We start from the raw sequence: 57,671 nt of genomic DNA on the forward strand, positions 1-57,671 counted from the left end.
CGATGTATAGGCGGTTGTTGGTGCTGGTGATCCACTCACAGAATTTGTCCCATACGTTGGCGCTAGAGCGCTGTTGTAAGGTTGCTGTCATGGTTTTATAAGTGCGTTTGTTGATGAATGAATTAGGCTTTGTTTTCGCCTGTGAGAATAATATACACTGCTTTACAAAAGTTAATCAAGCTTTTAATGTTTTGTAAAGCTGATGCAAGAGATTAGTTTTACTTATAAGTTGGGAAAATGCGATACCTTCTCCACGAGACCGGAGGCGTAGCTTGCTTCCCCGTAGAGCTACGGTGAACTACGCTAACGCAGGTACAGTAGCCCCCACGCAGGTAGAGCCAAATTGAAATCAAAGTCGGCAAATTGTGAGATATTCTAGTATGTGATCGCGAAACTCACTACTATTCGCCCTAAATCTACAGTTGGCACAATTAACTTGCTAACTACGTCAAATTTCCTGCTGTGCTAAGTCTGTTGCATTTCTAATGCAACCGATGCTCAGGAAATGAACGATTAACCAATTCACCAATCTTTAAATAAGTTTAAATGCCTGTAGATTATATGGCGAGAAGATTCCATCACAAGACACTACTCAAGTGTTTTTTCCCGCTCCTGATTTTGATATCGTTTGTCATAGTATTGCTAGTTGATAATTTTACCCCTGCGATCGCGCAGTTACCCCGTCAGGAAATTCGCGGGGTGTGGATGACCAACAATGATTTTGACACCCTCAAACATCGGGATAAAGTGCAGGATGCCGTCAAGCAACTGCGGCAGCTAAATTTCAATACTATTTATCCCGTAGTATGGAATTCTGGTTATGTGATGTATCCCAGTGCTGTGGCACAACGTACAGGTATTCAACCATTTGTTTTGCGAGGTGCAGATGGACATGATATTCTTGCAGACTTGATTGCCCAAGCCCATCGTCAGGGGTTACTCGTAATTCCTTGGTTTGAGTTTGGTTTCATGGCTCCCCCAACATCAGAATTAGCCTTAAATCATCCAGATTGGTTCACGCAAAAGCGAGATGGTAGCCAAACTTCAATTAGCGCTGCGGGTGAAGTGATGTGGCTCAATCCTTTCCATCCAGAAGTACAGCAGTTTATCAGCAATCTCGTGCTAGAAATCGTCAGCCAATATGATGCCGATGGTATTCAGTTTGACGATCACATGAGTTTGCCCTACGAATTTGGCTACGATAAATACACGGTTGACTTATACACCCAAGAAACCAAAAATAATCCCCCTACAAATCCTCAAGACCAAGCATGGATGCGCTGGCGAGCAGATAAAATCACGGCGTTTATGGTAAAACTCAATCAAGCTGTCAAAGCTGTAAAACCCCAAGCAATCTTCTCCGTTTCTCCCAATTACTACGACTTTGCTTATAAATTTCAACTGCAAGACTGGCTTGCTTGGATGCGGCTCAATATTGTAGACGAGCTAATTGTGCAAATTTATCGTCCCAATCTGCAAAGTTTTATCGCTAAAATGTCTCGCCCGGAAATTCAAGAAGCTCAGCAAATGATTCCAACTGGAGTTGGCATTATGACAGGGTTACAAAATAATCGAGTTCCAATGCAACAAATTAAGTCCCAAGTGCGGGCAGCCCAAGAACGTGGTTTGGGCGTGGCCTTCTTCTACTACAAAAGCCTTTGGGATGATGCCCCAGAACCTTTACCTGCTCGTCAGGCTGCATTTCAAAGCTTCTTCCCTGCTCCCGCGTTCCGTTCTGCAATGGAATAACCTTTCGACATAGGTGCGTAGACGAGAGGCTATTCCTGTGCCCCAGCTTTTTGCAGACTCCGTACTACATTCCTATATCCATTAAATTCGGCAATCATCAAAGCAGTATAACCACCTCGGTTTTTCAAATTCACACCTGCCCCAGCTTGGAGTAATATCTGCACAGCCTCACTATAACCAGCTGAGGCTGCCCACATCAGCGCTGTTGCTCCCGCTGAGTCTTGAAAATTCACATCTGCACTCTTTATCAGGAGTAACTTTATTACTTCTATGTAGTTACCTGTCGCTGCTTTGATCAAAGCAGTTTTGCCATCATCTCCTGGAGTGTTAGGGTTAGCGCCATACTCTAGCAACACCTTTACTGTTTTGGTGTCACCCTGCGATACCGCCAGTGTTAAAGGCATCTCACCGAGGTTTTTTTCATGAATATTACCTCCAGAACGCAGCAGTGCCTCAACAATTTGGCTGTGTCCCTGTAACGCTGCTACAAGCAGTGGTGTATCACCCAGGTGGTTTCTAATTTGCACATCTGCACCCCGGTTAAGTAACGCTTGCACCACATCAACGTAGCCTTCCACAACGGCAATGTGTAGGGCAGTTTCACCGTCTTGGTCTTGGAGATTAATCTCGGCATTTCGATCTAGTAAAGCATTTGCGATCGCACTATGTCCCGCAGCGGCAGCGGCAAACAACGCAGTTCCACCACTGGAGTTTCTCATATTCACGTCGGCCCCTGCCTCTAGCAGTGCTTGCACAACCTCTAAATGTCCCAAGTCTGCTGCTACCATCAAGGGCGTCTCACCCTCTTCATCTGGGATATTAACGTCCGCACCAGTTTGAAGGATTGCTTGGACAATTTCTATGTTTCCCTGCTTAACTGCTAGTTTCAAAGCAGTATCATCATCTTTATCTGCGATATTCACTTGAGCACCAGCAGCCAATAATACTCTCACCACATCGACATAACCTTTGAGTACTGCTGCCATCAAAGCCGTGCTCCCATCTTCATTTGTAGCATTCACATCAGCTCCTCTAGATACTAAAAGCTGCACAATGTCAAGCTGATTAGCACTAGTTGCCAACATCAAAGCAGTTAAACCATAGAGTTTTCTAGACAAGTTAATATTTGCCCCAGCGTCCAGCAGCGATCGCACAATTTCGGTGTAGCCTAAATTGGCAGCAAACATTAATGCTGTAGTACCATTGCGATCACACGCATCTACCTTAGTACCAGCAGCTAGTAATCCACACAGCCGTTTGATATCACCGCTTTTAGCAGCTATTAGCAGTAAAGTCTCGTTGTTTTCAGTCATGAATGAGATCCCGCACAGGCGAGTTTTGTTCGTCTACCCTCAAAATTTAGTCTGAGATTGTTTATCCACTTTTGCAAGAGGGTGGATGGGAAAGAGGAGGGGGAGCCAGGGAAGTGAGGGGAGTGGGAAAAGTAGAGAAAGCAAAATCTTCCTCATTTTCCTTATTCTGTTTTACTCTGTGCAACTTTAAACACAGACAATAGAGTTATGCTAATTTTTATGAAGATTTAATACTTGGGCGAGGACACGATGAGTTTGGAACTTTCTCCATCGGTTAAATATGGACTGAACTTCTTTCACCCAGTGATGATGTGGGCGCTGTTGGCACTCTCAATTTATGCTGCCTACTTGGGGCTGCAAGTACAGCGTACCAGAAATGCTCAGGGTGAAGAAAAAAAAGAACTGATCAAAGGTAGATATAACGTTAGACACTACCAAATGGGATCTATACTCTTAGCTTTGATGGTGGCGGGTGCGATCGGTGGTATGGCTGTCACCTACATCAATAATGGTAAGTTGTTTGTGGGGCCTCACCTGCTAGCAGGGCTAGGTATGACAGGTATGATTGCATTTTCTGCTTCCCTATCTCCTTACATGCAAAAAGGGGCAAATTGGGCACGCGCAACTCATATTCTGCTGAATTTTGCACTTTTAGGGCTTTTCGTTTGGCAGGCTATCTCTGGTGTGCAAATTGTTCAAAAAATTCTCACTCAGGCCTAGTAAGTAGTCAAGAGTCCAAGTTGAGAGTTTTTTTGACTCTTGACTCTTGACTCTTGACCATTAACTCACCGCTTTTTTTTAGAATTAACAGGAAAGGGTATTCCCAAAAATTGATGAAAATCTTCTTGAACTTTACGAGTTAAGCGGCGGGAGACTTGGCGGACTATTTGGTTAAGTAAGCGATCGCCTGTAGATTGAATTAAAGATTTGGGTAATCGTTGAATAAACCTGGGAAAGTGAAGATCAACTACTAAATCCAATTCCCATTCAACTCGTGTAAGACTATCACTGGTGTAAACATCATCTTCTATCAACTGTAGCGCTGCCCGGTAGTCTACGTCATAGCCAGGAGGTTGGTAATTAGGAATGGGGATTGTACGGATGCGGTAAATACCTTCCTCTGGAGGTAATAATTCCAAACCAATTTTTGGCTCAACTTCATAACCAAAAGAAGCAAAACGACCAATTACTAAAGCGTAGCCATTTTCTCCCAGTGGTTGCACCTTCATAGGTTCAGCGCAGCGCGAAAACCATGAGGCATGAGCATTAAGATACTCCGCAACTTTATGTGCTGGAGCAGGCATTTCCATAAAGTCTTGATAACGACCGTAAAATTTTGTTAGCGTCGCTACATTTGCTTCTGTTGATGCATTCTCAACTTCTGCTTGGCTTGATACCACAGGTAAAACTGCTTTTGTTATTTCTAAGGATTGATATTCGCCGTTTGTCGAAAGCATAAATGCAGTACTGTATATTTTGGCGTTCGTCTATATTAATAATTCCCAGCTTACTTGGATCGTTTCGCACTAATATCCCATTTTGACGGAAACCTCAATAATCTGCCATCTACTCCATAGAATTACTAAAATTAAAGAACTGAACAAGCACACATTAGTTTCCCAGGATAGCGTTGATCATGAAAGCATTTGTAGCAGGAGCAACAGGTGAAACAGGTCGCCGGATTGTGCAACAGCTAGTAACGCGCAATATTCCCGTCCGAGCTTTGGTAAGGGATACGGACAAAGCTAGGGGTATTCTGCCTCCAGAGACAGAATTGGTGATAGGTGACGTGTTACAACCAGAAAGTTTGACTGCTGCCTTGGGAGACAGTACAGTCCTGCTGTGTGCTACTGGCGCACAACCTAGCTTTGACCCCACTGGCCCCTACAAGGTGGATTTTGAAGGTACTAAAAATTTAGTAGATGCTGCTAAGGCAAAAGGAATTGAGCATTTTGTGTTTGTTTCTTCTTTGTGTACTTCCCAGTTGTTTCATCCACTGAACTTGTTTTGGCTGATTTTGGTGTGGAAAAAGCAAGCTGAGGAGTACATCCAGAAGAGTGGTCTTACCTATACTATTGTGCGACCTGGTGGGTTGAAGAATGAAGATAACTCCAACCCCATTGTGATGCAGAGTGCTGACACATTGTTCGACGGTAGTATTCCCAGAGAAAAAGTCGCTCAAGTTTGTGTTGAAGCCCTATTTGAACCAGCCGCAGGTAATAAAATTATTGAGGTTGTTGCTAAACCAGAGGCTACCTTTAAGAGCTTTGGGGAGCTATTTGCTAACGTCGCCTGATGAAATAGTGCTGTTAGCGATAGCGGGGCGTTTAGCTGCTACTAAGTTAAAAGTTGCCCTTTCAAGGTGTAGTGTATTTTTGTTGATGTGCTTTGTCTTGAAAAGTGACGCTCGTTTCTCTCTACGAGACGCTGCGCTATCGCTAACGCTTCTCTACGAGAGTGAATCTCTTTATACCCAACCACCTTGGGTGATTTTAATTTTAAGCCTTTGCGATCGCTAAAACTAAAACGCAGAAATTTGTTGATTAGTGTTGAAAGTTTAGTAGGTTTTGCGATCGCCAGCTTAATCGGTTTTGATGGCGAGCCAGCTATGATCAAGAAATCTTGCCCAATCCAAGTCTCAAGATGGGTTGTAGGTTGATTTCAATATAGGTGTATTTTATGACACTGGAAATAGATCTAAATTTGCCTGAAGAAGTTTGGCAACGTTTGCAAACAGCGAAAGAAATTGTCGACCAAAGCGTTAACTCTATAACTAACTCAGCACAGCAAGTTGGGGAATCTTTAAAGGAAACTGCAACCACAACGAGCGACAAAGCAATTAATACAGTTACAGCTAGCTTAGAACAAAGTTGGCAAACAGCTGAGCAAATTAAGAGTACAACATCGGGAGCAGTTACAACTGCGATTGCTTCGTCTGCGAGTGATTGGCTAACACAACATCCTGGATTTTTTAAGTTAGTTCAAATATTGGCTTGGGCAGCTAATCACCCAATTATTAGTTTAGTAATCCTCCTAATCGGGCTGTCTTTACTTGGGAGCATCATCAAGGCAATTGTACGTTTGATTGAAACAGCTAGCTGGTCAATACTCCAAGTACCATTAAAATTAATTCAGGCATTTATTAAAATTAGCTTTCTCTCTCTAAAGAAAGTTGGCAACTTTGCTATTCAAACAATTACAGATAATAAAAAAACTGATAATTTACAGGCTTTGCTACCTGTAAATTATCTAACAATTTATCAAGATAAACAGCAACGCTTAGCAGAAATCTCTAGTCGCTTAGAGGCTATTCAAAAAGAACAAAATGAGCTTTTACAAGAAGCAGCAGACTTGATTGGTTCAGATGTGATTGATGTAAAAGTTCCAGAAATTAAACCGCTAAAAACCTTTGAATCACATCTTGGCTGAGTTCATCAGTTGAACCAGAGGCGACAATACCACCTTTTTGCATAGCGTAATAGTAATCAGCCTGACGGACAAAGTGCAAGTGTTGCTCTACCAATAGGACAGAAATACCTGTGGTTTCCACGATGCGACGCACTGCGGCTTCAATTTCTAGGATAATTGAGGGTTGAATACCTTCGGTAGGTTCATCCAATACGAGTAATTGGGGTTTTCCCATTAAAGCACGTGCGATCGCTAATTGTTGCTGCTGTCCGCCACTCAAATCACCACCCATCCGCGAAAGCATCGTTTTGAGTACAGGAAATAAGCTAAAAACTTCCTCTGGAATTTCTACTTTTTTTACTTGCTTCCTTCTAGCTTCTAAACCCAGCAGCAAATTTTCTTTTACAGTTAATCTGGGGATAATTTCTCGCCCTTGGGGAACATAACCAATTCCCAACTTTGCCCTTTTATCTGGAGATTTAGAGTTGATTAATTCTCCAGCAAAGTTAATTGTACCACTACGAGGTTTGAGTAAGCCTATAATTGTTTTGAGCATGGTTGTTTTACCTACACCATTTCGTCCAATTAAACACACCATTTGCCCAGATGGTACGTTCAAATCTACGTTGCGGAGAATATGGCTTTCACCGTAGTAAACGTTTAGGTTGGAGATTTTTAGCATTGTAAGTCCTATATAAATAATACGGAAATCTCACGCAGGGTAAGCTTCAACCGGGTTGTTGGACTAGTGGCTGTGCATACGGCTATACTCTCTCTTCAAAGCACTCCTTACAGGCTCTTGGCGTTCTTCCGCTTCAATGTGATACATGAAGAGACGTGGCAAATAAAACAAGCCAGCGAACCAAGCTACAAATCCAAGAATGTGGAATGACTTGAACCAAAGATATGCCATAAATCTTTCAATACCTTTGAGATGAGCTACCTTCTATGCTACAGATAATACGTTACAACCTCAAACTAACCACCCACACTACCGGATTTTTAATTCTTAATATAGTACTGTTACAATAGTTGAAAAGTTTCTGCACTATAGTCACCTAATACCCAAGCCAGAATACCTGTAAGCTATACTGACTCCACATCATGTATTGGATTAGAATGGCAAGAATATTCAGTGGTAGTTTGTGTAGGGTAAGAAAGCAAAGCTAATGACCCAAACGACGAAAACTCAAAAACTGCTGACCTTTGAGGAGTATCTTACCTATGATAATGGTACAGACACGCGCTATGAGTTGGTGGATGGAGAACTAGTCGAGATGCCACCAGAAAGTCAGGAAAATAGCAACCTGGCAAGATTTTTATTCGTTGAACTACTAAAACATTTCCCCTTTTATTTAGTTGCTCACAAGGATACAGAAATTGAGGTGGCTGGGCGACGGGCGAGATGTCGTTTACCTGATTTAATGGTTCACACAGAAGAATCTTATGCTGCCCTTATCGGTGCTACTCGTGCCACCCTCACCCGTGATATGCCACCGCCTGCGCTAGTGATTGAAATTGTTTCTCCAGGAACAGCAAACCGTGCTCGTGATTATCGCTACAAGCGGACGGAGTATGCTGCTAGGGAAATATTGGAGTATTGGATTGTTGACGCACAGATGCGACAAATTACGATTTGCCAGTGGGTGGAGGGACAATATGAGGATAAGGTATTTATAGGTACGGCTTGCATGAAATCAGTGGTAATTGCTGATTGGGGGCTAACAGTAGAGCAGGTGTTTAACAGCGCAAACCGACCAGAATTAGCAAGCGAATAGAAAGTGTGGTCGCGTTTTTCATTCTTGCTGTTGTCCTAAATATACTTCAATTACACGAGAATCATTTTGCACTTCTTCAAAACTGCCTTCGCACAGCACCGAACCTTCATGCAGTACTGTGACTTTGCGAGCGATTTGGCGCACAAATTCCATATCATGTTCAATTACTAAAATTGAATGATTTTGAGCTAATGCTAAAAGTAGTTCGCCGATATTGTAGGTTTCTTCGTCTGTTAAACCGGCAACTGGTTCATCAACAAGTAATAAATCAGGTGACTGTGCTACTAACATCCCAATTTCTAAACGTTGCTTTTCTCCGTGGGAAAGTAAAGTTGCTGGAATGTCTGCTTTAATAGTTAAACCGATAGTTTCCAATAACCCTTTTATGCTATTTTTTTCAGCAGCATCAGGACGCCCAAATAAAGTAGAAAAGGCATTTTTATTGCGGTTACTAGTAATTTCTAGATTTTCACGAGGTGTTAAGTTAAGGTAAATTCGAGGCGTTTGAAACTTGCGTCCAATTCCCAACCGTGCAATTTGATGTTCAGGTAAAGAACGTAGATTTTTACCTTTAAATAAAACTCGTCCAATGGTTGGTTGGACTTTACCCGTAATTACATCAAGAAACGTTGTTTTTCCAGCACCATTGGGGCCAATTACTACCCGCAATTCACCTAAATCCATGCTAAAGTTCAGCTGATTTAGCGCCTTAAAGCCGTCAAAACTAACAGTTACGTTTTCAGTTTCCAATATTTTGGCGTTCATGTTGCACTTGAGCGTCTTCTTCCAGGGTGGGATATGTAGCAATTTGTTGACGACGGTTGAAAAGAGGAATGTTTTGACTACGCAACCATCCTACTATGCCATCAGGAAGCACTGTGACAACTATCAAAAATAGTGCTCCTTGGAAAAATAACCAGATTTCGGCAAATTGTTCACTTAAAAAAGCGCGAGCATAATTTACTAACAAAGCTCCAACAATTGCCCCAATTAAAGTAGCACGTCCCCCTACCGCCACCCAAATCACCATTTCAATCGAAAAAGCAATATCCATTGCTCTAGGTGATACAGAACCACTCTGGAGGGTGTAAAATGCTCCTGCTATGCCTGCGATCGCACCTGAAACTGCAAACACTACTACTTTAAAATCTGTAGGGTCATAGCCAGAAAATCTGACCCGACTTTCATCATCACGAATAGCTATTAATAATCTACCAAAGCGTTCACTTGTCAACCAGCGACAAATTCCGTATGTGGCTGCGAGAAATATTACCGTCAGGATGTAGAAAACAAATTGGGTTTTTGCATCACTAACTGTTGCACCAAACAAAGTTGTGAAATCTATGAGTCCATTCGTCCCATTGAAAAGTTGTTGTTGACCATTAAAGAAATTGAAAAATACTATAGTTGCGGCTTGAGTCAAGATAGAAAAATAAACTCCCTTCAGCCGATTACGAAATACTAAATATCCTAATACTCCTGCTAATAACCCTGGAATTAGCACCACAGCAACTATTGTCAAAGGAAAAGAATAAAAAGGTTGCCAAAACCAGGGTAATTCCGTTACCCCATAAAGACTCATGAAATCAGGTAACTCACCAGTAGGGACTTGTAGTTTCAGGTACATTGCGATCGCATATCCACCTAAACCAAAGAAAATTCCATGTCCCAAACTCAGTAACCCAGTATAACCCCAAATCAAATCAATACCCAAAGCCACAATTGCCAGAGACAAAAATCGCCCTAGCAAATTCAAACGAAACTCCGAAAGCACTGCTGGCATAATTAAGATAAGGATAAGTGCGATCGTAACCACTACACCCACCTCAATTAGTAACCTTCCTCTTTTCCTTCTCATTCTCTGCGCCTCCGCGCCTCTGCGTGAGATTTAAACATCAACAGTACGACCTTTTTGCGGAAAAATCCCCCCAGGCTTCCACTGTAAAAACACAATAATCAGCGCAAATACCATCACCTTAGCCATACTTGTCGTGGCAAAAAAAGTAAAGAAATCTGCCAAAGGTTTAAAAGGACTCAACAACAAAGCCAGAGTACCAGAACCAATTAAAAAATTAGCTGTACCAATTCCCAACGCTGCCACAATAGTACCCGCCAAGTTGCCCACACCGCCTACCACAACAACCATAAAAGTATCGATAATATAATTTTGTCCCGTATTTGGGCCAACAGAACCGAGCAAACTAATAGCACATCCAGCCACACCAGCTAAACCCGAACCCAGAGCAAAAGTCATAGCATCAACTTTTTGAGTTGGGATACCCAAACAAGCACTCATACTCCGATTTTGCGTAACAGCTCGAATCCTTAAACCCCAGTTAGAACGTTGTAAAAATAAGTAAATTCCAGCCACACAAATTATCGTCAAAGCAATAATAAATAACCTAGCAAATGGTAATTGCACACCACCCAACGATATCCCAGCTTGTAACCAGGTAGGAGCTGTTACATCTACATTTTGAGCACCAAACCAAGGTTGAGTTACCGTTTGTTGGTAAGTTTGGCTCAATAAATTGCCAGTTGCTATTGTCACCCCCAGCGATAGTAACAACATCACCGCCACAATCCAGTTACGAACTCTACCCAAATTTGTACGGGAATTTAAAATCCATAAACCTCCAAAAAACAGTAGGGAAAAAAGTCCAATACCAATTACCAATATCCAATTCACGCTGCGAACAAACTGCTGAAAAATCAAACTTACTCCCCACGTTGCTAATAGAGTTTCTAAAGGGCGTCCATAGAGATAACGAATCACGCCTCTTTCTAGAATTAATCCCACAGCAGCCGTGAAAATAAAAGCGATAATTAACGCCAAAAATATATAACCTTCAAACCACAACCCACCTAATTGTTTACATAAATTTTGGACAACAAATGTTGCGTAAGCGCCGAACATCATCAATTCACCATGCGCCATATTGATGACACCCATCAATCCAAATATAATAGCTAGTCCCAACGCAGCAATTAGTAATACAGCGCCAATACTAACACCATTAAATACAGCTTCCAAAAAACCTGTTAACACTTTTTTCCTCAAAAGATATCAGCTTGTTGTTAGTAAATAGTCAATGCTCAACATACTTTTCTTAGTGTCTTCGTGCCTTAGTGGTGATTTACTTTTGAAACACAGAAACACAAAGACACTAAGGTGAAAAGTCTTTGGCTTAGACTTTCTTGTACTTACCACCCTTAGCCGGGTCAGACCAATCACAAGCAAATCCTTTAGTTTCCTTCACATACTGATTCCAGGGAACTGGCTCAACTGGTGCAGGAGTAGCATAGACAATATCAAACAAACCATCTTCCCTTACTTGACCAATCCGCACAATTTTGGATATGTGATTATTGGCGTTCATTGTCACTTTGCCTTCAGGTGCATCGATAGTTTGACCGTATGCCGCAGTACGCACTTTAGCTAAGTCAGTAGTGCCGGCTTTTTCTACTGCTTGCTTCCACAAATAAACTGCAATGTATGCTGCTTCCATTGGGTCATTTGTTACCCGATTTTCACCATATTCTTTCTTAAAAGCTGCAACAAACTTCTTGTTAGCAGGTGTGTCTACTGTCTGAAAGTAATTCCAAGCAGCGTAATGACCTTTGAGATACTCTACACCAATTGCTTTAACTTCTTCTTCAGCAATACTTACTGACATAGAAGGATATTTTTCTGGTGTCAATCCAGCCCCTTTCAATTGTTTGAAAAAAGCCACATTACTATCACCATTTAGTGTATTGTAAATTACGCCGCCGTTAGGCAAATTTTGCTTAATTTTAGTGATGATAGATGTGACTTCTGTGTTACCTAGTGGTAAGTAATCCTCACCAACTGTTGTTCCGCCGAGAGCTTCTAATTGAGATTTAACTATTGTATTAGCAGTACGTGGAAAAACATAGTCAGAGCCAACTAAAAAGAACTGTTTCCCTTTATTTTTTAACAGCCAATCAACAGATGGTTCAATTTGTTGATTTGGGGCTGCACCTGTGTAAAAAATGTTTTTAGAACACTCTTGACCTTCGTACTGCACAGGATACCAGAGCATGTGGTTTTTGCTCTCAAATACTGGCTTAACATTCTTGCGACTAGCAGAAGTCCAACAACCAAAAATTACAGCAGTTTTATCTTGATCAATTAGTTTGGTTGCTTTTTCTCTAAAGGTATCCCAGTTAGAAGCACCATCTTCAACAATTGCTGTGATTTGTTTACCTAAGACACCACCAGCAGCGTTAATTTCCTTAATGGCTAATTTTTCAGCATCTACAACGCTTTTTTCACTAATAGACATTGTGCCACTCAGAGAGTGCAAAATACCAACTTTGATCGTGTCACCACTAGTCGCGGCGACAGGAGAAGCATTGGGAGAAGCGGCTGGATTCTCTGTAGCATTTGGGGAGTTATTCGCGCAAGCTTTCAGAAAAATGCTGCTACCAAAAGTTACAGAGCCGTAAATCAAAAAATTACGTCGATTAAATCGTCTACTCATCTTTTTATCAATTCTCTTCTCAATGGATCAGCTAGCTAATAGCAAGCTGACAATTTAAACCTTTAAACTGTGATATTAGTGCGTTATTTGACAATTAAAAAGTTATTTTTGATACAATTTGTTCTGTTTTGTTAACCCAAAATTAACCAGGTTAAGAAGAATCAATATTTGTAAAATTATTACTAGCGGTGAGGAGATAGCTGAGCAATAATTTCATCTTGCTTGCCGATCGCAAAGTCAGCAAAGCGCCTTGCTAAGGGCGGTACAATCACTAGGGGGTTGCTAAAACCAGAAAAAATATGAATACCATCAAATCCGGGGACAGCACCAATTAAAGGTAGTTTATCGCTACTAAATGCCACCAAACAATGATGCCAAGTTCCTGGTAAGTTTCCCAAGGCTGGTAGGACTTGAGTAATGCTTTTTCGCAACCATTTTTCACTTGCTTCTGAGTTTACCTTGGCATGAGAATCTGTGAGAACACGGCTAATTTGACCTAAGCGTAAGCTACCATCTTGAAATTGAATCGCACCAGCATCTAAAATCGGCGGTACTGGTTCATTACCTGGTTGATTCCACAATTCATCAACTTGAGTAGATTCAGCTTCTAATTGAAACCGTTGCACTTTAGCTGGCATAACTAAAGTGCGTAACCTCAGATCAACGGGTGGTGTTTCAATAATTTCTGCGTGAGTAAAATATAGCTTAATAGGAATACCCGCTGATTGTAATAGTTGTCGGCTCAGTCCACCCGCACAAATGACAACGTTAGCGCTGTGGTAAGTTGTAGTAGTTGTTTTTACACCATGTTGCACTATTTGTAATACTTGAGTAATCTGCATTTCACCCCCAGCACGCAGAAAAGCTTGAATATAAGCTTGTGCTATTTTCTCCGGGTGGATATGACCATGTTTGACAGTTAAAGCACCAGAAATCGCCTCTCTATTCAGTAGTGGTTCCAACTCACAAGCTTCTTGTTTACTGAGTAGACGGGGTGGAATAGCGAAATGCGCGTAAGATGCAGCAGTTGCTTCTGGGTCACTATCGGCTGCAATAGTTAGTAATAAGTCTAATTCGCGAAATTGGATATCAGCGTCTAACTCTTGAGATAGGATATGGTAAAGTGCGTAGGCGTAGCCAGTCGTAGACATCGCCTCTTGGCACAATTGCCGAGTTAGGGGTGTAGTTCCTGACCAATAAGCAAGCCCACCATAACTATAACGAGTTGCATTTTGTGGTGTTTCGTATTGCTCTAATAAAAGTACAGCAAAACCTGTTTTGACTAATTCATAGGCAAGTGCAGCACCCGTAATTCCACCGCCAACTACAATCCAGTCGTAGGTTTTCATCTAATATATTGCGTGTAAACGACTTAAAAGATATTCTCTCGCAAAAATAAGCGATTGTTCTTTGTCGCAATCCAGATAAGCAACACGGGATATTGGTAAATTTTTTATAAATTAAACCACAGATAAACATAGCGAAAATTTCTGTAGGCGCAGAGAAGTCTGAGCGCCGGCGTCCGGCGCTCAGAACTTCTCCCTTCGCGTAGCGTCTCGTAGAGAAGGGGAGACGCCAAAGGCGAACGGGGTTTCCCAACCTAAGAAACTTTTCAAGACAGATGAACACCGATGAATTATCTGTGTTTATCTGTGTTCATCTGTGGTTACTTTTTTTGCTTATACCGATTCAATTAATGATTGCAACAAATCCTTTGGTAGAGAGGTTGCATTGCAACCTCTCTACATGGTCTTGGTACTTCGGTAACTAATTACGAAGCATTTTGTAACTCAGCTGTGCGGACTGAAAGTTGTTGTGTCTGATTACCCCGTTGCACTTTCACCTGCAAAGTTTGACCGAGGCGACTGTCTTCGACAATATTTTGTAATTGTTCGGCAGTGGTGATTGGTCTACCATCAATTTGAACAATTACATCGCCACGCCGCATACCCGCCGTAGCAGCTGGAGAGTTTGGTATAACTCGCATTACCAAAACACCGTTAACTTCTGGTATCTGGATAGGAGAATTAGGATCAGTGTTATTTTGCTTAGCTAACTGGGGTGTCAAAGTTAGCATTTGTACACCTAAATAGGGGTGAGCAACTTTACCGTCGCGTTGCAGTTGAGTTGCGATCACTTTGGCTTTATCTATAGGAATAGCAAACCCAATACCCATCGCATCAGGGCGAATGGCTGTGTTGATCCCAATCACTTCACCGCGGCCATTCAGCAGTGGCCCGCCAGAATTACCAGGGTTAATCGCTGCATCGGTTTGAATAAACTCTAGGCGTTTATCAATAATGCCAACTTGAGCACTAGAACGCTTGAGCGTGCTAACAATTCCCAAAGTAACGGTATTATCAAATCCTAAAGGATTCCCAACTGCGATCGCCCAGTCTCCTACCTGTACATTATTAGAAGAACCCAAAGGCGCAACTGGTAAATCGTTACCAGCGTTTATCTTGACTACCGCCAAATCTGTGACTTCATCAATTCCTTGAACCTTCCCTTCAAAGGTGCGACCATCTTTGAGGCGGACTGTCACCTTATCAGCTTTATCGACCACATGAGCATTGGTCAAAACTAACCCGCTCTTATCAATAATGAAACCAGAACCTAGACCGCGCAATTGCTCAGAAGGCATCTGTTGAGGTAAGCCCTCACCAAAAAACCGACGGAACAACGGGTCTTCAAAAAATGGATCAACACGCCGAGTAATTGTACGTTCTGTATCTATCCGTACAACTGCTGTGCCAACACGATTTACTGCTGCTGTGACAAAGCTACTGCTACCTATAGCAGCATTTGCTGGTGATTGGCGTTGAGCTATGAGTTCTGGCGCATCACTAGCAGTAGTGGTGGGCGCGGGTTCTGCTTGAGAAGGCAATACCTGGAGGCTGCTAACCGTTAACATAACTCCTAGCGCGATCGCTAACACATGAGTACAGAATTGGCGTACAGACGAGGGTAGTTTGGAAATTCGCATAATCACAACCTAATTTAGAAACGTAATTTTGTTATTTAGTCGTGACAAATCTTTCTACAGTTATTTTTGCAGGATTGACGTTTACTCTCTGGTTCCAGTTTCGCCTACTCTCCCCAACCTTGGAGTTGAGGCATAGTGCAAATTACCTGTAATCAAATTAATTGAATTTTTAGCCCAAAAGCTATTATGGAGATTCACCCTTGAGAGGTACGGATCTCACCCAATAATTGAGGATTTGGAAAACTCTTCCTCAGTCCCCAATCCCAATCACCAGTCCCCTGTTAGGCTAGGATCTGAGTATTACCAGCACTTTGATAACCCATGAATGGATCAAACCGATTAGGTCAAGAATCCTTGCCTATATTCCAGCAAGCAGAACACTCCCACAGTCACAATACAGACCAAAAGCATACAGATTATACTCCTGAAGATGGAGAGTCGGTTCATCCTCATGTCCATAGTGAAGAGTCGTTGCGGCGAATTGTCAATCGGTTATCGCGTATAGAAGGACATGTTCGCGGCATTAAGACAATGGTGCAGCAAAGTAGCCCTTGTCCTGATGTTTTGTTGCAAATTGCCGCAGTCCGGGGCGCAATAGATCGGGTAGCACGAATAGTTTTAGATGAACATTTAACTGAGTGTATTGCCAGAGCCGCCAAAGAGGGCAATATGGAAGTTGAAATTGAACAGTTAAAAGCTGCTTTAGATCGGTTTTTGCCCTAAGTAGGCTAAAAAACCATTACACAGTGAATTGAACAATAAGATCAAAAGATTCCTGAATTATTAGAAAAGTTAGGGATCTGAGCTAACTATGATTTCCGAAAATTATCAATTTCATTATTGTTTAATTGGTAATGCAGACAAATCACTAATTCTTTTTCTGCATGGCTTCATGGGTAATATTGATGAGTTTGATGAAGTCATAAAATTACTATCCAACGAATTTTCTTATCTAATCCTTGACCTTCCAGGACATGGCAAAACTCAAGTTTTGGGTGGGGATAATTCTTATACAATTGAAAATACTGCTTATGCATTAATTCACTTACTAGACAAGTTAAACATTGCAAAATGCTTTTTAGTTGGTTATTCAATGGGTGGGAGATTAAGCTTATACCTGACTCTGCACTTTCCAGAACGTTTTTATAAGGTAGTATTAGAGTCAGCTTCCCCAGGTTTGCCGACAGAAACAGAAAGATTAGAACGAATTAAACGTGATACGCAAATAGGGAAGAAATTAATTAGAAACAATAACAAAATTGATTTTGCAACTTTTTTGGCAAATTGGTACAATCAGCCAATTTTTGGTTCTATAAAAAACCATCCACAATATGAACGCATGATAGAAAGCCGATTGCAAAATAATCCAATGGAATTAGATAAATCACTGCGCTTCATGGGTACTGGATGCCAACCATCTTTGTGGGCAAAGCTTAAAGAAAATACAATCCCCATGCTTTTGCTTGCTGGTGAATATGATGAAAAGTTTATAGATATTAATATAAAAATGACTAAAATATGTAAATTTGCTCAGCTAAAAATAATTGATAATTCTGGGCATAATATTCACTTTGAAAATACCTTGATATTTGTGCAAAATGTGAAAAAATTTTTTACGCAGTCAGTTAAAACTTAGCATAAGTTCACTGCTTTGGCTGCTTCTCTACTTGCTTGCTCGAAGGAGTTGGAGATGGGGTTAACTTCTGTGATGCTGGTTGTTTAGCTGCGTTTAATTCCTCTTGTAACATTTTCTGATAAACCTTCGGCAAAGAGCTACTAATAGAATTAGTTTCAATGCCATATCCTAAACTTGTCCAAGTGGGAGAGAGTCGCCGCAAAACATCATTTAACTTTCCCTGACGCAGTAGTTGAGAAATATCAGTTCCCCAAACTTGCGAATCATTTAACCACCGATAAACTACTCTATCTTGATACTCTGGTTCAAAACTATAAGCAGCCCAAAACATTAATTGCATTGGATTTGGGTGATAACGGGGGGCTATGTGATACCAGGTAGTGTTGATGATTTGATATCTACCAGCAGCGGTAGAACAATTACCCGTATTAGGGCCTGTGACAATTGTGACGCATATTTCAGGATGTCGGCTGAGGTCGTTAATTTGCTGTCCACCATACAACAGCGAATAGGGGCGGCTGCTATTGGCCTCACTTGCTGAGATGGTTCGCATCAAAGCGCGGATATAAGGATCGCCCCCTTTCATAACCAAAGGTGGCTGTTTGACTTCAAAGACGGGATCGGAAGGCGATCGCAGTTCACCATAGATGTACCACTGTAACAAAAACACCAAGCCGAGAAGTGCGGCTATTGGCCCAATCAGTTTTTCAACACCTTTGAATTCAAAACCTTTCAGAATTGACTCCTTCCTATTCGCTCTCTGTAGCTAACAACAACCATTGACGCACTTATTTCGGCAAAGTTCACCGTCTGTGAGTGCTGTAATGCGATCGCCTCAAGTTGTCAAATAGCTAACAGGTATCAATAACTCCTAACTCTAGCCCTATCAAGGTGTAGCATTCAACACTTAATATTCTTTGTGCCTTTATGCCTACCGAAGTGCAGTATCATCACCTTGACAAGGCTAGTCCTAACTCCTAACTCAGTACTGATTAGACTACACAATTCAACTCGCCAGCTTTTTGGGTAAAGCGGCGATTCTCCCGATAGTCCACGGGACAATCTATTACCGCAGGCACATCTTGAGCGAGGGCTTCTTTGAGTATGGGAATCAAATCATCAGCAGATTCAACTCGGTAGCCTTTTAAACCCATGCTTTCGGCTAATTTGACAAAATCGGGATTGCCAAAATGTACAAAAGATGAGTTTCCTTTACCAAATTGATTTTCTTGCTTCCACTCGATTAACCCATAGCCACCATCATTGAAAATTAAGGTAACAAAAGGAGTACCGACACGCAAAGCAGTTTCTAATTCTTGGCAATTCATCATAAAACCGCCATCGCCAGTAGCCGCTACGACTTTGCGGTTAGGGTGAACAAGTTTCGCTGCTAAAGCGCCAGGAATGGCAATACCCATTGCCGCGAAACCATTGGAAATAATGCAAGTATTAGGACTATGACAGTGATAATGACGGGCAATCCACATTTTATGTGCGCCAACATCAGAGATGACGATATCGTCAGGGCCCATTACTTGCCGTAAGTCATAAATTAACTTTTGTGGTTTAATGGGAAACCCCTCATCATAGGCGTGTTCTTCGTAGTCAGCACGAATATCTCCTTTTAAGCTGATTGCAAAAGGATTGGCTTTTCCGTGGCGATCTGCCAATTTTAAGATTTCGTAGAGGGAATCAGAAATATCTCCTACTACTTCTGCATGAGGAATATAACTACTATCAATTTCCGCTGGATTTACCCCAATATGCACAATCGGAATTTCACCATCTGGATTCCATTTTTTTGGAGAAAACTCTATCAAATCATAACCAATAGCAATTACTAAATCTGTGTTATCAAAGCCACAAGTGATGAAATCTCTTTGCTGTAATCCCACTGACCATAAGGCTAAGTGATGAGTATAAGGAATTACGCCTTTGCCCATGAAAGTATTGGCAACAGGAATATTCATGCTAGTGGCAAATTGTGTCACAGCATCGCTGGCTTGAGAGCGAATTGCTCCATTTCCCACTAAAATTAAAGGATTAATTGCCTGGGAAATTGCCGCTGCTGCTGCTCGAATACTAGCAAAAGAAGCATAAGTTTTTTCGCTATTATCCTTATGTAAAGGTTTACCTTCTACGGGCATGGCAGCAATGTTTTCTGGCAAATCGATATGAACTGCACCAGGTTTTTCGCTTTGCGATCGCTTAAAGGCTTTCCGCACAACTTCTGGTGTAATACTCGGTCGCACTATCTGCTTATTCCACTTGGTAACAGGAGCAAACATTGCCACCAAATCCAGATATTGATGAGATTCAATGTGCATTCTATCTGTTCCTACTTGACCAGTAATCGCCACTAAAGGCGCACCATCAAGATTTGCATCTGCTACCCCAGTCATTAAGTTAGTTGCTCCAGGCCCAAGCGTAGAAAGGCACACGCCAGCTTTTCCTGTCAGGCGTCCGTAGACATCCGCCATAAAAGCCGCACCCTGTTCGTGACGGGTAGTAATAAATTGAATGGAAGAATGTTTCAATGCTTCCAAAACATGCAGGTTTTCTTCGCCAGGGAGTCCAAAAACGTATTGCACCCCTTCATTTTCCAAACACTGCACTAAAAGTTCAGCTGTATTCATTTGATTTCCTCACTAGCGATGAACAAAATTGGGAACTGGGGACTGGGGAACTCGGGGCCCCCTCTGGGGATAAGGGGCAATGGGGACTGGGGACTGGGAGTGAGTTTTTCTAATACCAATATTCAACACCCAGTTTTTGATACCTAATCCTTAATACCCAATCTCTAATCCCTAATACCCGGTACCCGATCCCCAATACCCAGTCCCCAGTAACCGATACCTGATCACTTCACCCACACAGTTTTAACGTTGACAAATTCATGTATACCCTGGATACTCAGTTCTCTGCCATACCCAGAACGCTTAGTACCTCCAAAAGGCAATCGCGGATCGGATTTAACCATACCGTTGATAAATACCGCACCTGCTTCAATTTCCTCAACTAAGCGATCGCGTTCTTGCTCATTTGTTGTCCAAGCACTTGCGCCTAAACCAAAGGGTGTAGCATTAGCAAGTTTAATAGCAGCATCGATATTGGGAACCCGGAATAACAATGCTACCGGGCCAAAAAATTCTTCTTTGGCAATTGAACTGTCGTGGGGGATATCTTTGATAATCGTTGGTGGATAAAAGTTCCCCGAACGATCTGATAAAGGATGTCCACCTGTGAGAACTTTACCACCGCTATCAATAGCAGCTTGCACTTGCTGGTCTAAATCTTGGAGAATACCGGGGGTTGCTAATGGGCCTAAATCTGTGTCTAGTTGCATGGGATCGCCAACTTTCAGCGCCTCGAATTTTTCTAAAAGTAATTTTTCAAATTTGTCAGCGATCGCTTCTGCTACAATAAACCGTTTCGCTGCAATACATGATTGCCCATTATTTAACATCCGCGCTGTAGTAGCTGTGACAACTGCTGTCTCTAAATCAGCACTTGCTAACACAATAAATGGATCACTTCCTCCCAATTCCAAGACAGTTTTTTTGATTTGTTTTCCCGCCGCCGCGGCGAGGGATGCGCCTGCTGGTTCACTTCCTGTCAAGGTAGCGGCTTTCACTCGTTCATCAGCCATTAAATCGGCGACTTTGGCAGCACCGATCAACAGAGTTTGAAATGCACCCTTGGGAAAACCTGCTCGTTGGATAATATCTTCAATTGCCAAGGCGCACTGCGGCACATTGGAAGCGTGTTTGAGTAAGCCGACGTTGCCCGCCATTAATGCAGGTGCAGCAAAACGGAAAACTTGCCAAAAAGGGAAATTCCACGGCATCACCGCAAGAATTGCGCCCAATGGTTGGTAGCGGACAAAACTATGGCTGGCATCGGTTTTTACAGCAACATCAGCCAAAAAGCTAGGTGCGTGTTCGGCATAGTAACGGCAAACGGCGGCGCATTTTTCTACTTCTGCGATCGCTGCTTTGAACGGTTTGCCCATTTCTAGAGTCATCACTTTAGCAAATTCTGCTTTCTCTTGCTCTAGGATGTCCGCAGCTTTTTGCAACCAGTGCGATCGCTTAGAAAAACTAGTTTGGCGATACTCCTCAAAAGCCTGATGTGCCAAATCAAGTTTGGCGGCAATTTCTGCATCGTTAAGTGGCTCAAAGGTTTTGAGCGTTTCCCCAGTGGCGGGATTAATGGTGGCGATAGCCATTACCTGACCTCCCGTTAAAAAATAGCTTCGGGTAAACTTCATAGTGTTACACATACTATATGTGTGGAAGCTACCACCTAAATTTTAGTCTGTTAGCCAAGAATTGGTGGCTTAATATTACAATTTTGCAATTAACTTAGAAACAAAATATACGGAATAACCGTGTATTTATCGTTAAACAAATTTAAGTAAAAAGAACCTATATAACATACTATACAAGCAACCTATGATCAGCAAAACACATATTCTAAATTGAACTTTTGCAAACAAAATCATAAGAAAAAGCAGCGATTTCATAAAGTAAAAATTCAACTCTTTTCGACAATTAAAATTATTTCACTCAGCACGGGTTAAACCATAGCTATCCGCTAATACCGTTTCTTTGTGAAGCTGCGCCAATGAGACGCTCCGCGTTGGCGAAGCCTTTCGCAGAGAAGGTATACTTGGCGTACTTGGCGGTTCGTGTTTGATTTATATAGTTGAGCGCATCTTTAGACAGAATTGGTATAACACTACTCAGCACTCAGCACTTTGTCCTCAACTCAGCGAGAACTCTGAGCGGAGGTTTCCTCCGATTCAGAAGTTCGGTAACTCAGCACTTCCTGACTAAGTTTGGTCAATGACTGGCGGGAAAATGTGATGTTCCTGGCATTTCTGTATCTTGATTGATAAATTTCTCTTGGCGCATTCTCGTTTGATAAACCTTCACCAATCGATCAATACCTTTGAAACGATGATCTCCCATTTCTTGGAAATATGAAGGTTGCGAAAGCATTTTATAAGTGGCTTCGCTAATCACGCATTCACCAGGGGGACAGACTGCTTCCATACGAGCAGCAAGATTAATCGTAGCGCCTAATGCTGTATAGTCTACCCTCTGCGAACTACCAACATCTCCCACTACAGCCTTACCACTGTTTATAGCAATACGCAATTGTAGCGGTTCGTGCCAAAAACCATTGGCATTGAGACATGCTAGACGAGTGAGCATTCCCTTAGCCGCAGTAGTTGCGCGATCGGCGTGATCTGGTTGCGGCTCTGGAGCGCCAAAGAATGCCATAATACAATCTCCGATATATTTATCCAAAGTGCCGCCACAGCCGAACACTTCTTGTAGCATCTCTTCAAATAAATTATTTAATAGTTGAGCGATCGCAGTTGGTGTTAACTTTTCAGAAATTGCTGTAAAACCGACTAAATCTGCAAATAAAATACTGATTTCGCTCTCTGCGGGAGCTAATCGACCACCTGGCAAACCGCCTACAGATATTAATTGCTGTACCACAGATGGAGAATGATAGCGTTCTAGTCGGTGACGAATCACCTCTTCAGTTCTGAGTTTCTCTACCAATAGCCAACGTTGCACACTAGAAGCTACAAGGTTTGCCAAAGCCGAAAAAAAGCTGAGTTCTTCCTCGCCTTCATTTGCCCAATGATAAGAAGAAAGATGGGCATCGGCATAAAGAACGCCTACAACTTTATTTTCATCCCATAAAGGTACTGCCATCGCGCTGCGAATACCTTTGACTAAAATACTGTGTTCACTAGAAAACCGTTCATCCTTATGAGTATCAGCCGTTTGAATAACAACTTTTTCCTCAAATACCTTTTGACAAATACTACGACTAATCCAACTGCCATCAGCGGCAAGATGTTTTTGTTGGAAAATATTTCTGGTAGCAGCATTGACTAACTCCAACTGACCGCAACCACCAACATCAATTAATAATGCTAAACGGTCAATACTATCAAGGTAACGAAAAACAACTTGTTGCACCTGAGAGAAAATCTCTTCTATAGACGCTGCAGCACAGAGATTTTTAGCTATATCCACTAAGTCTTTGAGACGGGCAATAGTTTTGTCTTTATTGCTGATGTTGCCATCTTTGCTATCAGCTTCAATCCACTGCTGTTGTAATTGTTCGACATTACGAAAGATTGTTCTTTGCTCATTATTTTCTGTAGCTAGCACATACTCAGGTGTCAACTGTGCCGCAGGAGTGGCGAGTAGCACTGCTAAGCTAACATTGCCCAAGTAGATAACATCGCCATGATGTAACTGTTGGGGACAGCGAACAAGACATTTATTTACTTGCGTCCCGTTTTTGCTACCCAGATCCTCAATCGTCCACACACCGACAGATGTTTTCACAAGCCGTGCATGATTACGGGAAACTCCGACAAAAGGTAAGTATAAGTCACATTCTGGCAACCGACCAATTGTGAATACATCTTGATCGACTGTAACCGTTGTCTCGGTATCTCCTTCTCGTAGGCATAGCGTGAGTTCAGTCATGAGTGTGATATGTCTATCCTGGAAGCTGGGGCGCAAGCAAGTTTAATCTCAGGTATACGCCAAGGGTTAACCCTTCACCTTTTCTTTATGACACTGTTAACGGCATTACGACAACTGTCTGTAGTAAATATTACCTAGGAACTATTTTTAGATATAAAAGAAGAATGAGCGATCGCCACAAAGAACTTGTGCAGCAAAGACAATCCCTGCTGTCTCTAAAAATAGTTAGCACAAATACCAAAACAGCAAAACTCTATCTTAAACTACAGAATTTTTTTGCCAAACTGATCAAAGTCATCATTATTCAATTCAATAAAAAAGGACTTATGTGTTCTTCACAATAGAACTATAAATTCTTCATAATTCATTGCTCATAATTATCTCTGGGTAAATAATATAAAAGCAGCATTTATCTCTTGCACAGTTCAACATTGCATTTATACGTACATTAATGAAAACATTAATGAAAATTAGTAATTATAATCAGCCTATTACCAAGCACAAAAATAACATAAAAAATTATGAATAAACGCACAATTTTCCATCAAGACTCTTCAAGTTTATTGATTTTTATCATCAGCATATTGTTAGTACTATTTGCTACACTTTATCCTTTTAATTTTTCAATCCCAAATAGTTTTTCCCTGGCAAAACTTTTTGCCAGTTTTAACAATACCAGTTATTTTCAAGACCAAGTAAATAATGTTTTGCTGTTTATACCTATAGGCTTCAGTCTTACCAGCCTTTTGCAAAAGCTTAGGATGAAAACATTTGTACAAATTTTCATAGCTACCTTGGTGAGTGCTGGCTTATCACTAACAGTTGAATTTTTGCAAGTATTCCTACCTTCAAGAACACCTACTCCAGCGGATATTATGAATAATACCATTGGGGGGCTGTTAGGTTTTATTTGCTTTTATCTATGGAATCATCAAAGCTTTGCTAACACAGTAGCATATATAGAAAATAGTAAGTCTAGCCGTTCAAACAAACAGATAGCAGCCTGTTTTTTGGGGTATATATTTCTGATATTTATGATTTCGCTATTTTGGCAAAGTACAACAAATCTGAGTAATTGGGATGTCAATTATCCGTTAACAATTGGTAACGAACGCACAGGAGACAGACCTTGGCAAGGATATGTATCTGAAGTTTACATTGCGGATAGAGCCATATCAACAAATGAGGTAGCACAAGGATTAGCTAACTCAAGTTACTTTGATAAACTTGGTACTTCTTTGTTAGCTTCTTACCGATTAAATGGAAAATGTTGCTATAAAGAACAGACAGGACAACTGCCAGAACTATTGTGGCAAGGACAGCCTTCAGATATGCAGAATGGTAAAGGGGCTTTTCTCAGTTCCAGTCATTGGTTACAAACAGCTACTCCTGTTGCCTCTCTCAGCAAAAGAATCAGTCAAACATCTGAATTTACGCTCAGTACTACAGTTTCTACTGCTAACACAGAGCAGTTAGGCCCTGCCCGTATTGTCTCAGTTTCCGGTAATTCTCTGCGTCGTAATTTGACATTAGCGCAGCAGGGAAACAACTTAGATTTTCGACTACGAACGCCAATTACTGGAGAAAATGGGTCAGAGTTAAAACTGAATATACCTAATGTTTTTGTAGATACTAACCCTCATCGCATAGTCATTACTTATGTCAGAGCGACTATTCAAGTTTATGTAGATAATTTCCAGAATTATTACTCTTTCAACTTACTAGATTTAATTCCCAAAAAGCAGAAAGTTTTTTACTATGCACTAACTTTTATACCTCTAGGAGTAGGCTTAGCCATAATAATTTTACTAGCAAAAGCAAAGTTGATGTTTTCTAAGCTATTGGTTTATGGTGGGATATTAATACCTTCTCTGATGCTGGAAGGTATTTTAATAAGTGAAAGTGGCAAACACCTCAGCCTGAAAAATCTGTTACTAGGAATATTATTTACATCTGGAACTATGCTGATTGTAAGGGTGCGGGCAGCTCAATTAAAAATGAGAAATTAACAATTTTTTATTTTCTACCCGCTGTTTTAATTCGGCGGTAATTCTAAAGGAAGTGTACCCAATAATCCTTTACGAAAATCTGTTAAAAGTTGCCTTGCAGCTCGTTCTACATCACCTTTATAACGATGCTCTGCTAAGGCGTGTAAATAAACATCTCCAGTGTCGGATATAGAATCGAGTTCGTAACGCGACTGTAATGGCTTCTTTGGTAATAAATCAGGCGCTACAGCTTCGAGATAGTTCAGCAAATCTACTAATGCTGCTGCTACTAGCTGATTATCGTAAGAGGCTTCACCGATATCATCACATATCGCTAATTTTAAGGCTGCTTCTTGGTCTTCCATCCTTGCAGGAATGACACCAGGAGCATCTAGCAGTTCCAAATGCTCGGAAATTCGCACCCAACGCAGTTGACGAGTTACCCCAGGACGGGCTGCACTTTCCACTACCCGTTTTCCCAACAGACGATTAATTAAAGCTGATTTACCAACATTGGGAAAACCAATTACCACAGCACGGACTGGACGCGGTAACATCCCGCGATCGCGTCTTCTTTGATTAAGTGCCACCCCAGCGGCTTGCGCTGCCTGCATTATTTCTGCTATACCTTTACCATGTTGAGCGTTGGTAAAATAGGGGACTTCTCCTTGACGCTTGAACCAATCTATCCATAGCGATCGCACTTGTGGAGTAATCATGTCTACGCGGTTGATTACCAATACCCGCGCCTTACTCCCCACCCACTCACTTATTTGCGGATGGTGTGTCGCCAAAGGAATCCGGGCGTCTCGTACCTCTAAAACCACATCTACCCGCTTCAGCTGTTCTTTGAGATTTTTTTCAGCTTTAGCAATGTGACCTGGATACCATTGAATCAGATTTAATTTATAGTTTTGAGTTATAGCCATTTGTTAATTACGAATTACGAATTATCATCTAAGGTTTGATGTAAAATCAAACGATTACCATCGGGATCATAAGCATAAATTTCTCTGCCATGAGAAGCAATAGAAATATTTCCCGGTGGGGGATAGCCCAAAGCAGTTAGGTGAGCGATCGCATCTTCCAAGTTACTCACCTCTAAACATAAACTTATCTTACTTTTGGCAATACTTCCAAATTCAGATTCGTGTATTTTTTTAGGTTTAAAAATACCTAATCGCAAACTAGCTAGATGAAACTCAGCATAAACATTTGGAATTAAAGTTGCTGGTTTTTGTTCTAACAGCTTGGTATAAAAACTCACCAAATCCTCAAAATTAATCGCTGCTATAGTGGCGATCGCATCAGTATATTGGAAACCCATACTTACCAAATATTGCCCTTATAAAACATTGTTTTTCCAAATATCCCGCCACAATAGCATGATAGTTCTTTCTAGGCGTTACACAAAGGATAAAATTGAGGCACTGAGATTTAAAACTCCTTATCCTCTCCGCGCCTCTTTCTTGGAAAGTTCTGTTCGCCGGAAGCCGGCGCACCCTGCGGGATCTTGCTACAGACTTTCCGCTGCGTGTTAGCGTAGCGGGGCGTAGCCCAATAAATCATACGACAAATACAACACCTCTTTTTAACTACTTAACTGTAGCTGATTGATGTTGCAGATCCCGCACAGGATCACCCAAAGAGCGCACATTTGCAGCAAACTCTAACAAAATACCATCAGGATCAAAGAAATAAATTGAGGAAATAAATGTATTTTCGTCAAGTTCTGGAGTATAACCAGAGGGGACATCTGCATGGTGTAAAACAGGCGTCGTTTGTACACCTTTGGCTATCAGTTTTTCTCTGTACTCCTCAATTTTTTCCAGTGGAACATTAAATGCCAAATGATTTAATGAACCATGTGCGGTAGTTACATTACCAGTCTGAAAGGCATCAAGTCCCACAGACGCAATACCAGGTGCAGCTTGCGGTGCTGAGGGGAACCAGAAAAAAGCCAAAGCATCCCCATTACCAATGTCAAAAAAGAAATGCTGTCCACCATCTGGTAAAGCAATGGTTTTGATCAACTTCAAGCCTAATGTATTGGTGTAAAAGTCCACAGTCCGTGCCATGTCTTTACATACCAAAGCAATGTGGTTGATTCCTTTAATTTGAAAATCTGTCATATTAATTACCTGTTTCTCAGATCTACTTTTACCTATGTTTCTTTAAGCAGCATTTATCCTATCCCAACCAGTGTAGACATTAAACCGTTCTCCGCGCAGAAATCCAATTAAGGTAATTCCGAATTCTTGAGCCACAGACACCGCCAAACTGCTGGGAGCAGAAACCGAACAGACAATCGGAACTCCAGCAGTTGTAGACTTTTGCAAAATCTCAAAACTAGAGCGTCCACTAACCATAACAATATGATTATTTAGAGGCAATTCATCGCTGAGCAAAGCTGTACCGATCAATTTATCCAAAGCATTGTGACGCCCAACATCCTCCCGCAGATTTAACAGCTGTCCTTGAGCATCGAAGGTAGCCGCAGCGTGCAAACCCCCTGTAGCAGTGAAGATACCTTGAGCAGCGCGAAGTTGATTCGGTAAGCTGTAAATAATTTCCGGCGTCACCTTTAAACCTTGAGGTATCACTGAACAACCCCGCATACGCAAAGCCTCAAGACTAGCTTTACCGCAAACTCCGCAAGCACTGGAGGTGTAAAAGTGACGCTCCAAAGGCTGTAAATCTGGAATTAATCCATCTCTGAGTTCCACATTCACGATGTTGTAGCGCTGCTGACCATCAAATGAGTCATTCACACAGTAGCTCATGCGTTGGATATCTTTCTTGCAGTTAATCACGCCTTCACTGTAGAGAAAACCAGCAGCTAGTTCAAAATCTGCCCCTGGTGTTCGCATGGTAACAGCTACCGTTTTGCGAAGAGGGAGAAGGCGAATTTCTAGGGGTTCTTCGGTAGTGAGATGGTCTAGACGAGGCCGTGCATGACCTTTTTCTACCACCCAGACAGTGGCTTTGGTTTTGCTTCCAGTTTGGGTATTCATTTATTGTCTCATGAAAGTGATGGAAGAGTGGTAAGGAAGAAATCTTATCTTTAGTCTTTGATATTCGTGGACGAGTCTTTAATATTAGTGAGCAAATCTTTGATATTAGTGAGTGAATCTTTAATATTCGTGGACGAGTCTTTGATATTAGTGAGTGAATCTTTAATATTTGTGGACGAGTCTTTGATATTCGTGAGTGAATCTTTAATATTTGTGGACGAGTCTTTGATATTCGTGAGTGAATCTTTGATATTCGTGAGCGAGCCTTTGATACTCGTGAGCAAGTCGTTGCCCCTTCCATTTTGGATTTTAGATTGTTCAATCCAAAATCTAAAATCTAAAATTCCCCTACCCCCTACTTCTTGAATAATTAATTAATTTCAAATGATTTAATCATTGTTTCTGCTGTTTGCACAAACTTATCATAATCATCTATTGCTGCTGTATAAGTAATGACGTATGCTTGATCGCCTTTTAAAGTCCAAACTTGCAGATTTTTTAAACTATTCTCTCCGCTTTTTCCAGTAAAAACTAATTTATTAGCTCTTTTATTTGCCAGAGTGGTTTCACTAGTATCCAAAATATTAGCCCCTGACAAACTATTCTTAATTTCCTGTATAAATAAATCTCTAGATTCGTCTAAGGTGGTAGAAAGTGGTTCTGTACTAATAGTTATTTTTTCTTGAAATTTATCAGTGTCATTTTGTTTTGGTGATAAGAATGTAACTAATTCTCCAGTAACAGGGTTTGCTACATCTTGTCTTGCCCAACTCTCAGGATAGTTTATCTTTATTCCATAACTAGAATTTTCATAGGTTAAAAACTTGAAAGCTGGGGTTATTAATTGGGATAAAAATACAATAGCCGTAGCAACTGCTGCGATTATTCCTAGTGCAAGCAAAAGTTTTCTCGGTGGTGCAAATGGCAAAGATTGTTGTTCAATTGTCGTAACTGGTATTTGTTCCAGCTTATTTAAAACTTGCAATACCGCCTCTGCTGTAGAGTAACGTTGACGAAAGTCATAACGCACCATTTTGTCAATAATTTCTGCTAGCTCCGGGCTAACTTGTGCTTGGTTTCGCCAATCAATTTCTCCTGTATCGGAGTTTCTGGGTAATCTTTGCCCACCATCAATAGCAGGATTGATTCCAGTCAAGGCTTGGATAGCAATAATTCCCACTGCATAGATATCGCTACTCAAGTTTGGGACTTGATTGGCTTGTTCACTTGGCATATAACCGTGAGTTCCAATCACAACGGTGACACTTGCTTTGCCTTGAGAATTAGCTATTTGGGTACTGATTTGTTTGACTGCTCCAAAGTCAATTAACACTATTTTGTTATCTGATTTTCTTCGCCGAATATTGGCAGGTTTGAGATCGCGGTGAATTACATTGTGTCGATGAACAACTGCAAGAACTTCCAAAATGTCTTTTAAAAGTTGAATTACCTCAGCTTCAGTTAGGAAGTTGCCTATAGGAGGTATTTCTTGACTGAGGTCGTGACCTACAATAAATTCTTGAACTAAATAAAATTCTTGATTGTCTTCAAAGTGAGCTAATAGTTGGGGAATTTGATCGCACTTTCCCAATATTTCTAGGGTGGCTGCTTCTAGGTCAAATAAACGTTTAGCTTGCTCTAATGTGTATGGATCGGTAGAGAGTGGTTTAAAATGCTTAACAACACAATGCGGATTTCCTGGTCGTTGCATGTCTTGAGCTAAGAAAGTCTTGCCAAATCCCCCTTGTCCTAGTTGAGTGAGAATTTGGTAACGTCCACCCACGGTTTGACCCTGCATTACATTTACCCTTTCCGCTAGAATTACTCACTCACTGATTCTTAATCTTGATTTTTGCACATAATTAAAGTACTAAGTAGAAGCAAAAATACTGGTATAAACGAGTTGTAAACTTGAATTATTTAAACTCATCCCACCCCTAAAAGGTGATGGGATTTAATGTTGACAGTTGACTGTTGACTGTTAACCGTCAACGGCGTTGGGGCGTCTTTCATCACCTACCGAGAAGGAATGGGTTTTCCCGACGCATTTTTATAAAGGAGGTGATGATTAGCTTATGATATCAAATTGGAAAGTATGTATATTTTGTAAAACCAGACAACGTAGTCAAAACCGCCTGTATTTAGCATTTATCTGTGTATATTAATAACGAATTACGTTAGCGTTGGCGTAGCCTCTCGTAGAGAAGCGCTAGCGAATCATCAAGCGTCATTACGAATTACGAATTACGCATTATATGAGTCTCAGTCTGTGCATGATTGTCAAAAATGAAGCAGCAACACTGTCTAAATGTCTGAGCAGTGTCAGAAAAGTAGTAGATGAAATGGTAATTGTAGATACAGGCTCAATTGATCGCACTCCCTATATTGCCAAACAATTTGGTGCAAAAGTCCATCACTTTCAATGGTGCAATGACTTTAGTGCTGCTCGGAATGCAGCGCTAAAATACGTCACAGGAGACTGGATTTTGGTATTGGATGCTGATGAGGTTCTGACATCAGGAATTGTACCGCAGTTGAAAGAGGCGATCGCCAGAGATGAATATTTGCTAATCAACCTCGTCCGCCAAGAAGTTGGTGCAGAACAATCTCCCTATTCCCTGGTTTCCCGACTATTTCGCAATCACCCAGATATTCGCTTTGAACGTCCGTACCATGCTTTGATAGATGACAGTGTGTCATTAATGTTAATGAAAGACCCCAATTGGCAGGTAGGTTATTTACCAGGGGTAGCAATTTTACACACAGGATATCAAAAAAACGCGATCGCCCAAAACAACAAATACGCTAAAGCCGCTGCGGCGATGGAAGCGTTTCTGGCTACTCATCCTGATGACCCATATGTTTGCAGTAAGTTGGGGGCGCTGTATGTAGAAACTGGGAAAATTAGCCAAGGTATGGAATTGCTGAAACGAGGAGTTGCGACTAGTGATGAAAACTACGATATCTTATACGAACTCCACTATCATTTAGGCATTGCTCACAGTCGTTTACGAGATTTCCCACAGGCTATTTCTCACTATCAAGCCGCGATTAAGTTGCCAATTTATCCCATGCTCAAACTAGGAGCATATAACAATTTGGGTAACTTACTCAAAGCAGCGGGAGATTTAAACGGTGCAAAAAATGCTTACGCCACAACTTTGAAAATTGACCCGACTTTTGTTGTTGGTCATTACAACATGGGGATGATATTCAAAGCAATGGGTTTGCTAACTGATGCGATCGCCTCTTACCAAGCAGCAATCAACTTAAACCCCTATTATGCTGAAGCGTATCAAAATTTAGGGGTAGTGTTGCTCAAAGCCGGCAATCATCAAGATAGTTTAACAGTCTTTAAAAAAGCGATCGCCCTCCACGAAAGATACAACCCCGAAGAAGCGAAAAGGCTACGTCAGGGGTTACAGGAGATGGGGTTGGTTTAGGAGAAGAGAAGCCGGGTAGGCGGAGGGGGAACAAGGATTGTACAGGAATGCTGAATCTATTCTCCACTAAAGTTAGAATAATGCACCCTTGTATAATCCTTATGCTGCAAGCCTTAAAAGCGTAATTGTCATACCCTCAGTGCTGTAATCGTTGTAATTATAATCTCATGATGCGAATCATTGCCCGCAGCACATTACGAAAGTTTTGGGAAGTATATCCCGATGCTGAACAGCCACAGAACTTACGCACTCAGATCCCCCAACCCCCTTAAAAAGGGGGCTTTATAAATTCCTCCCTTTTGAAGGGGAGCCAGCGCGGTCTTGGGGGTTTCCCCCATGAGCGACTGGCGTGGGCTAGGGGGGATCTAGGTTTCAGCCTTCAGTGCGTAAGTCCTAAGCCATTAAAGGCTTGGTTTGATGAAGCATCTCGTACAGACTAGTAGTCTGCCAAGGAAACTTTGCATGGTGATAGGCTGAGGAAGCTGGAGAGGCTGGAGGAGAAAAAGCATTATTGAAAAAGAATTATTTCTCCCCCTGCTCCCCCTGCTGCACCTCTCCCCCTGCTTTGCCTACACGGCAAAATTGGGTTGGTGAACTACTAGGATAGTCCGGCAAATATCAAAAGTACCTATCGCAATGCCAGTATTCTTGTTAATAACTGTGTTGTTTTTAATATCAAAGGTAACGATTATCGCTTAATTGTTCATGTTCGTTATGATATTGGAATTATTTTTATTCGTTTTCTTGGAACGCATAAAGAATACGATAACGTAGATGCAACAAGTATTTGAGGCAGTAATATCTATGCTTGAAACCCGTGCGATCCGCACTGAAGCTGATTATCGTGCTGCGCTTGATGAAATTGAAAGATTATTTGATGCGGAACTAAATACACCAGAGTTTGACCGCTTGGAAGTTTTAACTACGCTTGTGGAAGCATACGAGCAAAGGCATTACCCAATCGAAGCACCAGATCCTATTGAAGCAGTCTTATATTATCTCGAATCCCGTGGGTTGTCTGTAGATGAATTAGAGCCTGTTATTGGCAGTAAGAAATTGCCGACATTTTGCATCGCAAGCAGGCGCTAACCTTGGAGATGATTCGGGGTTTGCATCAACAATTGGGGATTCCGGCACAGATTTTGATTCAACCATACCCTTATGATGCAAAATTCAGCTTGATGGTGCTGGAATTAAATAATATCAGAACTCGGAACTTCAGTTTGGAAAATGAACTCCACCAGTTCTGAGTGGAAAAGGTAGAGTTCGAGAGTTGGTAAATTCTCCTCACAAGTGACAACTAACTAAATACGCGACTTGACAAATTTCTCTAACCTATCCATCCCTTTTTCAATTGTTGCCATATCTGTGGCGTAGGAAAGGCGAATATTGTAATCAGTACCAAAAGCGATTCCGGGAATGACTGCAACTTGGTGTTCTTCTAGTAAAGCGTCACAAAATTCCAAGGATTTTAGACCTGTTTTGCTGATGTCGGGAAATAGATAAAAAGCGCCGTCTGGTTTTGTAGTACTTAATCCAGGAATAGCGTTGAGTCTATCTAACATTACCTGTCGGCGTTTAGCGAAAGCTTGGCGCATTTCTTCTACACAGTCTTGTGAACCTTCCAAAGCAGCGATCGCCCCATATTGGGCAAAGGTACACACGTTAGATGTACTATGTCCTTGGATGGTACTCGCGGCTTTAATAATCTCGACTGGCCCGGCTAAATAGCCGAGACGCCATCCTGTCATTGAGTAAGCTTTGGCAAACCCATTACTAATCAAGGTGCGCTCAAAGATTTCCTTACCAAGGGAACCGATGCTGATATGTTCTGCACCGTCGTAGAGAATCTTTTCGTAAATCTCGTCAGAGACGACTAAGATATCTGCATCAATTACTACTTGCGCCAGTGCTTTGATTTCATCTGGCGTGTAAACCATCCCTGTGGGATTAGATGGGGAGTTGAGGACAAATAGCTTTGTTTTAGGCGTGATTGACTGGCGGAGTTGTTCGGGGGTAATTTTATAACCAGTTGTTGCATCTGTAGTCACAATTACTGGTATTCCACCCACTAAAGTCACCATTTCGGGATAACTAAGCCAGTAGGGTGCAGGGATGATTACTTCATCACCTGGATCAATTAGCGCCACCATCAAGTTGTAGAGAGAATGCTTACCGCCGTTGGTGACAATAACATTCTCTGATTTGTAATCAAGACCATTATCAGTTTTCAGCTTACGGGCGATCGCATCCCTTAGCTTTGGTTCTCCTGCGGCGGGGCCATACTTGGTTTTGCCTTCATCCAAAGCTTTCGCTGCTGCGGCTTTGATATGCGCTGGGGTATCAAAATCTGGTTCTCCAGCGCTAAAACTGCAAACATCTATGCCGTCTGCCTTCAGTGCCTTAGCCTTGGCTGCGATCGCTAAGGTCAAAGAAGGTGTTACCTTACTTACTCTTGCTGCCAGCTTCATTCTTACTTTTTTTTGGCAAATCTTTCACTGATCTTAGGATATCCCAGAATCTCTACCGAGATTTGCCTTTTTAGAACTCTTTAGCTGGTTTAGTGAACTCCAATAAATCAATTATGGAATTCCTTGCTGAGCGTCATCTCGCAAAACTCTAGGAGTCACTTCTGGCGATCGCTTGCCATTGTCGATATAATTCTCGTCATTTCTTAGTACATTTGCTTTTTTCTGACGCTCTTTGCTCGCATAATAAGGCTTAAAAGGCTCAGCTTGTGCTATTCTACGTTCTTTACTTGCATAATAAGGCTTAAAAGGCTCAGTTTGTATTATTCTGCGTTCTTCAGTTTTTTCCCGACTTCTACTTCTTAATTCTTGAGGAATGCTTTGTGTTGTTCGCTTTCCCTTCTCGATATAATCATCGTCCGTTTGTGCTAGATTTGCTTTTTTCTGATGATTATTGGTGGCATAATAAGGCTTAGAATGCTCGGTTTGTGTTACCTTGCGTTCTTTAGTAAAATAATAAGGCTTACTTACTTCTACCTTGTGTGCTTTTTCTGAATAATAACCATCTGCTTGAACTGAAGCCGCAGGTAAACTAATTAGCCAGACTAAACCAGCTAGCAATACTATTCCTATTTTGCCGCGGACTAAATTAAATATTCTCTGGATTTCCAACATTGGGAAAACTCTCCCTTAGTTCTTTAACAAATGACTGAATGTTAAAAAATTTTCATTAGGCTAACGTCTTCCCCTAGGCTGGTTACTTATATATAAAAAGTAAGGTGGGCATTACTCAATTAGTAGAGATGTTGCATTGCAACGTCTCCACAAAAGCAATGCAACGTCTCTCGATTTTTTCTAAATTGTTAAAGAAAGGGAAAGGAAAAAATATCCTTTTAACCTTTAACCCGTCTTCCTTTGCTACCAATCGCCTAAGCTATGGTTACATCGGGTGATAAGTAAACATCTTGAATGGCGTGAAACAGTTTCACCCCTTCTTCAAATGGACGCTGGAAAGTCTTGCGCCCGGAAATCAAGCCTGTACCACCAGCTCGCTTGTTAATCACAGCGGTGCGAACTGCTTCGGCGAAGTCATTTTTACCAGTCGCTCCACCAGAATTAATCAGTCCCGCACGTCCAGAGTAGCAATTTAGCACCTGGTAACGAGTCAAATCAATTGGGTGATCGGTTGTCAATTCTGTGTAAACCCGCTCGTCGGTTTTGCCGTAACTTTTTCCAGTGGCTTTGGCGACTGCACCGTAACCATTATTGCATTCGGGTAACTTTTGTTTGATGATATCAGCTTCAATTGTCACACCCAAATGATTCGCTTGTCCGGTGAGGTCAGCGGCAATGTGATAATCTTTGTCTTGTTTAAAAGCGTTGTTACGCAGATAGCACCAGAGAATAGTTACTAAACCAAGTTCATGGGCGCGTTTAAAAGCTTTGCTGACTTCTTGAATTTGTCTGGTAGATTGGTCTGAACCAAAGTAAATTGTCGCACCCACCGCTGCTGCACCCAAATTCCAAGCTTGTTCGACATCGGCAAACAATACTTGGTCAAATTGATTGGGGAAAGTCAACAGTTCGTTGTGATTTATTTTGACGATAAAGGGGATTTTGTGGGCATATTTGCGCGAAACGCTACCCAAGACTCCCAAAGTGGTGGCCACAGCATTACACTCTGCTGCGATCGCTAGTTTGATAATATTTTCTGGATCAAAGTAAATCGGATTGGGTGCAAAAGATGCACCTGCTGAGTGTTCGATGCCTTGGTCTACCGGTAAAATAGACAGATAGCCAGTATTAGCTAGACGACCAGTAGAGTAAAGTTGCTGGAGATTACGCAATACTTGAGGATTGCGATCGCTATTCAACCAGACTCGCTCCACAAAGTCTGGCCCCGGCAAATGTAATAAATCTTGAGAAACTTTTGCCTTATAGGTGAGTAAGTCTTGTGCTTCTTTACCTAGCAATGACTCGATAGAATTAGGCGCAGATAGCGTTGTAGTCATAGCGCTTTCCTCAAAACTTGAGCAAGTGACCTTGACTTTACGGTAGCATTTTGATGGCGATAGCAGTCTTAGCTGATTTTCTGATTCAAGTGCGATCGCCTCATCGAAAGGCTTGTAAGAAGTTGAGAATCTTTTTGTTCACTATCAAAAGTTAGATTTTATTTAACTCAGACCATTGTTTGATCCGAACTTTAAATTTTGACCATTCCTGATAAACCTCTCCAAATAATTTATCTTTTCTTGCATACAAATTTAACAACTTATCTGTTTCTTTTTTAGCTGCTTGCAGAATTTCTTTATTAAAAGGTCTTGGTTGAATACCTATTGACTTGAGATGTTGTAGCTTTTCACTATTCTTTTGATCATATTCAGCTAATATTTTTATATGAGTTTCAAGACAAACAGCTTTAAATATTTCTTGATATTTTTTCGGTAACTCTTTCCAGGCATCTGTATTGACCTGGATATCATACGTTGTACCGGGTTCCCACCAACCTGGATAATAATAGTATTTTAAGACATTGTGCAATCCCAAATGAAAATCATCGTGTGGGCCAATCCACTCAGCAGCATTTAGTGTTCCATCTCTGACTTGATCGGCAATTTTATCAATTGGGATTTGCAAACCTAACTGTTTATCAGATATGACACCAAATCTTTGTAACACCTCTGCACCTAATCCAGGAATACGCATGGTTATGGCATTGAAATCTTCTATTGAGTTGATTTCTTTGTTAAACCATCCTCCCATTTGTGCCCCTATAGCTCCTGCTGGAAAAGGAATCACGTTTAAGCCCAATCTTGGATAGATTTTTTGCATAAAAGTCAATTCATCGTCAGGCTTATCTTTGTAATAAAGCCAAGCATTTTGCTCTTGAGGATTTAAGCCAAAAGGGATGGCACAACCAAAAAAGAGAACTCTGAATCTTTCACTGTTGTAATAGACCCCACTGTAGCCACATTCTATCTTTCCATCGCTAATATCTTTGAGTATTTCTTCTGTATCTCCAGTGCTAACTAGGTCAATAGTAAAGTTACCATCTGTCATAACCTTGATGCGATCGCGGATCATTCCTGGAGCTTTCCAAAGTATCAAGTTCTTGGTATCTTCACCCAAACGGCTAACCATTTTCCAAGTAATACGTGGGTGATTTTTACTAGCAAACCAACCAGCAGTTAGTCCCACCGATGTACCGATAGCTGTGGGGATAAAAGCTCTGCGAGACATCCGCAACGATGGTAATCTATCTTGAATTGGTGCTTTTATATGAGAATTTAAGCCAAGGTGAACGTTGACAACGTTGCCATTTGAACTGCTATGTGTTTGATTCTGATTATTATCATTGCCAATAGCAGCCTGCATTCCACCATCTACCGTTGAATCTTCGGCGTTCTGCTGGATAGTAGGCTCAGATTTTGGTGGTGAATTGTTGGAGTCAGGCGATGGTAATTGGCTCACAGGGTAACTCTGCTAAAGTCCAAAGAAAGATTTTGCAACATTTAACCAACCCAGCAGTTGCCCTAAAATAGGTTGGACTTTTTCTACAAGTCCTTGGCCTGCATTTAAAGTTTTACTTGCATCTTCCAGAGTTTCTGTCATCCGTTTCAGGTTCCCCGCAGCCAATTGCTTGTCAGGCTCTTTCTGCTGAACCTCATCAACTGCGGCTCCTAATCGATTGCTGGCTTTTTGCTTAATATCTTCAGGTAAAGTAGACCCTTGAAGAATCTGCTGAATTTCGCCTAGCAATCTGAGTACATCTTCTTGGGAAAGTGTTTTTTGTGCAGGTACAGTCTGAGCTTGCATATTCTGCTGATTATTATTGCCGATAGCTGCCTGCATTCCGCCAGACATTTGACCTGTATTGGATTGTGAAATACCACCGGGATTACTGGTCATTTTAAATTTTCCTAGTGTCAATAATTGATGCAAACAACTTCATGAATTTACTTTGTGTATGCGTAATCATACTTACAATAAGCGAACTACGGTTTAACTGCCGATAATACTGAGATTTTCTCTAGGCTAACCTTTTATAGGATACCATACGCTAATATTATGAGTATATATTCGGATATAAACCTTACAGGTATTAGGTTTAATTGTGACTAGCGATCGCAGTCGCTATTTATCTAAATTCTATGTCTAATAAATACACCAAAATAAACTTAACTTAATGGGTTCTACCAAACACCAGTTTTGAATATAAAAAAATCCTCTCCTTGATTTGGAGAGGATTACTGATTACAAGTTGGAGTTGTTTACTTTTTTCTAACTGTTATTGAGCGGAATTTTCTGTACTATTAGCGCCAGTTTTATCTGAACTGCTACCGGATAATGTGTCCGTTTGATTTGATTTGTTTTGAGCAGGAGTAGAGATGCTAGTATCGTTGTTTTTCTCTTGAGTGGAAGTACTATTACTCTGGCTTTCAGACTGTTTAGGAACTTCAGGTATTGAAGGCGCTGGTTGCTGATTAACTTGTGTTGGCGCAGGATTGGGAATAGAAATGTTAATGTCTTGCTGAGGAGGCGCTACTGGGGCTTGAGGTACTGGCGCTTGCTGTTGTGGAACTGGAACAAGGACATCCCTAGTTTTTTCGATAATAGTCGTTTCTTTTTCAGGAGGTTGTTTGGCTTCTGGTTTTTGAGGAACTACTATTGCAGGTGTAATTGGGGTTGGTGTGTCGTTACGTTGATTTAGAAAGAAAAGAACACCACCAACCAAACCTACTAGCGAAGCAAGAAGCAAGCCAACTAACAATCCACTAGCAGCATTACTATTATCACGATCTGCTAAATTTTCTTGAGCGTCAACATAACCATTCCTATAGGAATTAGAGTTAGAACCGACAGGAACATTGTTAATAGTTTCTTCTGTTTTTTTAACGTTAGTGTGTATATGTCCGTTAGCGTCTTTGTATGAATCCTGCTGAACTTCGCGGTTATGGCTTTGGTAATCGTTTTTGTTAGTCATGGTGTTGATAAAGGTAAGTAAAAAAATTGAAAATTTCTAAACATTTTAGCTTTCTTAGAAAAAACTCTGAGCTATCTTGTAGTGTTAGTTTTGCTACTTGTGCTTGAATTTTTTATAGAATAACTTCAAAAATTATCTAAACAACTCTGTCTCTAGAGTGGATTCTTACATCTATCTAAAGATAGAATGCCAAGTAAGAAATTTACTGAAATTTAATCATTTAATGTTAAGGTTCACTGAATATTTATGGGCAAAACAATAAATAAAATATATGCAAGTACCCAAATCTATATAGGCAAAAAGAAATAGTGCAACTTAAATATTTCTGATTTTTTATTCACTAACTTGATTACAACCAAGTGAAGATTAAAAATGTAAAACGATATCAGGTTAATTTCGGTGGCACACTAGTTTTACACTCAGCAAATACTTTCTTCATCTCTACCTTATGTTGCCTAAACCCAAAAAGCATTGGACACCTTCAAACTGGGCAAGTTGGAAGCCCTTCGGCATTGGCGAACAGTACCCTAACAATTATTGGGAAGTTTTTCGAGCCATTTGGCTATCTCGTGACCAGCTACCTTACGCGTGGAACATCTTGGACAAAGGTGTTTGTGATGGTTGCGCTCTCGGAACAACCGGAATGAAAGATTGGACATTAGATGGCATCCATCTCTGCAATGTCCGGTTGCGATTGTTGCGGATGAATACCATGCCAGCTTTTGACCCTGCACTACTGGAAGATGTTTCTTCTTTGCAAAAGCAAAAAAGTGCCCAATTACGAGACTTAGGACGGCTTCCCTACCCGATGATGCGTCAAAGTGGGGAAAAAGGCTTTCGCCGTGTTAGCTGGGATGAGGCTTTGGAGGTAATTGCTAGTCGCATCCGCGCTACCACACCAGACCGCCTCAGCTTTTACGTTACCAGTCGCGGCACTGTTAACGAAACTTACTACGCCACTCAAAAAGCTGTGCGGGCAATGGGAAGTAATAATATTGATAACGCCGCCCGTATCTGCCATTCTCCCAGTACAGCGGGGCTAAAAGCTGCTCTCGGTGCGGCAGCTACTACTTGTTCTTATAAAGACTGGATTGGTACTGATTTGTTAGTCTTCATTGGCTCTAATGTTGCCAATAATCAGCCTGTCACTGTCAAGTATCTGCACTATGCGAAGAAAGCTAGTACCAAAATTGTGGTAATTAATACTTACCGCGAGCCAGGAATGGAACGCTACTGGGTTCCCTCGATTCCAGAAAGTGCCCTTTTTGGTACTAAGTTTGCCGAAGACTTCTTTTTGGTAAACATGGGTGGAGACATAGCGTTTTTAAATGGCACAATTAAGCACATAATTGCCAACGGTTGGGTAGACCAGTCATTTATTGACTTACATACAGATGGCTTTGCGGAACTTAAGGCATCATTAGAAAACCAATCTTGGGAAGAACTAGAGCGGTTTTCGGGAGCATCCCGCGATGAAATGTATGCTTTTGCCAAAATGGTTGGGGAAGCCAACAAAGCTGTATTTGTTTGGAGTATGGGCATTACTCAGCATGAATGTGGTGAAGATAATGTCAGAAGTATTATCAATCTTGCTCTGACTAGAGGTTTTGTCGGTCGGGAAGGCTGTGGTTTGATGCCGATTCGTGGTCACTCTGGGGTGCAGGGTGGTGCAGAGATGGGATGTTATGCAACTGTCTTTCCTGGTGGTAAGTCCATCACTCCAGAGAATGCTGCACACTTAAGCCAGCATTGGGGTTTTGCAGTGCCAGCAAGTAAAGGTTTAATTGCTCCAGAAATGATTGATGCAGCACATCGGGGAAAATTAGATGTGTTGTTCTCCGTGGGGGGGAATTTTTTAGAGGTGTTACCAGAACCCGATTATGTAGAAGGTGCGCTGAAGCAAATACCGCTACGAGTGCATATGGATATTGTTCTCTCCAGTCAGATGTTAGTGGAACCAGCTGACACTGTAGTGCTTTTACCTGCCACTACTCGCTACGAAATACCTGGGGGAGTGACAGAAACTAACACCGAACGCCGAGTGATTTTTAGCCCGGAAATTCCAGGGCCACGAATTGGGGAAGCACGTCCCGAGTGGGAGGTGTTTATGGAGTTGGCAAGGTGGGTGCAACCAGATTTGGCAGACAAGCTGACTTTTGCTGATACTGCTGCTATCCGCCAAGAGATTGCCCAAATTGTCCCACAATATGCTGGTATTCAACACTTACAGCAGGCGGGAGATCAGTTTCAGTATGGTGGGTCACATTTGTGCTTTGGTTGGAATTTTCCCACACCAGATGGGAAGGCGCACTTTGGGGTATTGTTGCCACCACAGATAGAATTACCAGAAGGCTGTTTTTTAGTAGCAACGCGCCGGGGTAAGCAATTTAATAGTATGGTGCAAGAACGCAAAGATGCAATTACTGGGGCAGTGCGCGAGGCAGTGTTAATAAATGTAGAAGATGCAGTAAAGTTGGGATTAAAAGATGGCGATCGCATTATTCTCAAAAATGATTTAGGCCAGTTGCATGGGCAAGTTTACATTGCACCAATTCAGTCAGGCAACTTGCAAGTACATTGGCCAGAAGGGAATGTGCTATTAGATAAAAGTAAGCGTTCTTTGGAAGGAGTTCCCGACTACAACGCGGTAGTAAGTCTAGAAAAACAAACTTAAAATATTAATACTACTGCCACGGTAAATTTATCAACCCATACTATCTAAATCAAGGTCTGATACCATTTCACAAAATTCTTGATACAAATCACTTTTTTTACCTCCCCTGCTTGCTATCTGTATCAATTTTAGAGTGAAATGGTATAAACGCCCCGCTACGCTTTAAGCGCAGCCATGCCCGCAAGGCTTTGAGCTACTGTTAAAGCTTTTTAATTAACTCCAACACTTTTTGGTAATCTTCTGTTTTTCCTTGTTCTTGAAAGAGGTTAGCGGCTTTTTGTAAATCTGCGATCGCCCATTGCTTGTCTCCCAAGGCAGCGCGGACAATTCCCTTGCTGTAGTAGGCTTGGGCTAAGTTGGGATTAATCTTCAGGGCTTGGTTATAATCAGAAATTGCTCCTTGCAAATCTTCTAAGTTAGAACGGGCAATTCCCCGACTGTAGTAGACATTGGCATAATTGGGATTAATCTTCAGGGCTTCGTTGTAATCAGAAATTGCCCCTTGCAAGTCTCCCAAAGCGGTGCGGGCAATTCCTCGATTGTTGTAGGCTAAGGCATAGTTGGGGTTAAGCTTGAGGGCTTGGTTGTAATCGGCAATCGCCCCGTGTTTATCTCCTGAAGCAGAGCGAGTATTTCCCCGGTTGATGTAGGCTTGGATATAGTTGGGATTAATGTTGAGGGCTTGGCTGTAATCAGCGATCGCTCCTTGCAAGTCTCCCAAGTTAGAGCGGGCATTTCCCCGGTTGTTGTAAGCTAAAGTATCTTTGACATTGAGGCGAATTGCTTCGGTTAAAGCTGCGATCGCTCCTTTATAGTCTTTCAACAAAGAACGAGCAACGCCCTGGATACGTATGGCATCTGCTTTCTTTCCTTGTGCGGCAAATAATTCTGTAGCTTTTTGTAAATCCTCAACAGCTTTTTGGTTGTTTCCAGACTTGCTGCGGCTCAACCCCAGCCTGTAGTAAGCTTGGGCTAAGTTAGGATTAATGTTGATCGCTCTGGTGTAATCAGCGATCGCTCCTTGATAGTCGCCTTTGTCATACTTGTCCTCAGCCTGAATAAAAAAGTCATCAGCTTTCGGTGCTGTGGCTGTTGGTGTGGCAGGAGGACTGACACCCACATCTGTCTTAGTGTTAGCTGAGAGTCTCAAAAAAGTATTAATGGGAACGCCCAAATTAAAACCTGTTTTGATAATAATATTGGGATTTTGGTCGGAAATTTGAAAGTTTTCCATAGTATCTCCCATACCATGAATTCCGACTACTTCGCCTTTGTCATTCAACACCGGGCCGCCACTCATCCCCGGTAAAGTATCATTGCTGTAGACCAAAGCATAGCCGTCACGCAGGGGTTTCGAGGCATTAGCAGTAATCTGCCCCGCGACAAAGTTATAAATCGAGTTAGAAATGACTGCGGTTGCTTTGGGGAAACCTGCTACATAAGCTGTAGCACCTTCTATGGCTTCGTCCGAGTTGCCGATTTTGGCAACAGTATAACTTTGGTTGCTGGTAAACTGCACAACCGCTAAGTCAACTTCTGGCAGCTTTTTCACAGTTTTGTAATCGAGTGGATAGCGCTGACCATCTGGGGTGACAATTTCATATTTATCTTCAGTTTCGATAACATGCTTAGCTGTCAGAACAGTGTAAGTATCGCCCTCTCGCTGAATAATTACCCCAGTCCCAGAACCGCTAGGATTGTCAATTAGTACAGTAATTGCTTTGGCAACCTTACTTACCTCAGTTGAGGATAGGGCGATCGCTATTTGGGGTTGTACAAAAGCGATTGATACTCCCATCAGCGCCGATGCCAGTGCGTAATCAAATTTCATAATTTAATTCCCAATAGGCATTAATTTAACTTTGGTAGTAAACAGGTTTACTTTACTTTACTTTTTGCACTATACCCAACTTACTGCTGAAGCTTTTTGATTAACTCCAGCAGTTGTTGGTAATCATCTGTATTTCCTTGTTCTAGATTAAGGTTAGCTGCTTTTCGTAAATCCGCGATCGCCCCTTGTTTATCTCCCAGCGCAAAGCGGGCTATTCCTCGACCAGTGTAAGCTGGGGCAAAGTTGGGATTAATTCGCAAAGCTTGGTTAAAATCAGTAATTGCTCCTTTCTTGTCTCCCAAATCAAAGCGGGCTATTCCCCGTCCGGCATAGGGTGGGGCCAGGTTAGAATTAATTCGCAAAGCTTCGGTGAAATCAGCGATCGCTTTGTTCTTATCTCCTAACTGATAATAGGAAATACCCCGGCCAGCGTAGGCTTGGGCGTAGTTGGGATTAATCTTCAAAGCTTGGTTGAAATCAGCGATCGCACTTTGGCTATCATCCAGGCTATTACGGGCAATCCCCCGGTTATTGTAAGCATAGAGAAAATTGGGATTAATCTTCAAAGTTAAGGTATAATCATCAACTGCCCCTTTCTTGTCTCCCAAGGCAGAGCGAGCCAGACCCCGGTTATTGTAAAGGTCAGCATCTTTGGGATTAATCTTCAGAGCTCTGTTATAGTCGTCAATTGCGCCTTGAAAGTCTCCTAAGTTATAGCGGGCAAGACCCCGATTATTATAGGCATTGAGATAGTTGGGATTGAGGCGAATTGCTGTAGTGTAGTTAGCGATCGCACCTTTAAAATCTCCCCTGTCGTACTTGTCCCCAGCTTGAATATAGAAGTCATCCGGTTTTGGTGCTGTTGCTACAGGTGCAGTAGGAGGACTAACGCCCACATCTACCCCAGCTTGAGATGAAAGTCTCAAAAAGGTATTGATCGGAATCCCCAAATTAAACCCTGATTTAACATAAGCAACTGTGGAATTGATTTTAGAGGTTTCGATATCCGCTTCATCTGCTCTACCATGAACTCCCACCAGTTCACCTCTGTCATTCAACACCGGGCCGCCACTCATCCCCGGTAACGTATTATTGTTGTAGACCAAAGCATAGCCATCACGCAGGGGTTTTAAGGCATTAGCAGTAATTCGCCCATCGGTAAAGTTGTAAATTGTACTGGAAATTGCTGCCGTAACTTGAGGAAAACCAGCTACATAGGCTGTTGTACCTTCCGCGGAGTCATCTGAGTTGCCTATCTTGGCAACAGTGTAACTTTGGTTGCTGGTAAACTGCATAACGGCCAAGTCTACTTCTGGCAGCTTTTTCACTGTATTGTAATCGAGTGGATAACGCTGACCATCTGGGGTGACGATTTCATATTTAGCTTGAGTTTCGATGACATGCTTAGCTGTCAGAACAGTATAAGTCTTACCATTTTGCTGAATAATTACCCCAGTCCCAGAACCATTTTGAGTCTCAATCAGCACCGTGATTGCTTTGGCAACTTTACCCACCTCAGACGAGGAAAGTGCTACGACAATTTGCGGCTGCACCAGGGTAATGGATACTCCAATGATTGCTGGTACAATTGCATAATTTAATTTCATATATTAATTGACCATATTTATGAATACGAGTGTGCTGAATGCTGACTCAAAACTCTTCATTAGCGAATTGGTACAGCCCAACTTAAACGAATAATCATCTGATGCAACTGTTCATCTGCTTCCATACCATCCTGAAACACAGAAGGAGCATCCCACAGAGGATAAGCTTGCATCCCATTCACACCCACAACCTCACCGCGACGATTCAACAATGGGCCACCACTCATACCCTTTTCGAGATTATTGGTGTACCCCAGCTGATAGCCTCCTTCTAAAGGTTTGGGTAGCACCAGCGAAACCTTACCTTTAGCAAACGCAAAAACTTTTTCCTGAGATTCTTCTTCAGCAGCCCGAAACCCTGCAACAAAGACCTCATCTCCCACTGTTGGAGGAGAACCGAGGGATGCCACAGCATAAATATTACCAGTACTCTGGAATTGCAATAAAGCTAAATCATTTTTCCCAAAGTTCAAGTTTTTGGATAAATTAGCTGCATGGATGCTACCATCCGGTGTTTGAATGCGATATGGGGCGTCACCTGCTTGCAACACATGAGCGTTGGTTAATACTGTATAAACAGAACCTTTTTTTTGCAGCAAAATTCCTGAGCCTAAGAAATCTGCTGACAAAACTTTAACGGTGATAGATTGCGCTTGTTGGTATTGTCCTGATTGCAAAACCTGGCAATCATGGCTTGTACATGAGGCAGAAACACTGACAACTGGTGTCGATGCTGACAGTGTTATGGGTAAACTGCCAATATACATAACCAGTGCCAGTTTACGCCAATTCATCTGAGTTTCCAGATAATACAAAATTGCGGTGCGATCGCATCAAGGAGTATTACCTGAATCTTGATTGGACTCACTACTTGATTCAACTGTAGCGTTGTTTAGGTACGCATCAAATTCGATATTCAGCGCTTCCTCACTACTTTCATTTAGTACATTTCCAGCTACTAACCCACGGCGATTTAATAGCCTTCGCACAGTATCTCTGGCATTACTACCACGCCTGAGAGTGAATAACAAAGTGCTATCTGTACAAGCAGCGTTTTGATTAATAGCAGCACACACTACAGATTCCCCTCTCAATATCCCAGTTCTGATGTACTTTAAAGTACCGTTGTCATAACTTCTTTGAAATCTGCGAGATACCTCTTGACAACGGCGTTCAACTGTCCACTCTTTTGAGAAGTATTCCTGAGAAACCCATCTAATCATTGGTACATTCCTCCCATCCTGTGTACGGGCAAATGTGATTGGTATGCCCTTGCTCTTTGCACAGTAGAAGGTTGTGCCTCCTGCATAGCTAGGTTGACCGATGGTTGCAGTTGTGGTCAACACAGTCAGTGAAGCTATTGTAATTCCTGTCAACCCTTGACCAAATAACTTTAGTCTCATCATGAATGCGCGGCTTGTTAAAAAGAACATCAGTTATACTACGGATACTTGAGAAAAAGTGACAATACTTTCTAAGTATTTGTTCCCGATAATTGCCCCTGTGAGTTACACAACCACTGTATTGTAAATTAAGTTGATCATTTAAGTAAATAAAACAAACTTCTTAGCCCCAGCTAAGCATTTCTTAATTAGCTATTACTTTTTCTTGATTTATACTAAATTACAATACTTAATATGCATAATAATAGCTGGAATGAAATATTCATTTTTTAAAAGAAATATAGAATTACTTAGCCAAAAGCTTAAAGAAAACTCGCGATCGCTCAAACAATGGTATTTAGATACACCAGAAAGAGCGCTATTAGAGGCTTACCAAGCAGCTCAAAGCATTAGAAACATCGAAATACAGCATTTTAATAACAAAAAAATATCTCCAAAATCAGCAGATTATACTAAAAATGTAATGTCTTATTGGCAAGGATACCTGAATAAAAAGTTAACTATTATCAAGGTAAAACTTGCGGAATTTAGGCTAAGCCGAGGAATTATAAATATCTCTAATTCTCCTTTATTAGAAAAATTAAAATTTATTGATGAAGTCGTAGAAAAGTATAATATCAAAGATGAACTAATTAGCAACAGCCCAGTTAGACAAACTTCACAACCACTACAAATTGAACACAATCAAGTCAAAAAACAGCCAGAATCATCTGATATTAATGGCGTTAAAGTTCCACCTTTAACTCAAAAAACTGGAGCTTTACCGAGGTCTATTGGCAGAACAATTAATAAAATTAAAGCAGATTTTGCGCCACAGGCAGAAGAAGATTTTATCAGAAATTACCGGATTTCTAGGAGTAGGACAAAAACTGCTCTAAGATTTTTGATCCTTCTAATTATTGTGCCACTTTTAACCCAGCAAATATCTAAACAGTTTTTAATAACCCCTATATTAGATCGGATTAGAGGTGACAACGAAATTCAGATTTTCCTAAATTCTGACATGGAAGTAGAAGCTCTCGAAAAATTAAAGAGTTTTGAAGAACAATTGAGATTTCAGTATTTACTTGCTCAAGCACCACCACTCTCGTCAGAGGTAATTAAAGAAAGTGTCAAAAACAAAGCAGTTGAGATAGCTGAGGAATTTCGCTTTAAAAGTAATAGCGCTATTAGCAATGTGTTTGCTGATTTGCTTTCACTGGTTGCTTTTGGTGTGGTAATTGCTTCGAGCAAAAGAGAAATTGTGACTGTGAAATTATTTCTAGACAATATTGTCTATGGACTGAGTGACAGCGCCAAGGCCTTTTTAATTATTTTGTTTACAGATATATTTGTCGGATTTCACTCGCCACATGGATGGGAGGTTGTTCTGGAAACATTGGCAGAACATTTAGGTTTACCAGCTAGTAGAAACGCAATATTTTTATTTATTGCTACATTTCCTGTAATTTTAAATACTATCTTTAAATACTGGATATTCCGTTATCTCAGTCGCTTATCTCCATCAGCATTAGCTACATTGAAGGAGATGGATGAGTAAAGATTCCCGACTTCTTAAAAAAGTCGGGAATCTTGTTGTCTTGTTGTTCAGTCTTGAATTCGCTAGGCTATTTATATCCTGGTTCTTTTCATGCTATGGATTTTGAAGGCAAAGCCACCGCCCCAACTGCTACAGACAACGTTGAATTTGCTCAACCAGCTACCAATCGTAAGCGACTGGAACTACTGCGAGATACAGAGGCTCTACTGCGTCGCCCAACTGTAGCAACTCTAGTGCCAATCTTACCATCTAAGCTGAGTAACAGATTCCAAGCAGCCTCATCTTTAGCAGATGACTCCTTGAAGGAACTGGCAACAATTGATCTAAACGATATTAGCGATTTTGATCTGCGACCTGCAAGAATTCTTATTAGCTTAAGCTTTATTGGTTTTGGGGCGCTAATGATATTAGTGCTGTTACTTTACTTAAACACGTTACATCCAGAACTCAGTACGGTTGAACAAATTCGGCAGTATTGGTATCAATATATTTGGTTTGTCAGCTTGGGTGTTACGGGAATGTTTATCTTAGGTCGTGAGGCGATGCGTCCTATTCCCAAACGGCGAAAGTCATATAAGCGTTAAGCTCATCCCACCTTTAAAAGGGGATAACACGAAAGACTGTTGACTGTTGACTGTTAACCGTCAACGACCTAAAAAGGCGTCTTTCATCACCTACCGAGAAGCAATGAGTTTTCCCGACGCCTTTTTATAAATTTATGTAGGTAAGCACTGTCTTTGATGTTGATCAGCAAAAATAATATAGATGTAATATTTACAATGCAAAATATAACTGGGTACAAGCACAATATTGGAGCTATGTTACATGAATCATGATGCTTTCATTGTTCCACCAGGTTCAAAGATTTCTCTGCCAAAAAATTATGATCCAGCTTATAAAACTCAATTTCATGAAAAAACTGATGCTGCAACAAAATTGCAGGCAGATGTTATTAAATTAGCAAATTACCAAAATATTCTCTATGCTCAAAATACTTATGCTTTGTTAATTATTTTTCAGGCAATGGACGCTGCTGGGAAAGATAGCACAATTAAACATGTGATGTCTGGTGTAAATCCCCAAGGATGTCAGGTGTATAGTTTCAAGGAACCTAGTGCGGAAGAACTAGACCATGACTATCTGTGGCGCTCAATGAAAGCTTTGCCAGAACGAGGTCGAATTGGGATATTCAACCGCTCATACTATGAAGAAGTATTAGTAGCTCGTGTCCATCCAGAAATTCTCCAAAAACAACAACTACCCCAAATACCTAATGGCAATCGGATTTGGAAGCAGCGTTTTGAAGAAATCAATAACTTTGAAAAATATTTGGTAAATAATGGTGTTATCGTCTTGAAGTTTTTTCTCAATATCTCTAAGTCTGAGCAGAAAAAACGCTTTTTTGAAAGGATTGAATCGCCTGACAAACATTGGAAATTTTCAGCCAGTGATGTCAAAGAACGAGCTTTTTGGGATGATTATATGAATGCTTATGAAGAAGTTTTTAATAATACTAGTACTGAATGGGCCCCGTGGTATATTGTTCCTGCCGATCGCAAATGGTTTACACGCTTGGTAGTCGCTGATATTATCTGCACAAAATTACAAGAACTAAATCTGAAATACCCCACTCTCCTTGAGGAACATAAACAGCAACTTTTACAAGCTAAACAGATTCTAGAGCAAGAAAATTAACTCTCTAACTCAACAGGAAAGTACTGAACCTGCTGAAATATACTGTATAATATAGGAATTAAGTTTGATGTTTGAAAAAATTCAGTACGCTTGAAACTTAAGTGTAAGGTGAGCATTGCCCACCCAACGTGTATTTCCAAAATCAAATACTAGTCCTAATATATACAGCTAAAAAAATCACTTCAGAGTTATTAAAGCTACTTGTAACTATTGAATGGCTATATAATCACAGCCGAAAAATCATGGCAAAAATGGCAGAAAATGCCAACAATCATCCACCTCAATTTACTAATGCTGCTTTCGATATAGTAGCTCTGGCAGCTTCAGCAGGTGGGTTGGCTGCCATAACTGAAGTATTATCGAATCTGCCCGCCGAATTTACAGCCGCGATCGCCGTTGTCCAACACCTAGACCCCCGGCATCGCTCGCTAATGGCAGAAATTCTCAGTCGGCGTACTATTATAAGTGTCAAGCAGGCAGAAGAGGGAAACAATCTTACCCCAGGAATAGTTTATATTGCCCCACCCAACCGTCACCTCCTGGTCAACTGTGATGGTACACTCTCCTTATCCCAATCGGAATTAGTACATTTTCTGCGCCCTTCTGCTGACCTATTATTTGAATCAGTTGCAGCCAGTTACAAAGACCGGGCGATCGCCGTTGTACTCAGTGGAACTGGTAGCGACGGAGCGATGGGTGTAGAAGCAATCCACAAAATGGGCGGTACAGTTATTGCCCAAGACGAAAAAACTGCCGAATTTGCCGGGATGCCCTCCGCAGCAATTCAAACTGGCTATGTAGATTTCATTCTCCCCTTAAATGAAATCTCCCATGCCTTAGTAACTCTAGTCATGGGTAATGCTTGAAAGGGACTGGGTATTGGGGATTGGGGATTGGGGACTGGGGACTGGGGATTGGGAATAAATTTTCCCCTCTGCCCCTCTGCCCCTCTGCCCCTCTGCCCCTCTGCCCCTCTGCCCCTCTGCCCCTCTACTCCCCTGCCCCCCTGCCCCTCTCCCCCTCTCCCCCTCTGCTATGACTTCCACAGAAAGAGATCCTGAATTTGAAAATCTACTGGTTTATCTCAGACACAGCCGGGGCTTTGATTTCACAGGCTATAAACGTTCAACTTTGATGCGTCGGGCACGCAAGCGAATGCAATCGTTGAGTATAGAGAGTTTTGGAGATTACCTGGATTACTTAGAGGTTCACCCAGAAGAATTCAATCTTCTCTTCAACACCATCTTGATTAATGTCACCGCCTTTTTTCGGGATGCCTGCGCCTGGGAATACCTGGCAGAGCATGTGCTACCCAATCTAATTAGGGAGAAACAAAATTCTGACCAAATCCGCATCTGGAGTGCTGGCTGTGCTTCTGGGGAAGAGGCTTATACCTTGGCAATACTGATGGCTGAAATTTTGGGAGCCGAGGAATTTCGCCAACGGGTGAAAATTTATGCCACAGATGTAGATGAAGATGCTCTTAATCAGGCTCGCCAAGCTGTATATTCAGCAAAAGATGTCCAGGCGGTTTCAGATGAACTGCGGCAAAAATATTTTGAGCTTGTAGGCAACCGCTATGTCTTTCGTCAAGACCTACGCCGCTCAGTAATTTTTGGTCGTCATGACTTACTTCAAGATGCGCCGATTTCCCGCTTAGACTTGCTAGTTAGTCGCAACACACTGATGTATTTTAACTCTGAGGCTCAGGGACGAATTCTAGCTCGGTTTCACTTCGCCCTTAATGATACAGGCTATCTGTTTTTGGGGAAAGCAGAGATGCTGTTGATGCATTCGAGTCTGTTCACCCCAGTAGACTTAAAAAACCGGATATTTACTAAGATATCGTCAGTGAATACGCGCGATCGCCTCCTAGTTATAGCAAATGCAGCAGATGACGAATCTAGCAGCCGTTTGTCTCGAAACCTCCGCCTGCGAGACATGGGGTTTGATACAGCACCGATCGCTCAAGTAGTCATTGATATTAATGGTATTCTGGTGATAGCAAACGAGCAGGCGCGAAGTTTGTTTGCTCTTTCACCGAGAGATTTATCACGTCCCTTCCAAGATCTGGAACTTTCCTATCGACCATTGGAGTTGCGATCGCTGATTGAACGAGCTTACACAGAATGCCGCACCATCAATCTGACAAATGTAGAGCGTTATTTATCCAGCAACGAAAAGCAGTATTTAGATGTACGGATCATGCCTTTGCAAGACACCGACAACAGTTTTTTAGGTGTTAGTATTGCTTTTCATGATGTCACCCGTTATATTCAACTCCAAGAAGCACTGCAACGCTCCAGACAAGAATTAGAAACTACCAACGAAGAACTCCAATCTACTAATGAAGAATTAGAAACTACTAACGAAGAACTTCAATCTACTAATGAAGAATTAGAAACTACTAACGAAGAACTTCAATCTACTAATGAAGAGTTGGAGACAATGAACGAAGAACTTCAATCTACTAATGAAGAATTACAAACAATTAATAACGAACTCTCGCAGCGGACTATAGAACTTAACCGGACAAATGTATTCCTCGTCTCTATTCTCAGAAGTCTCCAAACTGGAGTAGTAGTGATTGATAATAGCTTTAATATCTTAATTTGGAATTATATGGTAGAGGATTTGTGGGGTTTACGGACTGAAGAAGTTCTAGGAAAATCTATCTTTAGTTTAGATATTGGACTGCCCGTTGAGCAATTGCGATCGCCACTTCGCGAGTCTCTATCCAAAAAAAATCAATTTCAAGAAATGATCTTTGATGCTACTAATCGTCGGGGTAAACAAATAAAATGTTACCTAGCAATTACTCCCCTACTCGGCATTGAAATAGAGGGAGCAGTTTTAATGATGGTAGATGTAGAGAAAGTGAACAGTATGATTTCTACACAAGAAATTGAGGAACGGCGACAACAACAGTAATAAGGGGGGAGAGGGGTAGAGGGGTAGAGAGGCAGGGGAGGTAGAGGGGCAGAGGGGGAAAATGGAAAAATTTCTTCCCATTCCCCATTCCCCATTATCGAGGTTACAATACCTGCTCAAAAGCCTCAATTAGGCGGTCAACTTCCTCAAGCGTGTTGTAATGTACCATGCTCACGCGTACTATTCCATTTTGCGAAGCTAACCCCAAGTATTCAATTAGCCTTTTAGCATAAAAGTCTCCGTAGCGAATTCCGATGTAATGTGGGTCAATTTTGATAGGGATGGTCGAGCTATCAATTCCATCTACTACAAAAGATATAGTGGGTACACGCGTATGGTTAGCTTTCAATTGACCGAGCACACGTACATTAGACTTGTCGTTGAGGTAGTCTAGTAAGCGATCGCCTATCTTCTCTTCATGCATACTGATTAAATCAAAGACTTGCACCATTTGACTTCTCAAATCAGTTGTAGTTTGATTGCCATAGTGTATTTGTGCTAGTTCACTCAAATAATCACATAAACCTAACATTCCATAACTCAATTCAAAATTAACATTACCTAATTGAAACTTATAAGGAATATCTGTCTGAGTAATAAAATAATGATTAAGACCAGGCATTTTTAATAAATGTTCTTCTTTGCCATAAAGCAAAGCATGATGTGGCCCGTAAACTTTATAAAAACTCAAAGCATAGAAATCCACATCTAAATCTTGGACATCAACTAATCTATGCGGCGCATAAGCAACACCATCCACACAAATCATTGCCCCACGTTCATGTACAAATGCAGCAATTTTTTTAATAGGGTTGATAGTTCCCAAAATATTAGAAGCATGAGTTAATGCTACTAGTTTTGTGCGTTGACTCATTAATGGTTCTAAATCTTCTAAATGCAATTCCAAGGTATCTGGACAGATTTGCCAGACTTTAATCTTCATTCCTTGTTCTTCTAAAGCAACCCAAGCCCCAATATTGGCTTCATGGTCACAATTAGTAACAATAATCTCATCACCAGGTGCGAAAGTTTGACTCAAACACATTGAGAGAACTTTCAACATCATTGTAGTCGATGGCCCCATGACCACTTCTCTAGGAGACTTGGCATTAATAAAAGTAGCCATTCCTCTTGTTGCTAATGCCAAGCGTTCTCCTGCTAGTTGAGAAATTGCATAAGAAGCACCCAATTGGACATCAGATGTCAACAGAAATTCACTAATCCTATCTACTACTTTCTTTAAGGTTTGTGAACCGCCAGCATTATCAAAAAAAGTCCATTCACCAGCTAAGGCAGGAAAATATTGACGAACTTTATCAAGATTCAAGATCAAAGTAGAAACCCTCAAGCAAATATAGAAAGATGAGTTAAATAACAGATAATGAAGGTTGAGATAAGAACGAAAAACTTTTATTCTTAACTTTTCTTCATTCTTCATTATGTATTCTTTAGCCTAGCTTACTTTTAGCAAGTCATCCAGAGAGCGTCTGCATACTTTTTTGTTTACAACTTGTTACGCTATCGTTTTTAGTTTGTGAAAATACCTCTATAGGGGGTTCCCTTGAGATCTGAAAAAGTATCTAACTAAAGTATCTGAGTTACAGCAAACATTTATGTTTTTATTCTTCACAATTTACTTCAAGTTTTTTGATAAGTTAAAGGTAGAGCCAAAAAATTTATTATTTTGACTCTTAATGCCTTGATCAAAAGCGAGGTAACGAGCTATGGATATTGCAGTTAAATACGACATCGAGGTTATCAAGGAAGAAGCACGTCAACTTGCTCAAAAGGGACTTGTTAACCGTCAGCAGCCAATCTATACTCTTTGTAAATACATTCCTGATCATGAATGGGTGTATTTCGAGCTTGAGCTAGAAAAAAACGAGTTTTTACTCAGAGATAGAATTATCGACCTGCTAGATCATGAATACTGGGAAGATGATTGAAGCTGTACCTAGAAATCAGAACACGTTAGTAACATCTTCAAGAAAATCAAAATTAAAAATTAAAATCTCAACATAAAAAGCCCTCGAATTAATTTGGGGGTTTTAAAAAAGGTTTTATTAAAGTAAGCAGCAAATATTTAGTTGGCGGTGGTCAGTGGTCAGATCCCCGACTTCTTAAAGAAGTCGGGGATCTAATAGCCCAGCAATGTTTACGCTGTAATGGTTGCTAATGCCTTGTCAACAGCTTGCAGTGCGGTATTGATTTCTGCTTCTGTCACAATCAGCGGAGGTACGAACCGGACAACTTTTGGCCCTGCTGGTACGAGCAATACGCCCTCGTCTATGGCAGCTTTGACGATATCAGCTGCGGTTAACTGAGTAGATGCTTGCAACTCCAGACCATTGATCAAACCCCAACCCCGAACTTCGGCAATTTGGTGAGGATATTTTGCGGCGATCGCTTTTAATCCAGATCGCAGCTGTTCACCTCGTTCTTCCACATTCTGCAAAATATTCTCCCGCTCTATTGTCTGACAGACACTAAGCGCCACTCCACACACAAATGGATTTCCGCCAAAGGTGCTGGCGTGTTCTCCTGGTTGAAAAATATCACAGAATTTTTTGCTCATCATTGCACCGATGGGGATACCGCCACCCAAGCCTTTGGCGCTGGTGAAAATATCCGGCTCAACGCCAAGATGTTCATAACCCCATAATTTACCACTGCGCCCCATGCCAACTTGCACTTCATCAAAAATTAGTAGAATGCCAGTTTCATCACAAATTTGCCGCAGCTTTTTGAAATAGGCAATATCCCCTGGACGTACCCCACCCTCTCCCTGCAATGGTTCTATTAAAATCGCCGCTACACGATAATCGCCTTCATCCAACTCGCTAATCGCCACTTCCACAGCGTTAATATCGTTGTAATTTACGTAGTGGAAACCAGGCACTAATGGATCAAAGTATTTTTGATACTTCGGTTGTCCTGTAGCAGTAATTGTTGCTAAAGTCCGCCCGTGGAAACTGGCATTGGCGGTTAAAATAATCGGTTTTTCAATTTCTAGAACTGTGTGGGCATACTTCCGCGCTAGTTTAATTGCCGCTTCGTTAGCCTCAGCTCCAGAGTTGCAGAAAAATACGCGATCGGCACAAGAGTGTTGAATAAGCCATTTTGCCAACTCACCTTGCTCAGGAATGTAGTACAAATTAGAGACATGGTGCAGCTTTTGGATTTGGCGAGTCACCGCTTCTACCATAGCCGGGTGAGCGTGTCCCAAGGTACAAGTGGCAATTCCAGCCACAAAGTCCAGATATTCCCGCCCTTGTGTATCCCAAACCCGGCAACCAGCGCCCCGTTCTAGGGCTAAAGGAAACCGGGCGTATGTGGACATTACAGCTTGATTAAAGCTATCTGCATCAAAGGGACTAGATGCTACACCTGAATCTGGGGGGATCGTGACTTGTTCATCTAGAGTTTGTAGACTCACTACCGCTCCTCCTGAAGTTTTTCATCATATAGTTATCTACTAGTTTCCTAGAAATCTTTAAAAATTACTTTTTATTTCCCGCAACTTATACTTCCTCTTAAGCTAACGCTCATATATTCTCAAACGTGTGGTAGTGGTGAAAAATTTTGTACTCAACACTAGAGCAAAAATATCAACGTATCCAAAAGGAGTTAATGGCTGGGGCGATCGCTCTCGGCGGTGTGCTCCTGATTGGCACTTTATGGTATTGGTTAGTAGAAGGCTGGTCATGGCAAGACGCAGCTTACATGACAGTCATCACCTTAGCTACGGTGGGATATGGAGAGACACAGCCACTAGGTAGCCGAGGACGATTGTTTACAATTGCCTTAATTTTATTGGGTGTGGTCAATATCGGTTACATTGTCAATAGATTTACCGAAGCCATAATACAAGGCTATTTTCAAGAAGGAATTCGGCTACGGCAACAGAAGCGATTAATGGAATCCCTAACACAACACTACATCATTTGTGGATTTAGTCGGACTGGTCGTCAAATTGCCAAGGAATTTCGGTCAGAAGGCGTATCTTTTGTAGTGATTGATTCCGAAATAGAATCTGTGCAAAGGGCGCAAAATGAAGGTTATACAGCATACCAAGGTGATGCTACATTAGATGACACGCTTTTGAAAGTCGGCATTGAACGGGCAATTTGTATTGTCGCAGCGCTACCTTCAGATGCAGAAAATTTATATACAGTTTTATCAGCTAAAACACTG

The 57,671-nt window shown here is 41.4% G+C and carries 52 protein-coding genes and 1 pseudogene (1 of these 53 running past the window's edge); 21 read left to right on the plus strand and 32 right to left on the minus strand.

What is annotated here, in order from left to right:
* Window positions 1-546: 546 nt before the first annotated feature.
* Entirely contained in the window at window positions 547-1,749 is a 1,203-nt protein-coding gene (locus FNW02_RS24500; protein WP_191760095.1) for a glycoside hydrolase family 10 protein, read from the plus strand.
* Between the two features lie 29 nt (window positions 1,750-1,778).
* On the opposite strand, the gene FNW02_RS24505 is transcribed toward FNW02_RS24500, so the two are convergent.
* A complete protein-coding gene (locus tag FNW02_RS24505) occupies window positions 1,779-3,062 on the minus strand; it encodes an ankyrin repeat domain-containing protein (protein WP_191760096.1) in 1,284 nt (427 codons plus the stop codon).
* A gap of 249 nt (window positions 3,063-3,311) precedes the next feature.
* On the opposite strand from FNW02_RS24505, the gene FNW02_RS24510 reads away from it, so the two are divergent.
* Window positions 3,312-3,782 (plus strand): DUF4079 domain-containing protein, encoded by a 471-nt coding sequence (locus FNW02_RS24510; RefSeq protein WP_191760097.1) that lies wholly within the window; start codon window positions 3,312-3,314, stop codon window positions 3,780-3,782.
* 65 nt (window positions 3,783-3,847) lie between these two features.
* Here FNW02_RS24510 and FNW02_RS24515 read toward each other — a convergent pair whose 3' ends face one another.
* On the minus strand, window positions 3,848-4,519 hold the full coding sequence (locus FNW02_RS24515) for a DUF1997 domain-containing protein (RefSeq protein WP_191760098.1): 672 nt from the start codon (window positions 4,517-4,519) through the stop codon (window positions 3,848-3,850).
* Between the two features lie 179 nt (window positions 4,520-4,698).
* Here FNW02_RS24515 and FNW02_RS24520 point away from each other — a divergent pair, with 179 nt between their 5' ends.
* Window positions 4,699-5,358 (plus strand): NAD(P)H-binding protein, encoded by a 660-nt coding sequence (locus FNW02_RS24520; protein ID WP_191760099.1) that lies wholly within the window; start codon window positions 4,699-4,701, stop codon window positions 5,356-5,358.
* 41 nt (window positions 5,359-5,399) lie between these two features.
* On the opposite strand, the gene FNW02_RS38920 is transcribed toward FNW02_RS24520, so the two are convergent.
* Window positions 5,400-5,678: a hypothetical protein gene (locus FNW02_RS38920; RefSeq protein ID WP_225225877.1), complete on the minus strand. Its 279-nt coding sequence runs from the start codon at window positions 5,676-5,678 to the stop codon at window positions 5,400-5,402.
* 63 nt (window positions 5,679-5,741) lie between these two features.
* Here FNW02_RS38920 and FNW02_RS24530 point away from each other — a divergent pair, with 63 nt between their 5' ends.
* Window positions 5,742-6,491: a hypothetical protein gene (locus FNW02_RS24530; protein ID WP_191760101.1), complete on the plus strand. Its 750-nt coding sequence runs from the start codon at window positions 5,742-5,744 to the stop codon at window positions 6,489-6,491.
* On the opposite strand, the gene urtE is transcribed toward FNW02_RS24530, so the two are convergent.
* Window positions 6,454-7,152, minus strand: a complete 699-nt coding sequence (gene urtE, locus FNW02_RS24535; RefSeq protein ID WP_191760102.1) for an urea ABC transporter ATP-binding subunit UrtE — start codon at window positions 7,150-7,152, stop codon at window positions 6,454-6,456. The two genes, FNW02_RS24530 and urtE, sit on opposite strands and share 38 nt — an antisense overlap.
* A 63-nt stretch (window positions 7,153-7,215) precedes the next feature.
* The gene (locus FNW02_RS24540) at window positions 7,216-7,383 is read right to left on the minus strand and encodes a CopD family protein (protein ID WP_431356823.1); all 168 of its coding nucleotides are present in this window, start codon (window positions 7,381-7,383) and stop codon (window positions 7,216-7,218) included.
* Window positions 7,384-7,639: 256 nt separating this feature from the next.
* On the opposite strand from FNW02_RS24540, the gene FNW02_RS24545 reads away from it, so the two are divergent.
* Window positions 7,640-8,248, plus strand: a complete 609-nt coding sequence (locus tag FNW02_RS24545; protein WP_191760103.1) for a Uma2 family endonuclease — start codon at window positions 7,640-7,642, stop codon at window positions 8,246-8,248.
* 18 nt (window positions 8,249-8,266) lie between these two features.
* Here the strand turns inward: FNW02_RS24545 and urtD are convergent, their stop codons facing one another.
* From urtD to FNW02_RS24575, 6 genes are all read right to left on the minus strand, one after another.
* Entirely contained in the window at window positions 8,267-9,013 is a 747-nt protein-coding gene (gene urtD, locus FNW02_RS24550; protein ID WP_191760104.1) for an urea ABC transporter ATP-binding protein UrtD, read from the minus strand.
* On the minus strand, window positions 8,988-10,106 hold the full coding sequence (gene urtC, locus FNW02_RS24555) for an urea ABC transporter permease subunit UrtC (RefSeq protein ID WP_191760105.1): 1,119 nt from the start codon (window positions 10,104-10,106) through the stop codon (window positions 8,988-8,990). Before urtC ends, urtD begins: the two co-directional genes overlap by 26 nt.
* 30 nt (window positions 10,107-10,136) lie before the next feature.
* Window positions 10,137-11,297: an ABC transporter permease subunit gene (locus FNW02_RS24560; protein ID WP_191760106.1), complete on the minus strand. Its 1,161-nt coding sequence runs from the start codon at window positions 11,295-11,297 to the stop codon at window positions 10,137-10,139.
* A gap of 139 nt (window positions 11,298-11,436) precedes the next feature.
* Complete coding sequence (gene urtA, locus FNW02_RS24565) at window positions 11,437-12,753, minus strand: urea ABC transporter substrate-binding protein (RefSeq protein WP_191760107.1); 1,317 nt, start codon at window positions 12,751-12,753, stop codon at window positions 11,437-11,439.
* A 182-nt stretch (window positions 12,754-12,935) separates the two neighbouring features.
* Window positions 12,936-14,102, minus strand: coding sequence for an NAD(P)/FAD-dependent oxidoreductase (locus FNW02_RS24570; protein ID WP_191760108.1), 1,167 nt, complete (start codon window positions 14,100-14,102; stop codon window positions 12,936-12,938).
* Window positions 14,103-14,524: 422 nt separating this feature from the next.
* Window positions 14,525-15,739, minus strand: coding sequence for an HhoA/HhoB/HtrA family serine endopeptidase (locus FNW02_RS24575; RefSeq protein ID WP_191760109.1), 1,215 nt, complete (start codon window positions 15,737-15,739; stop codon window positions 14,525-14,527).
* Between the two features lie 321 nt (window positions 15,740-16,060).
* Between FNW02_RS24575 and FNW02_RS24580 the strand changes: the two genes are divergently transcribed.
* Window positions 16,061-16,462 (plus strand): metal-sensing transcriptional repressor, encoded by a 402-nt coding sequence (locus FNW02_RS24580; RefSeq protein ID WP_191760110.1) that lies wholly within the window; start codon window positions 16,061-16,063, stop codon window positions 16,460-16,462.
* Between the two features lie 88 nt (window positions 16,463-16,550).
* Entirely contained in the window at window positions 16,551-17,375 is an 825-nt protein-coding gene (gene menH / locus FNW02_RS24585) for a 2-succinyl-6-hydroxy-2,4-cyclohexadiene-1-carboxylate synthase (RefSeq protein WP_191760111.1), read from the plus strand.
* Between the two features lie 7 nt (window positions 17,376-17,382).
* Here menH and FNW02_RS24590 read toward each other — a convergent pair whose 3' ends face one another.
* The 4 genes from FNW02_RS24590 to FNW02_RS24605 all read right to left on the minus strand — a co-directional run bounded on the left by FNW02_RS24590 (window position 17,383) and on the right by FNW02_RS24605 (window position 23,899).
* Window positions 17,383-18,048 carry a glycoside hydrolase family 24 protein gene (locus tag FNW02_RS24590; RefSeq protein ID WP_225225879.1) on the minus strand — a complete coding sequence of 222 codons (666 nt, stop codon included), beginning with the start codon at window positions 18,046-18,048 and terminating at the stop codon, window positions 17,383-17,385.
* Between the two features lie 319 nt (window positions 18,049-18,367).
* Window positions 18,368-20,011, minus strand: a complete 1,644-nt coding sequence (locus FNW02_RS24595; protein WP_191760112.1) for an acetolactate synthase large subunit — start codon at window positions 20,009-20,011, stop codon at window positions 18,368-18,370.
* Between the two features lie 224 nt (window positions 20,012-20,235).
* The gene (locus FNW02_RS24600) at window positions 20,236-21,603 is read right to left on the minus strand and encodes an NAD-dependent succinate-semialdehyde dehydrogenase (protein WP_191760113.1); all 1,368 of its coding nucleotides are present in this window, start codon (window positions 21,601-21,603) and stop codon (window positions 20,236-20,238) included.
* 616 nt (window positions 21,604-22,219) lie between these two features.
* Window positions 22,220-23,899, minus strand: a complete 1,680-nt coding sequence (locus tag FNW02_RS24605; RefSeq protein ID WP_191760114.1) for an adenylate/guanylate cyclase domain-containing protein — start codon at window positions 23,897-23,899, stop codon at window positions 22,220-22,222.
* Between the two features lie 9 nt (window positions 23,900-23,908).
* Between FNW02_RS24605 and FNW02_RS39630 the strand changes: the two genes are divergently transcribed.
* Window positions 23,909-24,037, plus strand: a complete 129-nt coding sequence (locus FNW02_RS39630; protein WP_263627819.1) for a hypothetical protein — start codon at window positions 23,909-23,911, stop codon at window positions 24,035-24,037.
* 383 nt (window positions 24,038-24,420) lie between these two features.
* Window positions 24,421-25,908, plus strand: a complete 1,488-nt coding sequence (locus FNW02_RS24610) for a VanZ family protein (RefSeq protein ID WP_191760115.1) — start codon at window positions 24,421-24,423, stop codon at window positions 25,906-25,908.
* A gap of 26 nt (window positions 25,909-25,934) precedes the next feature.
* On the opposite strand, the gene ylqF is transcribed toward FNW02_RS24610, so the two are convergent.
* The 5 genes from ylqF to FNW02_RS24635 all read right to left on the minus strand — a co-directional run bounded on the left by ylqF (window position 25,935) and on the right by FNW02_RS24635 (window position 30,699).
* Window positions 25,935-26,816, minus strand: coding sequence for a ribosome biogenesis GTPase YlqF (gene ylqF, locus FNW02_RS24615; RefSeq protein ID WP_191760116.1), 882 nt, complete (start codon window positions 26,814-26,816; stop codon window positions 25,935-25,937).
* 14 nt (window positions 26,817-26,830) lie between these two features.
* The gene (locus FNW02_RS24620) at window positions 26,831-27,214 is read right to left on the minus strand and encodes a VOC family protein (protein WP_191760117.1); all 384 of its coding nucleotides are present in this window, start codon (window positions 27,212-27,214) and stop codon (window positions 26,831-26,833) included.
* 268 nt (window positions 27,215-27,482) lie between these two features.
* The gene (locus tag FNW02_RS24625) at window positions 27,483-28,019 is read right to left on the minus strand and encodes a VOC family protein (RefSeq protein WP_191760118.1); all 537 of its coding nucleotides are present in this window, start codon (window positions 28,017-28,019) and stop codon (window positions 27,483-27,485) included.
* A 42-nt stretch (window positions 28,020-28,061) separates the two neighbouring features.
* The gene (gene fdhD, locus FNW02_RS24630) at window positions 28,062-28,901 is read right to left on the minus strand and encodes a formate dehydrogenase accessory sulfurtransferase FdhD (protein ID WP_191760119.1); all 840 of its coding nucleotides are present in this window, start codon (window positions 28,899-28,901) and stop codon (window positions 28,062-28,064) included.
* A 370-nt stretch (window positions 28,902-29,271) separates the two neighbouring features.
* Complete coding sequence (locus FNW02_RS24635; RefSeq protein ID WP_191760120.1) at window positions 29,272-30,699, minus strand: serine/threonine-protein kinase; 1,428 nt, start codon at window positions 30,697-30,699, stop codon at window positions 29,272-29,274.
* Window positions 30,700-31,174: 475 nt separating this feature from the next.
* Here FNW02_RS24635 and FNW02_RS24640 point away from each other — a divergent pair, with 475 nt between their 5' ends.
* The 4 genes and pseudogenes from FNW02_RS24640 (at window position 31,175) to FNW02_RS40200 (ending at window position 33,594) form a co-directional block, all read left to right on the plus strand.
* Window positions 31,175-32,344 (plus strand): glycosyltransferase, encoded by a 1,170-nt coding sequence (locus FNW02_RS24640; protein WP_191760158.1) that lies wholly within the window; start codon window positions 31,175-31,177, stop codon window positions 32,342-32,344.
* A 605-nt stretch (window positions 32,345-32,949) separates the two neighbouring features.
* Window positions 32,950-33,135 (plus strand): annotated as a pseudogene (locus FNW02_RS24645) (type II toxin-antitoxin system HigB family toxin); the annotation flags it as partial.
* Between the two features lie 13 nt (window positions 33,136-33,148).
* On the plus strand, window positions 33,149-33,433 hold the full coding sequence (locus FNW02_RS24650) for a helix-turn-helix domain-containing protein (RefSeq protein WP_225225880.1): 285 nt from the start codon (window positions 33,149-33,151) through the stop codon (window positions 33,431-33,433).
* A gap of 2 nt (window positions 33,434-33,435) precedes the next feature.
* Complete coding sequence (locus FNW02_RS40200) at window positions 33,436-33,594, plus strand: hypothetical protein (RefSeq protein ID WP_225225881.1); 159 nt, start codon at window positions 33,436-33,438, stop codon at window positions 33,592-33,594.
* Between the two features lie 54 nt (window positions 33,595-33,648).
* On the opposite strand, the gene FNW02_RS24655 is transcribed toward FNW02_RS40200, so the two are convergent.
* The 6 genes from FNW02_RS24655 to FNW02_RS24680 all read right to left on the minus strand — a co-directional run bounded on the left by FNW02_RS24655 (window position 33,649) and on the right by FNW02_RS24680 (window position 39,796).
* On the minus strand, window positions 33,649-34,815 hold the full coding sequence (locus FNW02_RS24655; protein ID WP_191760121.1) for a pyridoxal phosphate-dependent aminotransferase: 1,167 nt from the start codon (window positions 34,813-34,815) through the stop codon (window positions 33,649-33,651).
* Between the two features lie 111 nt (window positions 34,816-34,926).
* Window positions 34,927-35,487: a hypothetical protein gene (locus FNW02_RS24660; RefSeq protein WP_191760122.1), complete on the minus strand. Its 561-nt coding sequence runs from the start codon at window positions 35,485-35,487 to the stop codon at window positions 34,927-34,929.
* Between the two features lie 254 nt (window positions 35,488-35,741).
* Window positions 35,742-36,824 (minus strand): class I fructose-bisphosphate aldolase, encoded by a 1,083-nt coding sequence (locus FNW02_RS24665; RefSeq protein ID WP_191760123.1) that lies wholly within the window; start codon window positions 36,822-36,824, stop codon window positions 35,742-35,744.
* A gap of 151 nt (window positions 36,825-36,975) precedes the next feature.
* Complete coding sequence (locus FNW02_RS24670; protein ID WP_191760124.1) at window positions 36,976-38,283, minus strand: ABC transporter substrate-binding protein; 1,308 nt, start codon at window positions 38,281-38,283, stop codon at window positions 36,976-36,978.
* 12 nt (window positions 38,284-38,295) lie between these two features.
* A complete protein-coding gene (locus tag FNW02_RS24675; protein WP_191760125.1) occupies window positions 38,296-38,721 on the minus strand; it encodes a hypothetical protein in 426 nt (141 codons plus the stop codon).
* Window positions 38,722-39,100: 379 nt separating this feature from the next.
* Window positions 39,101-39,796 carry a hypothetical protein gene (locus tag FNW02_RS24680; protein ID WP_191760126.1) on the minus strand — a complete coding sequence of 232 codons (696 nt, stop codon included), beginning with the start codon at window positions 39,794-39,796 and terminating at the stop codon, window positions 39,101-39,103.
* A 448-nt stretch (window positions 39,797-40,244) separates the two neighbouring features.
* On the opposite strand from FNW02_RS24680, the gene FNW02_RS24685 reads away from it, so the two are divergent.
* A complete protein-coding gene (locus FNW02_RS24685) occupies window positions 40,245-42,470 on the plus strand; it encodes an FdhF/YdeP family oxidoreductase (protein ID WP_191760127.1) in 2,226 nt (741 codons plus the stop codon).
* A gap of 199 nt (window positions 42,471-42,669) precedes the next feature.
* On the opposite strand, the gene FNW02_RS24690 is transcribed toward FNW02_RS24685, so the two are convergent.
* From FNW02_RS24690 to FNW02_RS24705, 4 genes are all read right to left on the minus strand, one after another.
* The gene (locus FNW02_RS24690) at window positions 42,670-44,301 is read right to left on the minus strand and encodes a serine protease (protein WP_191760128.1); all 1,632 of its coding nucleotides are present in this window, start codon (window positions 44,299-44,301) and stop codon (window positions 42,670-42,672) included.
* An 80-nt stretch (window positions 44,302-44,381) separates the two neighbouring features.
* On the minus strand, window positions 44,382-45,908 hold the full coding sequence (locus tag FNW02_RS24695; RefSeq protein WP_191760129.1) for a tetratricopeptide repeat-containing S1 family peptidase: 1,527 nt from the start codon (window positions 45,906-45,908) through the stop codon (window positions 44,382-44,384).
* Between the two features lie 59 nt (window positions 45,909-45,967).
* Entirely contained in the window at window positions 45,968-46,702 is a 735-nt protein-coding gene (locus FNW02_RS24700) for a S1 family peptidase (RefSeq protein ID WP_191760130.1), read from the minus strand.
* 39 nt (window positions 46,703-46,741) lie between these two features.
* Entirely contained in the window at window positions 46,742-47,311 is a 570-nt protein-coding gene (locus FNW02_RS24705) for a COP23 domain-containing protein (protein WP_191760159.1), read from the minus strand.
* 253 nt (window positions 47,312-47,564) lie between these two features.
* Between FNW02_RS24705 and FNW02_RS24710 the strand changes: the two genes are divergently transcribed.
* The 5 genes from FNW02_RS24710 to FNW02_RS24730 all read left to right on the plus strand — a co-directional run bounded on the left by FNW02_RS24710 (window position 47,565) and on the right by FNW02_RS24730 (window position 53,477).
* The gene (locus FNW02_RS24710) at window positions 47,565-48,851 is read left to right on the plus strand and encodes a proton extrusion protein PcxA (protein ID WP_191760160.1); all 1,287 of its coding nucleotides are present in this window, start codon (window positions 47,565-47,567) and stop codon (window positions 48,849-48,851) included.
* Window positions 48,852-48,946: 95 nt separating this feature from the next.
* Window positions 48,947-49,435 carry a hypothetical protein gene (locus FNW02_RS24715; protein WP_191760161.1) on the plus strand — a complete coding sequence of 163 codons (489 nt, stop codon included), beginning with the start codon at window positions 48,947-48,949 and terminating at the stop codon, window positions 49,433-49,435.
* Window positions 49,436-49,676: 241 nt separating this feature from the next.
* A complete protein-coding gene (locus tag FNW02_RS24720) occupies window positions 49,677-50,546 on the plus strand; it encodes a polyphosphate kinase 2 family protein (protein WP_191760131.1) in 870 nt (289 codons plus the stop codon).
* Between the two features lie 242 nt (window positions 50,547-50,788).
* Window positions 50,789-51,412, plus strand: a complete 624-nt coding sequence (locus FNW02_RS24725; RefSeq protein WP_191760132.1) for a chemotaxis protein CheB — start codon at window positions 50,789-50,791, stop codon at window positions 51,410-51,412.
* A 169-nt stretch (window positions 51,413-51,581) separates the two neighbouring features.
* Entirely contained in the window at window positions 51,582-53,477 is a 1,896-nt protein-coding gene (locus FNW02_RS24730; protein WP_191760133.1) for a CheR family methyltransferase, read from the plus strand.
* A gap of 103 nt (window positions 53,478-53,580) precedes the next feature.
* Here FNW02_RS24730 and FNW02_RS24735 read toward each other — a convergent pair whose 3' ends face one another.
* Window positions 53,581-54,915 carry a cysteine desulfurase-like protein gene (locus FNW02_RS24735; RefSeq protein WP_225225882.1) on the minus strand — a complete coding sequence of 445 codons (1,335 nt, stop codon included), beginning with the start codon at window positions 54,913-54,915 and terminating at the stop codon, window positions 53,581-53,583.
* Between the two features lie 286 nt (window positions 54,916-55,201).
* Here FNW02_RS24735 and FNW02_RS24740 point away from each other — a divergent pair, with 286 nt between their 5' ends.
* A complete protein-coding gene (locus tag FNW02_RS24740; RefSeq protein WP_191760135.1) occupies window positions 55,202-55,423 on the plus strand; it encodes a DUF4327 family protein in 222 nt (73 codons plus the stop codon).
* 209 nt (window positions 55,424-55,632) lie between these two features.
* On the opposite strand, the gene FNW02_RS24745 is transcribed toward FNW02_RS24740, so the two are convergent.
* Entirely contained in the window at window positions 55,633-56,913 is a 1,281-nt protein-coding gene (locus FNW02_RS24745; protein WP_191760136.1) for an acetylornithine/succinylornithine family transaminase, read from the minus strand.
* A gap of 146 nt (window positions 56,914-57,059) precedes the next feature.
* On the opposite strand from FNW02_RS24745, the gene FNW02_RS24750 reads away from it, so the two are divergent.
* Window positions 57,060-57,671, plus strand: partial view of a potassium channel family protein gene (locus FNW02_RS24750; RefSeq protein ID WP_284438437.1) — the 5' portion only. The gene runs 453 nt beyond the window's last position; only the first 612 of its 1,065 coding nucleotides appear in the window; its start codon is at window positions 57,060-57,062; the stop codon falls past the right edge of the window.

This window comes from Komarekiella delphini-convector SJRDD-AB1 (assembly GCF_014831675.1).
In the GTDB taxonomy this organism is placed as follows: Bacteria; Cyanobacteriota; Cyanobacteriia; order Cyanobacteriales; family Nostocaceae; genus Komarekiella.

Coding starts and splice junctions, on each gene's coding strand:
- FNW02_RS24640 (WP_191760158.1), top strand. CDS start 31,175: ATGATTGTCAAAAATGAAGCAGCAACACTGTCTAAATGTCTGAGCAGT.
- FNW02_RS24740 (WP_191760135.1), top strand. CDS start 55,202: ATGGATATTGCAGTTAAATACGACATCGAGGTTATCAAGGAAGAAGCA.
- FNW02_RS24600 (WP_191760113.1), bottom strand. CDS start 21,603: ATGGCTATCGCCACCATTAATCCCGCCACTGGGGAAACGCTCAAAACC.
- FNW02_RS24635 (WP_191760120.1), bottom strand. CDS start 30,699: ATGCAGGGTCAAACCGTGGGTGGACGTTACCAAATTCTCACTCAACTA.
- FNW02_RS24715 (WP_191760161.1), top strand. CDS start 48,947: ATGGATTTTGAAGGCAAAGCCACCGCCCCAACTGCTACAGACAACGTT.
- FNW02_RS24660 (WP_191760122.1), bottom strand. CDS start 35,487: ATGTTGGAAATCCAGAGAATATTTAATTTAGTCCGCGGCAAAATAGGA.
- urtA (WP_191760107.1), bottom strand. CDS start 12,753: ATGAGTAGACGATTTAATCGACGTAATTTTTTGATTTACGGCTCTGTA.
- urtC (WP_191760105.1), bottom strand. CDS start 10,106: ATGAGAAGGAAAAGAGGAAGGTTACTAATTGAGGTGGGTGTAGTGGTT.
- FNW02_RS24620 (WP_191760117.1), bottom strand. CDS start 27,214: ATGGGTTTCCAATATACTGATGCGATCGCCACTATAGCAGCGATTAAT.
- FNW02_RS24690 (WP_191760128.1), bottom strand. CDS start 44,301: ATGAAATTTGATTACGCACTGGCATCGGCGCTGATGGGAGTATCAATC.
- FNW02_RS24725 (WP_191760132.1), top strand. CDS start 50,789: ATGGCAAAAATGGCAGAAAATGCCAACAATCATCCACCTCAATTTACT.
- FNW02_RS24655 (WP_191760121.1), bottom strand. CDS start 34,815: ATGAAGCTGGCAGCAAGAGTAAGTAAGGTAACACCTTCTTTGACCTTA.
- FNW02_RS24625 (WP_191760118.1), bottom strand. CDS start 28,019: ATGACAGATTTTCAAATTAAAGGAATCAACCACATTGCTTTGGTATGT.
- FNW02_RS24575 (WP_191760109.1), bottom strand. CDS start 15,739: ATGCGAATTTCCAAACTACCCTCGTCTGTACGCCAATTCTGTACTCAT.
- FNW02_RS24580 (WP_191760110.1), top strand. CDS start 16,061: ATGAATGGATCAAACCGATTAGGTCAAGAATCCTTGCCTATATTCCAG.
- ylqF (WP_191760116.1), bottom strand. CDS start 26,816: ATGGCTATAACTCAAAACTATAAATTAAATCTGATTCAATGGTATCCA.
- FNW02_RS24705 (WP_191760159.1), bottom strand. CDS start 47,311: ATGAGACTAAAGTTATTTGGTCAAGGGTTGACAGGAATTACAATAGCT.
- FNW02_RS24505 (WP_191760096.1), bottom strand. CDS start 3,062: ATGACTGAAAACAACGAGACTTTACTGCTAATAGCTGCTAAAAGCGGT.
- FNW02_RS24500 (WP_191760095.1), top strand. CDS start 547: ATGCCTGTAGATTATATGGCGAGAAGATTCCATCACAAGACACTACTC.
- FNW02_RS24595 (WP_191760112.1), bottom strand. CDS start 20,011: ATGAATACAGCTGAACTTTTAGTGCAGTGTTTGGAAAATGAAGGGGTG.
- FNW02_RS24570 (WP_191760108.1), bottom strand. CDS start 14,102: ATGAAAACCTACGACTGGATTGTAGTTGGCGGTGGAATTACGGGTGCT.
- FNW02_RS24700 (WP_191760130.1), bottom strand. CDS start 46,702: ATGAATTGGCGTAAACTGGCACTGGTTATGTATATTGGCAGTTTACCC.
- FNW02_RS24685 (WP_191760127.1), top strand. CDS start 40,245: ATGTTGCCTAAACCCAAAAAGCATTGGACACCTTCAAACTGGGCAAGT.
- FNW02_RS24610 (WP_191760115.1), top strand. CDS start 24,421: ATGAATAAACGCACAATTTTCCATCAAGACTCTTCAAGTTTATTGATT.
- FNW02_RS24695 (WP_191760129.1), bottom strand. CDS start 45,908: ATGAAATTAAATTATGCAATTGTACCAGCAATCATTGGAGTATCCATT.
- FNW02_RS24675 (WP_191760125.1), bottom strand. CDS start 38,721: ATGACCAGTAATCCCGGTGGTATTTCACAATCCAATACAGGTCAAATG.
- fdhD (WP_191760119.1), bottom strand. CDS start 28,901: ATGAATACCCAAACTGGAAGCAAAACCAAAGCCACTGTCTGGGTGGTA.
- FNW02_RS24510 (WP_191760097.1), top strand. CDS start 3,312: ATGAGTTTGGAACTTTCTCCATCGGTTAAATATGGACTGAACTTCTTT.
- FNW02_RS24680 (WP_191760126.1), bottom strand. CDS start 39,796: ATGACTAACAAAAACGATTACCAAAGCCATAACCGCGAAGTTCAGCAG.
- FNW02_RS24605 (WP_191760114.1), bottom strand. CDS start 23,899: ATGACTGAACTCACGCTATGCCTACGAGAAGGAGATACCGAGACAACG.
- menH (WP_191760111.1), top strand. CDS start 16,551: ATGATTTCCGAAAATTATCAATTTCATTATTGTTTAATTGGTAATGCA.
- FNW02_RS24710 (WP_191760160.1), top strand. CDS start 47,565: ATGAAATATTCATTTTTTAAAAGAAATATAGAATTACTTAGCCAAAAG.
- FNW02_RS24665 (WP_191760123.1), bottom strand. CDS start 36,824: ATGACTACAACGCTATCTGCGCCTAATTCTATCGAGTCATTGCTAGGT.
- FNW02_RS24735 (WP_225225882.1), bottom strand. CDS start 54,915: ATGAAGAATGAAGAAAAGTTAAGAATAAAAGTTTTTCGTTCTTATCTC.
- FNW02_RS24730 (WP_191760133.1), top strand. CDS start 51,582: ATGACTTCCACAGAAAGAGATCCTGAATTTGAAAATCTACTGGTTTAT.
- FNW02_RS24530 (WP_191760101.1), top strand. CDS start 5,742: ATGACACTGGAAATAGATCTAAATTTGCCTGAAGAAGTTTGGCAACGT.
- FNW02_RS24515 (WP_191760098.1), bottom strand. CDS start 4,519: ATGCTTTCGACAAACGGCGAATATCAATCCTTAGAAATAACAAAAGCA.
- urtE (WP_191760102.1), bottom strand. CDS start 7,152: ATGCTAAAAATCTCCAACCTAAACGTTTACTACGGTGAAAGCCATATT.
- FNW02_RS24520 (WP_191760099.1), top strand. CDS start 4,699: ATGAAAGCATTTGTAGCAGGAGCAACAGGTGAAACAGGTCGCCGGATT.
- FNW02_RS24540 (WP_431356823.1), bottom strand. CDS start 7,383: ATGGCATATCTTTGGTTCAAGTCATTCCACATTCTTGGATTTGTAGCT.
- FNW02_RS24720 (WP_191760131.1), top strand. CDS start 49,677: ATGAATCATGATGCTTTCATTGTTCCACCAGGTTCAAAGATTTCTCTG.
- urtD (WP_191760104.1), bottom strand. CDS start 9,013: ATGAACGCCAAAATATTGGAAACTGAAAACGTAACTGTTAGTTTTGAC.
- FNW02_RS24545 (WP_191760103.1), top strand. CDS start 7,640: ATGACCCAAACGACGAAAACTCAAAAACTGCTGACCTTTGAGGAGTAT.
- FNW02_RS39630 (WP_263627819.1), top strand. CDS start 23,909: ATGTCTATCCTGGAAGCTGGGGCGCAAGCAAGTTTAATCTCAGGTATA.
- FNW02_RS24650 (WP_225225880.1), top strand. CDS start 33,149: ATGCTTGAAACCCGTGCGATCCGCACTGAAGCTGATTATCGTGCTGCG.